Here is a 57,671-nt window from a genome sequence, read left to right as displayed (position 1 = left end):
CGAACGGTGGTGCTATGGCATTTGGGAAGAAACCCCGAAGCCCTCGCCTCTAGCGATCGCGCGATTAGCTTCAATCCTGAATTATCTCAGGCTTGGTACAACCGAGGCGTCGTGTTAGTCGCTTTGGAACGGTATGAAGAAGCGATCGCTGCTTACGCCCAGGCGATTCGCATTACGCCCAATGATGCGAATAGTCTTGCTGGTCGAGGCGTCGCCCTCTTGTTGTTAGATCGGTTAGAAGAAGCGATCGCTGTCTTTGATGAAGTTTTAAAACTCGATCCAAAAAACACTTTAGCGTTGGAGAATAAAACTCTTGCGACGCAAAAATTGGAAGAAAAGAAGTTAGAAGAACAAAAATTGGAAGAGAAAAAGAAAGACAGCCTCCCGCCACCTAAAAAATTACCGATTAAGAAATAACAAAAAAGGGGCGTAGCTAATACGCCCCTTTTTTCTGCTTAAAATGGCATTTGGCAGTAAAAACGGTAATTTACTAAGTAGAAGCTGTTTGATTCATTTTGTAAGCTTCTGGTAGTTGCCACCAAGGAAGATGCGGATATTCGTGATGTTCCTCGTGGTAGCCAAAATGATAACAGGTGATAAATGACCAGAAAACGGGCAGAGCATTAGTTTTGGCGCGATGAGGATCTTTATAACCCTCTTGTGGCTCTCGATGAGGTAGGAAGGTGCCGAAAAAGAATAATTGTACCGAACTCAAAATTGAAGGAATCACCCAAAACAAAGTCAAATTCAATTCTGGGATCGGCAGGGTGAAAGCAATCAGGTTATAGAAAGCCATTAAAGCGAACAAGCGTTTCCAGCTCCAATAACCTTTCATAAAGTGAAAGTACCAGGCAAAAAAGTTTTTATGCTGACTGTTATGAAAATCTGGATCGACTTCGCTTGCTGGGTGCTGGTGATGTACCCCATGCTTTTTCAATAACTCGTTAAAAGAAAAGAAGCCATATAACAATAATACGAATGAACCTATCAAGTTATTAATCTTACGGTTTTCAGGAAATACCACTCCATGCATTGCATCATGAGCGGTAATGAATAATCCTGTATAAAGAAACATTTGCCAAATAATGGCGGGGATTCTCCACACCGTAGGAATTTGCGACCAGTCAAGGGAAATTAAGAAAACTAGACTGCTTGCCCAGATGCCAATAATAGTAAAAGCAATTAAAAGTCCAATAATTGGATTTTCACTTCTTTCTATTTTTGGAAGTTTCGCTTGTTGCGGAGGTGCGTGTTCGAGCTGGATCATACTTGTGTAAATTTGGAGCTTTCCTTTCGAGCAAAAATTTAGGAGAGAATCGCGATCGCTATCCTATCCTTCAAGAACCCGCGATCGCGCTTGGTTTCCACGATACTCATCCTTTAAAAAATATCGATCGAGTGCAAGTCACTCAGGGAAGAAAACTGTCTCTGGGAAGAAAACTGTGTTGATGCTCGGTAGTCTGGATGAGATAGCGCTTCCTTTTTGTTAAATACTGTAAAAATAATATAACTATTGTAAAGGATTGCTGGTGCTGCGATCCGAACCATAGACGTTTTGCCGCTGCCCCTGATTGCACATCACTCGCAACCTCATCGAATGCTTGACCGTCCGGCTGGCAGATGAAGTCTTTATCTACAACTGCCCGCCAGACGAGTCTCGCAAGTCAATCATTAGCGGTTATAGAGATTAGCGGGTATAGGCAACCAGGTGCAGCACGTCCCGAACGACGCTGTAGCCTGCTAGATCCCAAAGTAGGTAAGCCAAAAAGCCGATCATCGCCAAGCGTCCGTTCCATAGCTCAGCTTGGGGATTCCAGCCAAACAGAAAGGCATTGCGGTCTTTGCCATTGTAGGCGGTAGTAACAGTTGGTAAATCAGTAGGGCTTTGCATGGTTTACATTCCTTAACAAATTGATTACGCATTCATCCTAGCTATCCAATTGGGCACCGCGCTCTGCCTATAGTTCCAATGTGCATTTAATTCTCAAGGAAGATGTAAGGGGTTTTGGCAAAAGTAACCTATATCACCTAGTTAAGCGAAATTTAGAGGAGCAGAATTTTAGCTATTTTTATCAAAAACTCTGACAAAAGCTAGAGGATTTCCCCGTTTTTCTTGAACAAACTGAGAGAGTAAAGCAATATTATTTAAACGGACTTTATGGCTTCCACGGTACTAATTACGGGTGCTTCTCAGGGCATCGGCAAAGCAACGGCTCTCTTGTTTGCCCAGAAAGGATATGACCTGGTAATGGCGGCACGTCAGGCTGACCGCTTGGAAGCAGCGGCACAGGAAGTGCGATCGCTTGGTCGAAAAGCTCTAGCCGTTCCTACGGATGTCAGAGACCCGGAGCAGGTAAAAACCCTGGTTCAGAAGGCGCTGGAAGAATATGGCACTATCGATGTGCTGATCAATAATGCAGGTCTCTATATATCAGGGCCAGCAGATTCTTTCTCCCTAGACGATTGGCATCAGACAATAGACCTCAACCTTTGGGGATATATTCATACGATTCACGCCCTATTACCTCATTTTCTGGAGCGAAAACAGGGCACGATTGTAAATCTGAGTTCCATCGGCGGCAAAGTCCCCGTTCCTTATCTTGTGCCTTACAATACCAGCAAGTTTGCGGTAACTGGATTAACCGAAGCGCTGCACTCGGAACTTGCACCCAAAGGTATTCATGTTTGTGGGATTTACCCGAATTTAATCAAGAGTAGTTTGATGGAACGGGCAATCTTTGGCGGTAAGAATGTAGAAGATGCCCAAGCGCGTCGAGATCAGCTCAATCAGGTGCTGAGTACCCCAGTGGTGGAGAAGCCGGAGGATGTAGCAAAGGCAATTTGGGAGGCGGTGAAGCATCAGCGAGCTGAGGTTTTAGTCGGTTCCGCTAATTTATCGGAAGCCTCTTATAGTATGTTTCCTGGCTTCATGCAGTGGGTGTTTCGGAAAACCTTCCAGCTCAAAGATAAGGAAGCCTAGAAATATCGCAGAGTGGTTTCATGCAATCAAAGAAAATATCGAACATTGCGAAATTTTGTAGAGGCATGGTAATCAAAAAGCCCCTACCGCTAACCAAAATCAACGTTACAGAATTTTCTTTTAATAAATGAAACCACCCTGCTAGGCAGTATTAACAGTATTAAGAGTGGGGCAAGTTTGTCGCATTATCTGGGTTCTCCAATTAACGTGAATCCTGCCCAGTCTTTAGGATTGGGATTTTGTTGCTTGATTTTGAGCATGGCTTGGCGCAAGGCTTTGGCTTTATCGTCGTTCTGCTTCAACTGCTTGTAAAATTCACTCATTAACGCACCCATGGGAGCATCTGGCGCAGACCACAAAGGCACGATCGCAGTCGGAACACCTGCTGCCATTAGAGAAGTAGACAAACCAATTACCCCATCGCCAGTTGTTTTACCCTTGCCGGTTTCAACAGCAGTGAAAACGACTAATTCAGGACGCAGGTGTTGCCCTTTGGGTTGCGCGAAAGATTCCAGAATTTCCGCAGAAGTAAGTAAACCATTATCTGAACCACCGGGAGCAAGTGCGATCGCACCGGGGACACCTTGACGCTTCACATCATCCAGAATTGCATAAGTTCCGAGATGGACGCTTTTAGCTTTCCGCATCTGTTCCAAAACCGCCGCCTTTGTCGCCTGGTTGCCAATTAGCAAAGATTTTGTCTTGAGAAAATCAGCGATTTCTAAGGCTTGCTGTTCTGCATTTGCTAGCGGCGGTAACGCTTTTGGTGCCTGTCCCAGTGCTGGTGCAATTCTCGGCATCACGGGATTTCCGACCACCAGACGATTGCCCCCAGAAGTTTTTCCTCGTTGCTCTTTGGTTAAAGCAAGTACCTGAATTGCCGGTGCTGTCAAGATGGTATGTTTATCAATCAGGTAGTTGCCATAAACATCCACTAAAGCCGCAAACGGAATCCGAAACATTTCTTTTTGCGGAATGAAGATAACACGGGCGTTTGGATCTTCTGGCAATAAATCGGCAATTGGTTTAATTAATAGTTGATGCAGTTGCAGCAACGGTTTTGGCTGAATGATTGGCGCTTTTGCCGATGAGGAAGTTGCATTACCTGTTGTCGCTGCTTCTGCCGCTGTGGGTTTCGGAGAATTGGCAGGCGCTTGTAATCCTAGAGATTCAGGAATCTTGGCAATTACATTTTCGATGGAAGAGACGGGAAAAATTGTGTTTTGGGCACCGAGTTCGATGCGCCGAAACATCACTTCCCCACTAGGCGGAATCACCCAAACATAAAGTCCTTCATCGGGAATAATCGAATATTCAACGAGTGTGGCGTTTTCTTGTTTGGCGATTTTTTTAATTTCTTCAATCGTGGGAAAAGTCAGTTTCTTCGGTGCGGGTTTTAAACCCGATCCCACGGGTTCGGTAGATAACCGCAGCCGCAGTAAATCGACAATCGACCTGATCCGCCCTTGTTCAGCCATTTCTAAGGCGGCAATCGGCTGTTTTTGAGCAATTAAAACTTGTTGTAAGCGCTGATAAGTCGTTGTTTGCGCGTCCAAATAGCGATTGGTGCTGCCTAAGTTGGCGCGGATCGCGTCCCAAGTTTTAACTGAATTGAGTAGGGTTTCTTTGGCTTCTTCTGGTTTACCTGATTTTAGAAGCGCAAATGCCAAATTATTCAGCGCCGTCCCTTCTGCCAAGCGATCGCCTGTTTTCCTTGCCGCCGCCAGCGGTTCTTGATACAGTGCGATCGCTTGCTCAAATTGCCCCCCATTTTGGTAAGCTTTTGCCAAATTATTCAGGGCGATGAGTTGCAAAGCGGCGTCACCACTTTTTTGAGCGATCGCAACTTGTTGTCTTCTGACTTCAATCGCTTCTGGATATTGCCCCTGCGCCTCGAAAGCATCCGCAATGCTGTTGAGAAAATAACCTTCTTCCGTGGCGTTGCCGCTTTTCTGAGCAATTAGCAACTGCTGCTGATAAAAGTCAATCGCTTGGGGATATTGTCCCAAGGTGCGATAAGCTTCTGCCAGGTTATTGAGAGAATCCAGCACTGCGTTGGGATTGCGGCTTTCTCTTGCCGCCGCTAGCTGTTCTTGGTAAAGTGCGATCGCTTCTGGATATTCTCCCTCTGATTCGTGAGCGATTCCCACATTGCCTAAAAAAGCTGCTTCTCGTTTTGGGTTGCCGATTTCTTGTCTCAGCTTTTGCGCTGAATCGCGAAAATCTTTCGCTTGTTTTTCATCCCCCAGATAGAAGTAAGCATTGCCCAAATTATCCAATACCTTAGCCGCACCCGGTTGATCGCCAATGGCTTGCAGAATGTCTAAGGTCTGGTAGTAGAATGCAAGCGATCGCAAATATTGCCCTAAAGTGAAGTAGGTTTCGCCAATATTCAACAGAACATTTGCTTCACCCGTGCGCGAACCGATTTCTTGGTAGAGGTTGAGTGACCTTTGCAAAGACTTTAAGGCTTCTTGAAATTGTCCCGTTTGATGCTGTCGAATTCCTAGTTGCAGCAGTTTGTCTGCGTTGAATTCGCTAGCGCTTTGCCTGTCAGATGTCTCGGATCGATTATCAATTGTGACGGGATCTGGTTTAACAACTTGTTTCGTTATGGCTGCTTTCTCTGTACGGGAGGTTTGTAAGCTTTTCCTGACACTTGCCCTGACACCACTGATAAAATCCTCGTCTCCTTGCGGCTGGGGATTCTTCAGGATATTTTCTCGTTCCGATGCTGCTGATAAGGGGGGTAATAAATAGAAAGGCGCGAGTAAAGACAAGACAGCCGCCCAAAACAGATAAACTCCCTTTTGACTGTTTAAATTTTCCGGTTTTTGAGGGAACAATAGAAGAAAGTACCTTAGAAAACTTTTCATACGATTATGGATAAAAAGACAGTTACGCCATTGGTGATTATTTTAGCTTTGATGTTTATTGGTTTTGGCGATCGCGTTCTGCCCAAACCCTTAAGTACAGCTAGTTTCAACACCCGAACCGCTTTGAATAATTCTTTACTGGGATTATTTCCCACTAAGAAACCGAGGAATGTTTACGAGCGAACCGAAAAAGCCATTGAACAAGAGGAAAAAGGAATCAAATAGTCAATGGGTAATGGGTTAGGGGAGATGTTTATTCCCATTATCCATTACCGATGACAGGGCGTCAGAGCGCATTTATAAAGAAAAATGAAAGTTGTCGGTGAGCCGATTTTTTCTCCTATAAAGCTTTACACATACTCGCTAAGCAGCAATACTTTCCGGTTACTGGTGCAATCCTTGGGGAGAAGCTGAATTAAAGCATCAAAAGAATAAATTAGTATTGCAAAAACTTAAAAACCCGCTTTCTTTAAAGAAAGCGGGTTTTCATTCAGGGTTATTTTCCGGTCTAACTGCTTAAACTTTCTTCAACCAGCTAAACATTGCCCGTAAATCTTTGCCAACGTCCTCAATAGGATGTTCGGCTTCCTGACGCCGCATCGCTGTAAATCCGGCTTTTCCAGATTGATTTTCTAATACAAATTCACGAGCAAATTGACCCGATTGAATTTCTTGAAGAATTTTCCGCATCTCAGTGCGGGTTTGGTCGGTAACAATCCGAGGGCCACGGGTCAAATCGCCATACTCAGCAGTATTAGAGATACTGTCGCGCATTTTGGCTAAACCGCCTTCCACAACCAAGTCAACAATCAGTTTGACTTCATGGAGACATTCAAAATAAGCCAATTCCGGCTGATAGCCAGCAGCAACAAGCGTTTCAAAACCCGCTTTAATCAGCGCACTTAAGCCACCGCAAAGCACAACTTGTTCGCCAAATAAATCGGTTTCAGTTTCTTCCCGGAAAGTGGTTTCTAAGATTCCGGCACGAGTCCCGCCGACACCTTTCGCGTAAGCCATCGCGCGATCGCGTGCTTGTCCAGTGGCATCTTGATACACTGCAAATAAACAAGGCACGCCTTCACCCTGTTCGTAAGTGCGTCGCACCAAATGTCCTGGCCCCTTCGGTGCTACCATCACCACATCTACATTCTCAGGCGGGACAACCTGACCAAAGTGAATATTGAAGCCGTGGGCAAAGGCTAATACTTTTCCTTCGGTTAAATGAGGCGCAATTTCATCGGTATAAACTGTTCTTTGTGCCTCATCAGGTAGCAAAATCATAATGAAATCAGCCGCTTTGGCAGCGTCAGCAACCGTGTGAACCGCTAAACCAGCTTCTTTCGCTTTTTGAGCCGACTTACTACCCGGATACAGCCCGACAATGACGTTCATGCCACTATCTTTGAGATTGAGGGCGTGGGCGTGACCTTGAGAGCCATAGCCGATGATAGCAATGGTTTTTCCGCTTAATAAATCTAAGTTAGCATCGTTGTCATAATACATCCGGGCCATAGGGGCAACTCCTTGGAGCAAGCATCTTGAGTAGTGCAAACTCTTAATTCTATCAAACTAAGTCAAGATCGCCCTACGATTAAAAAATTGGTAATGGGTAATGGTTAGGAGTCGTGAGTCTTTGGTTTGTTGCGACTGACTCATGACCGATTACCCATTATCCATCGGTCAAGACTTCACTAACGTCCACTCTAAAAGGTCAATCGGTGCTTCTTGAAGTGCTTGCGTGAGTTCCTCATTTGAGTCGAATTTCACTTGTTTGAGGTAGCACGCTTCCACATTCACCGTAAACTTTTCTTCTGCAAAAGGCCAAGGTTGCACGGTGAGATTCCCATCGCTACGCTGCACCACATCATAGCGCTTTCCGTCTGGCCCCTTGCTAATTTCCAAAGCCCGCTCACCCGCAGGTAACTCGTGGTTGCAGAGGATGAGTGAGAAGCGATCGCACCATTGCATAAATGCATAAGCTTTATCAGCTTCTTTTTGGGTAATCTTCAACCCCTTAATCCATTGCTTTTGATGCTCTTTTTGCTCATCCAGAAATTTGTCCAATTCCGGCGACTCTCCCCGTTTCCCTTCATTGAGAAAGCTGGTATGCATCGAAATCAACAAAGCTACCCAACGTCCTCGGTAGCGGGAATTCTGCGTCAGTGTAGCCAGCTTTTTGAGATCCGTTTTCTTGTCGAGGGTAAAGTCCAAGGGTGCCCCCGCTTCGGTGAGGTGATTTCCTTCCCACTCGCGTTCTAAGTCGTCGTGATGGGAAATTGCCGCCACCGTCTCGATCAAGCGTTCTGGGCGATCTTTCTGGTGCCAGTGACCCGCTATTTGAGCAGCTAGCAAGGCATGGGCGCGATGATAAATAACTTCCCAACCATTTTCAACTAGGTTAGCAATCACGAAAAACAGTCCTTTTTTCCTCGAATTCTCGATCTAGTGTGAAGTAAATTAACAAAGCACGTATCTAGCTTAGGGAAGCCGTTAGATGCGATCGCTCTTGCAGGCGCGAGAAACTATATCGCGGTTTTCACTCACCTCCATATTCCCCCCTCTCCGTTCACGGAGAGGGGCTGGGGGTGAGGTTCCGAATATATTGCACTAAAGTCAGAACCGCTATCGCCACAACGCCCTGTGTTGCATAAACCGCAACAATCAGCGTGCCCCTTTTTTCAGTAAGGCATACTGGCAATAACTAAATTGGGGGTTATGCCATGAACGGCTCACTTCATCCAACGCTGAAACCTTCTTTATTCTTAAGTGCCTTGCTGGGAGGCATCGTTTTAACCAGTTGTGCCTCTTCTTTGGAACAAAAGACACAATTCGCTCAACTCGCTCCCACCGCCCCAAATTCAGCGCCAATGGCAAATCCAGCAGCCGAAGCCGGAGCCGCTCGCTCCCAAGACACAGCAAGCCGTGCTGTGGCGAAAGCTCAGGTGCCGAGACAGCGCCCCCAATTGATCAAAAACGCCGAACTATCGGTGAGTGTCAACTCCATAGAAAAAAGCACTGAAATCGCCTCCAAAATTGTTAAACAACAGCAGGGCGACTTACTAAAATTCCAAGAGCAAAAACCCAAAGACGATAACGCCCGTCACACTGCATCTATGCAAATTCGGGTTCCGCAAGAGCAGCTCGAAACCAGTCTCGATTTCTTAGCAAAACTGGGAACCGTACAGCGCCGCACCCTCACCGCTGAAGATGTTACCGATCAACTCGTGGATAACGAAGCCCGACTGCGGAACCTGCGGAAACAGGAAAGCACCTTACTCAAAATTATGGAACGCTCCGGCTCAGTGGGGGATGTCCTGAAAGTTGCCAACGAACTCAGCAACGTGCGGCAAAATATCGAACAGCTGGATGCACAACTGAAAAGCTTACGCAGTCGAGTCGCCTACTCTACCATTACCCTAACTTTGGAAGAAGCGATCGCAGGTATTCCCCCAGCGCGACCTTTGGGTTCAGATGTTCGGGAAACCTGGAACCAAGCAACGCACTCCTTGGGCGAACTCACCACCAGCTTGATCCGGTTGGCGATTTGGTTAGCAGTCTTTAGCCCGTTTTTGCTGCTGTTAGTGGCGGTTCCCCTTGGCTATCACCGCTTCAAGCAGCAGCGATCGCAATCATCTCCTCAACCGTCCGAACCCCCGCACGCCGGTTAATCTACGGGTTGGTCAACCTTAATTTTACGAATCGCGGTTTGCCCCGATTCGCCCCGAAAAACCGTTAAAACAGAATGAATCCAGAACGACACAGATTTATTTGTACCTAACGGCACGACACGTTTGCTGCTGGGGATGGCAAGATGGAAGGCGAAGCGGAAGCGTTGCTAGACAGCTGTATGCCAGAATTGCGAGTATCAATTGCTCAGCACTATCACGAGCGGACTAAATACGATCCCCAAACCCTCGCCTCTAAGAGCCAGGGGCTGGACTGGGAGCGTCAACCAGTGCCTTTTAAGGACTACAAAATTGGCTCATCCTATGACCTGAAGCCCTATCTAACAGAAATACCAGAGGCGTTAGTAGATGAGGGCGAAAAAACCCAAGCATGGCGTCGCCTGTCGCGGCTGCTGTTTTGCAGCTATGGCTTGACCGCCAAAGTAATGACAATGGGAAATCCGATGTATCTGCGGGCAGCCCCCTCCGCCGGGGGATTGTACCCAGCGGAGATTTATTTAATTTCCCGTGGGACGCCGCTTTTACCACCTGGACTCTATAACTATCAGCCTCAGAGCCATTCTTTAATACATTTTTGGGACAGTGATGCCTGGAAAGCGCTACAAACAGCTTGTTTTTGGCATCCGGTGTTAGATAGTACCCAATTGTGCCTCGTCACCACAGCCGTCTTCTACCGTTCTGCTTGGCGCTATCAAGACCGAGCTTATCGGCGGATTTTTTTGGATACGGGGCATCTGTTGGGCAATATTGAGCTGGCGAGTGCCCTCAATGACTACCGCCCTCACTTAATTGGGGGGTTTGTGGATCGGGCAGTGAATGAGTTACTTTACCTCGACCCAAAGGAGGAAGCGGTCATTTGCGCGATCGCTCTGGCAGACTTGCTGGATGTGAAACAAAACTTGCCCCTCAGTCCAACTGCATTGCCCTCTGTCACCCAAACAGACTATCCTAATATCCCCGATGGTGAATTGCTCGGTTACTGCCACCAAGCGACGCAGATTGAGGAAAGCCAGCAGATAACTGGCAAGACGCCCATCCCTCAAGATGTCCTGCAACCGCCAACTCCCGATGATAAATACAACTTCCCCTTCTGTCTCAAGGTTTCAACCGTCACGACGCCAATTGATTGGGCAGCAAATTTGCACGACTTGGAAACAACCATTCTCAAGCGGCGCTCGACTCGTGCCTACACGGGTGAAGATGTGACTCTAGAGGAACTGAAAGCTTTACTAGATTTCACCTACCAACCCCAGCACTACATCGACCAAGGTTTAGATAGCTCTCCGGACTATTTTGATTTAAATTTAATCGAAACCTTTATCGCCGTGTCTGGGGTAGAAGGACTGGAGGAAGGCTGCTACTATTACGCACCGAAAGCTCAGGAATTGCGGCAAATCCGCTTTAAAAATTTCCGCCAGGAATTGCACTATCTGTGCTTGGGGCAAGATTTGGGTAGAGATGCGGGAGCAGTGCTATTCCACACAGCAGATTTGAAAACAGCAGTGGCGCAGTATGGCGATCGCGTTTATCGTTATTTACACATGGATGCCGGTCATTTAGGGCAACGGCTGAATTTAGCCGCCATTCACCTCGGTTTAGGCGTCAGCGGCATCGGCGGCTTCTTTGATAACCAGGTGAATGAAGTCTTGGGTATCCCTGCTGATGAAGCAGTTGTGTACATCACCACCTTAGGACGTCCGAGATAAAGGCAATTAAAAGGCAAAAGGAAAAAGAAAAAATCATTGTAAATTTTAAGATTGCTCATTGATTTTTTCAATCTCAAATCTAAAATTTCTTTTTCCTTTTGCCTTCGTTAATTAGGCATTTCATAGAGGAAAAAGAAGATGGCATGGAACCCGGAAACGGTCGAAAATAAAATTGGTCTCCGTTTCAAAGACAAGAACCTACTCCGCCTCGCCCTAACCCATACCTCCTTCGCCACCCAAATCGGCGAATCTGGGCAAGACAATCAGCGGCTAGAATTCCTTGGCAATGCGATTCTCAACTTCGTGGTTGCTGACTACCTTTACGAACGCTGCCCCTATCTAGAAATCAGCAAATTCTCAGTTTTGCGAGACAAGCTCGTTGATGGAGAAAGGTTGACCAAGCTTTGGTTCCAAATCGGGTTAGGAGAAGACCTGTTGCTGGGTTCGGGTGAAGACTGGAACCTGCTGCGCCAGAAGGTGAATAACCCCTTTAAAGATGCATTTGAGGCGTTATTAGGCGCAATGTACCTCGATCGTCGCTTCTCACAGACGCAGAAATGGATCGTCAAGCACTTAATCGATCCAGTTCTGGAGCATCATCTTCAGAACTTGAAAGAGCGTAAGCAGCCGAATAAACAGTTAGAATTTTTGGGCAACGGGATCATCAATGCTGCTGTTTCCGATTACCTATATCGCAAATTTCCCCACATTCGTACAGGCATTCTTTCCACTTTGCGAAAGCAGCTGATAAACTCCCACAAATTAGCTCAATTGAAGTCTCATCTGAGGTCGGAAGACTCAATTTTACTGGGGCGCGAGTCGGAAAAAATTGGCAGCTTATCGTTCAAGGCAATATTAGGGGAAGTCTACAATTACCATGAGCGTAGCTTCTCTGATACGTGTAATTGGTTTAAGCGCTTTATTCAAGAGGATGAAGTTTTTATTCTAGCGATCCCCTTACTTCTGGAAGATGGAAAACATAAGGAGTGGATTATCAAGAAAGTAATGGGATATGAAGGGCAACGCTACAAAGAAGGCGTAGAACGATTTAATCAGTTGATGGAGCGGGAAGCTTCTTAAAAAGTGCTGGATACTGTTAGCTTAGCTTCGCTATAGTCGTGGGCTGATTGAGAGACTTCCCCTCTCTTCCAGACTCAGTCTGGAAGAGAGAAATCACGCAATGATACGACTTTTGCGGTTACGACTTTTGTCGTGTGGAAACTGCCTTGTGCGGGGTCGCGGTAGATGTTGATATCAGCTAAATCCTGGGAGGTGACTCACTAGAATATCTGCTGATTCAGTGGCAAGTCAGCTCGATAAATCTGTGCCGTGAAGTCTCTGTTTTCCAGGACGGCTAGTCCCACGACCCGCTGCACATTCCGGAATGACTCGGTTGTCGAATATTCCACAATCATTCGTCCAGGGCGATTGCAACGGCTCCACACGACGGCGCTGTTGCCTGTGATGTCGCCGCTAGCAACCCCAAATGGAATTTGCGGACGCATCTTATCCGATGTCACAATAGCAGGGGCAGCGACTTGTGCTTGTCCAGATTTTGATAACAAATCTGCGGCAACGATCCCGCCGCCAGTCAGGGCACAGCCAAGTAGAAACTGGCGACAGTTCAGCCGCGATCGCAGTTTTTCTTCCATAAATTTAAAATTATTAGTTATAACCGATACATAGAGTTTAATAAAAATTAGAACCTAAAGATGGCTCTGTATGCTTACGTACAAGGATATTGACCAAATTCGGCTTTTCCGTATTTCTGCGGATTTGTACAAAATCTTTACAACTTTTCAGGAAAAATTAGGAATAACTTTGAAGATTGAGTGAAGATGTTCGTTGATTGATAATCTGATTCCAGAGCGATCGCTTAAAATATAACGGAAATAACCCGGAAAAATTACGTGCATTTACGTAAACACTTTTTAGACTCATAAGCGAAAATGAGCGGAAGTAGATAAGTTTTATCTAACTAGACGCAATTTAACTTGGGGTGCGCTCATTTTTTCCTGCGAACATTTGAACCTCGTAAGTAGGTAGGAGTTATGACTACAGTTCTAGTGGTGGAAGACAGTCACACGCAACGGGAGATGATCTCACACCTTCTGCAAGAGAGCGGGCTGAGTGTTACTGTGGCTTGTGATGGTGTCGAAGCGCTGGAGCAAATGAAGGGCAATTGTCCGGATTTAGTGGTGCTAGATATTGTGCTGCCCCGGATGAATGGCTACGAAGTTTGCCGTAAAATTAGAGCCGACTCCAAAACCCAGAAGGTAGCTGTGGTGATGTGTTCAGCCAAACGGGAAGAATTCGATCGCTACTGGGGAATGAAGCAAGGCGCAGATGCCTATATTTCTAAGCCCTTTGAACCCCACGAGCTAGTAGGAACCGTTAAACAATTGCTGCGAGAAACAACGGTGAGAAGCTAGGTTCGGGATCGGGGTGAGCAATGCCTACTCTCCTTGCCCACTTTGCCCATAAGTTCGCTGATAAAGCCGCGATCGCACGCGGCTACACATGATTTCATCTAAGCAAAGCCATCCCCATTCCGGCTTCAAGTGAGGGCGCTTGTTTGGGGTAATAATTATCATTGAATGGGCAATTAGACCTAGTTGGTAAACAACGATAGGCAAACGTGACTCTGGCAGCAAATGCATCGCAAAGCTGCACACAATCAAACTATAATCCCGGTCGTTGAGAATTCCAGAGGCAATGTCCTCAAAAGTATAGGGTTCAGCTTCTTTACCCGTGCGATTTAAATAGGCGTTGTAGGTGTAGGGATCGATGCCATCAATGTTGTTACATCCTAAACTTTGCAGCGCTAAAGTCACTTCGCCGCTGCCACAAGCTAAGTCTAATACTTTGTGAAAATCTAGCTGCCATTGACTAACTGCAAGTTGCAAAACTTTTTGAATGGCGGACTCTTGAGGATTTCGATATTCATCTCCAAATTGTTCGTAGAAACCTTGGACGCTATATTGTTCGTATCCTTTCCGAATCGCTTGGCGCTGGTTAGGAGCGGTAGATTTGCCTGAGTTTTGTTTGTGCTTGTGCATAATATTAAATTGTCTGTATTGTGATTACACCCTCAGCCTAAATGGGGCTGTACAAACAATTAGCCCTACCTGCAAAATCAACAGAATCAGGAAGTTGGGTAATAGAGATTTCTAAAAACCATTCCCTATCCCTTCCTTATTTCCCAATACAAAACCGGCTAAAAATGCGATCGAGAACTGATTCGGTGACTTCCTCGCCGGTGATTTCTCCTAAAGCTTGAATGGCACCTCGCAAGTCAATTGTCCAGAAGTCGAGAGGGAGTTGATCGGTAATAGTAGCCAGCACTTGTTGCAAAGAAGTTTTAGCCCTCGTTAGTGCCGCTGCTTGTCGCTGGTTAATTGCCAAATCTAAGTCAGCTGCCTTGAGGTTGCTGGTATGTACGGCATCCAAAATGGCTTCTTCTAGGGCGTTAATGCCGTGGTTGTGGGCGGCTGCGGTGGGTACAACCCGGTGAATGGTGTCTGGAAGAGACAATTCTGGAATTTCCCCAACCAGGTCAACTTTATTAATAACTAAAATGAGGGGGCGGTGTTGTACCTGTTCGTAGATTTCTCCATCGGCAGGCGTCCAACCGGCTTGGGCATCAATGGTGAGTAGTACCAAGTCAGCGGCTTGGGCGGCATCGCGCGATCGCTCAACCCCAATCTTTTCCACCACATCAGCAGTATCCCGAATCCCCGCAGTATCTAGCACTTGCACGGGAATTCCACCGACGACCAGAGTCGATTCTACAACGTCGCGAGTGGTGCCGGGAAGGTCGGTGACGATGGCGCGATCGCTCCGACTCCAGGCATTCAGCAAACTCGATTTCCCCACGTTGGGACGCCCGACAATCGCCACTTTCAAGCCAGTGCGGAGGAGTTCACCTTGTGCGGCAGTTGCCAAAATTTTCGTAGTTTCTGCCAATATCTGCTCGATTTGGGCGATGATATCCGCTTCATTCAACGGTGGCAAATCTTCCTCAAAGTCGATTCGGGCTTCAATTTCTGCCAAGATATCGAGGCAAGTGGTACGCAGGGAGCGAATTGGCTTTTGCAACTTCCCTTGCAAACCGGCGAGCGCAGATTGAGCCGCTTGAGGCGATTTCGCTCCCACGAGATCGGAAATACTCTCCGCCTGCGTCAAATCCAGACGCCCGTTCAGAAACGCCCGCAGGGTAAACTCTCCCGGCTGTGCTAATTTTGCCCCCGCCTCCAAACACAGCTGCAATACCTGCTGCACTGGCATAATTCCGCCGTGGCAGTGGAACTCTACCACATCTTCACGGGTGTAGGAGCGAGGCGCTTGCATCATCAACAACAGTGCTTCATCTACCACATCATGCGTTTGGGGATCGCGCACATATCCGTAGAGGATGCGGTGAGATTCCCACGGCTGCTTCCCTGGTGCGTGGAAGAGGGTACGCGCGATCGCGATCGCTTCCGCTCCCGATACGCGCACAATCCCCACACTCCCCTGTTGGGGAACAACAGCGGTAGCGATCGCGGCGATTGTTCCCCCCTGCACAAACGTTTCAGACATCTTGCCTTAAGATTCGGGTTAAATGAAAAGCTTATCAATTTCCATTCTGCTGTAATAAAGTGGAAGAATTACCAGAATTAGCAGAAGTTGTGCAATTAGTTTCTTCTCAGGCTCTTGCAGCCTATCAAAAAGTCGTTAAACCTTACGAGGGTTTATTGGGAGTTGTCATTGGGCTAGCGATCGCTGACACTGCCATACACTTAGTCCCGGCTTTTTTTCAGTCGGGTTTAATCGAATTTGCAGTTAGTTTATCTCTCGCGATCGCTGCCTGTTGGTTGGGTTCTCGCCTGTTTAAGCAGGTTTTTGATATCTATCTCTTAGATGCTGCTATCAACAGTGGACGTAAAATCAACAGCGAACTGCTAATCCTGGCTAAATTAATTGCTAATTTTATTATTATATTTTTGATTATCGTTATTTTTGCCGAAACTCATAAAATTAATATTTTTGGTTTGGTCGCTAGTTTAGGGATTGGTGGTTTAGCCGTTGCCTTTGCTGCCCAAAAAACTTTGGAACAAGTATTAGGCGGCATTGTTATTTATCTCGATCGCCCCTTTGTTGTCGATGACTATATTGGCTTGCCAGATGGTATTTTTGGCAGAGTTGAGTCAATTGGCTGGCGTTCCACCAGAATTCGCACCTCTGGCAAAGGAACATTGGTAATCGTACCAAATAGTTCCTTAACACAGGTGAACATTGAGAATTTTTCGGGTGCAAAGAAAGTTATGGCTCTCATCTACTTAAACTTTGACCGGAAAATTGAGAACGAAGAACGTGCCTTAATTCGTCAAGTTATCTTAGACAGTACAGAAGATATTTTTGGCATCGACTCACGCAACACCGAAGTTACGTTTAAAGATTTGGGCAAGGATAGCGAGATAAAAACGCAAGCACAAATTACTTTTTTTATCTTAGGCTCAAGCGAAGTATCGATGGGATTGCGGCGTCAACTCCTCGATATTGCCAGTCAAAATATTACAGATAAATTGAAATATTACGGGATTGCCTTCGACATTGAAGAACCAACAATTTATGTGGATTCACCCATTACTATCTAATCTAAATCTTGCCGATATTCGTCATCAAGTTCTTCAAATCGATATTTCCAAACCCCTTATTTTCTTACTCTTTGTCCTCCTGTCTTTGCTGTTGGGACGATACACGCCTGGTATCAGCAAATTAATCGTCCGCCGCTTTGCCTCGGAGAAAGTAACGAGTATTTATGAAGGCTTGATCGAGCCAATCAAACACTTGTTTAGAGTGGCGGGTACATTCATCCTTATCTCTCTTTCGTTAACCTGGATTGAAGATTATCAAGCACTTTATAAATTAATCAAACCTTTTTTAGATTTAGCGGTCATTATTAGTGTAGCTTGGTTAATCTCCCGATTATTTCGGCAGTTTATCCGAATTTATGGGATTGATTTACTTGGGAAATTTGGTCGAGATTTTGATGAACTGATTCTCGTAATTGAGACTTTAATGAATGTTGCTCTCGGCTTCATCGCCATTCTGGCTTTTGCTCAGAGCCAGCAATTCAATTTAGTGGGCTTGGTGGCAAGTTTAGGGATTGGTGGCTTGGCAGTGGCGTTTGCGGCTCAAAAGACTCTAGAGCAGCTTTTAGGGACGATTGTTTTGTATTTGGATCGCCCTTTTGTTCCTGGGGATTATATTCGTCTTCCTTCAATTGGCAATGTACCCGGAGGTTTATTTGGTCGCGTTGAATCGATTGGCTTGCGCTCTACTAAGATTCGCACGGCGGCTAAAAGTACGTTATATATTGTGCCCAATTCCACATTGGCAAATTTAGAAATTGAGAATGTGACGATGGGCAAGAAAGTAATGGTTTTACTTTATCTAGATTTTTTTCGGTTACTAGAAGATCGGGAACAGGCGCTAGTACAGCAAGTCATTAATCAGAGTACAGACTCCGTGTTCGGGATCGATCCCGGTAGTACAAATATTACGTTAATGAATAATGCGGAAAAGCAAACAACGAGAGCGAGGGTAACGTTTTTTATTCTGGGTTCCAGTGAAAACTCGATTCAACTGCGAAAGCATCTACTGGAATTGGCGAACGAAAAAATCTCTAAGCATCTGATCGAGTATGGCATAGAGTTTAAGATGCAGGAACCAACAATTTATGTGGAGTCACCAGTGACTCTTTAATGATGCCTATATAGTTCTGGCTAGAGTGCGTCTGGTTAGAGTGCGTCATGCCATCCTACCGACTGTCAGTGCGTTAGTCATCTTGCAGGATGCTCGCCATTCAAGCAGTGATGGCTGTCCACTCTACCGACTGATTGCTGGGAACCTCAAATCGAATGGCGGTGGTAGCCCAGTTTTTAAAATCCGGTGCCATCCGAGTCAGTTTTTGCAGAATTTCATCACTCACCCATAACACTAGCGGAAAAGCGAACTGTTTGCGGAACTGATTCCGGACGAGGTTCGTCGAGGTAAGTACTTGATTAATGTCCACCACGGACTCTAAACCGAAAACCATCAAGGCTGGCGGCTGCTGATCTTCAATTGTTTTTTGAATCGTTGTATAAAGCGTCTTCACTGAAGGATGCAGGACGATTTCTTGAATTTCGACTGAGGAGAGTTCTTTCAGCAGCTTCGCCATCTGCTCCTGTAACTGGGGATAGTTGCAGGACACTAAAATCAGCGAGAACTCACCTTGAGAAAGCGCGATCGCCTTGGCGAGTCTTCTAAGCGATCGCTTGTGGTTTGCCTGGACATCTTCTGAATCATAAAGCTCAGTCATGGCGGGTACCAAAGGGAGTTTAATTAACATTTTTCCAATCGAGGTTTTTTTTTACTTCCTTATATCGGGTGATTTTGGGATCGCTCAGCCGAGGGCACTCTAACAAGACAATGACTGGTATCTTATTTTTCCGTGATCTCTATCACCTAATTTAAGTGATCTCAGCTTGTCTGTCCAAAAGGAGCCAGACGAATCCTGAGCTTGAATTGAGTATCCTGTAGAGGTTGTGGAGTATGCGTACACCCTGTTATTGGGTACACAGAGGGATTCGGGTTTTCCTTAAACAAAAAATAGATTGTAATAAAAATTAACATATCGTTAGGTTTCTTAAAGCTACAAGTGCTGGCTCTGGACAGAGAATGCAAGTGGCTTTAGAGATAACGACCCGCGATATGCTATGAGCGCGATCGCATTGATGGAGGCTGGCGGTAGAGGGCGAATGTCTTAGAGCGCTACGTATTCTAGGAAAAGCCGCAACTCTAGTTTTTGAAAACGCCGACAGCTTGTGTCTACGTTAAAAAGCTTTATTCATAAAATTCATAAGGGTTGATTGCCGCTATGCAAACATTGCACACCTGCCTGATGAAACCACGGAAAGAAATAGAAATTTCTGACAAGGCAACCGCAGGAGTCTTGGCTCTTTGTGAGAGATTTAGAAACCAATCCGCCTCTTCCTGGGCTGTATAAATCAAAACTGTAGCAGACGCGATAGTAGCTTTGGGGGATTTATTACGTAATCTTCAGATTTATTGACCCAAACCCAACTTATGGCAGATGCGGGTACGCGAAAGTTCGTAAAGTAGGCGAGCGCCCTTCCACATTTGAACGCCAAGAAAGCGATTGCGCCTCTACTTCGAGAAGGCTTCTGTTCCCCTGAGAGAAGGGTTTTCCCACCAGAACAAACATGGATGGCAGTGTGGGCGATCGCGCCGATAGCCGGAATTCCCCCAAAGGAGGATGATATTCGCTAAGCCTTGACCCCTAAGTTCGCGATCGGTATCGTGTTTCTCACTCACGGTCATCCCATCTGCCACAACTGCTGAGAGTAAAAATTCGATGCCAAAGCCGGATTGATCGGTTTTTGAATTAACCCAAAATCATTCCAGCCAGGACTTACGCAGAGATTCCGCTTGCATCCCCCTTTTTAAAGGGCTGGTTTCATACAATCAACGAAAATATCGACGCATGGTGACATTTTGTAGGGGCATGGCAATCAAAAAGCCACTACCGCCAACCAAAATCAACGTTACAAAATTTTCTTTTAATCAATGAAACCACCCTGCTTACATCTCCCTTTTTAGGAGGGACTTTTTCTGTCCCCACCTTTTCAAGGAGGGTTAGAGGGGATCTAGACTTCAAGCTTTCAGTGCGTAAGTCTTGTGTATCCTGGTTGGACTTGCCTCATCCTTAACCTCATCATTAAAAGGAGCGATCGCTATTCTTCGATGACCAATGATTTCCATGACACCACAACTTTTGCCTAGCCAACTTGCTGCAACCTTTGCCGAAATGCCCAAGTCATGATTTGTGGTTCCATAATATTTGGGTAAATTTTTGTACAACCCTATTGAGGTAGATATTGAAATACTCTGTCAAACGACTTTTTACGAGCCTCGCAGACGGGCTAGTTTGGTTTAGCCGCACCTTTGGACGTCAGGCCTGGTTTGTCTTCCTGGTCGCTTTTAGCTTCTGCATGACGCTGGTAAACCCCGCTGCATTTGCTCAGACAAAATTTGTGGATGTGCAAGGACTTTGGGCGCAACCCTGTATAGAACAGTTGGCACAGAAGCAGATTATTAGTGGCTACCCGGATGGGAGTTTTCGACCGAGGGCACCCGTAACCAGAGGTGAGTTTGCTGCGATGGTTGGCAAAGCTTTCCCCAATGCAGCGGAAGTTCGTAGCGGCGGTCAATTTGCGGATATCCCAGCAAATTACTGGGCGGTAGATGCAATTCGGAAAGCCTATAAAAAGGGATTTATGTCGGGTTATCCGGGCGGGGTGTTCAAGCCGAACGAAAAAATCCCGCGATCGCAAGCGTTGGTATCTTTGGCGAGTGGTTTGAAGTATTCCCCCACTCAGGCGGTGAGTAGCACCTTGACTGGGGCATTTACCGATGCAAGGGCAATTCCCGCCTATGCGCGGAATGCGATCGCTGCTGCAACCGAAAAACAAATCGTAGTCAATTACCCCAACGTCAAGACACTCAATCCAAATCAGTTGGCAAGTCGTGCCGAGGTTGCGGCTTTCTTGTGTCAAGCTACCGGAACAGGTGGATTAGTGCCTTCCCAATACATCGCTAGCGTTGGGACTCCGCCAAGCGCATCAAGAGAGATTCGGGGGGTATGGCTGACGAATATCGATAGTGACGTGTTGTTTGAGCGCGAGCGCCTGAGCAAAGCCCTGCAACGCCTCGATGAGCTAAATTTCAATACCGTTTATCCTACCGTTTGGAACTGGGGTTATACCTTATATCCCAGTGCTGTAGCCCAAAAAGTCACTGGGCGATCGCTCGATCCCGCCCCAGGCTTACAAGGACGAGACATCCTCAAAGAAATTGTAGACCAGGGACACCAAAAAGGCATGGCAGTCATCCCCTGGTTTGAATTCGGCTTCATGGCACCCGCTGATTCTGATCTCGCCAAACGCCACCCCGAATGGCTACTCAAAAAGCGCGACGGTTCCCAAACTTGGAAAGAAGGAACGCATAATCGAGTTTGGCTGAATCCGATGCGTCCCGAAGTGCAAAATTTCATCCAAGATTTAGTCGTCGAAATTGTTAGCAAATACGATATTGACGGGATTCAATTTGATGACCACTTCGGCTTTCCCGCCGATTTTGGCTACGACGCCTTCACCGTCGAACTGTACAAGAAAGAAAACGGTGGGAAATCTCCTCCCGCCAACGCCCAAGATCCTCAATGGATACGCTGGCGAGCTGACAAAATTACTGCCTATCTGAAACAGTTGTTCAAAGCGGTCAAAGACCGCAAACCCAACGTTATTTTTGCCCTTTCTCCCAATCCCCAAGAATTCTCTTACAACTCCTTTCTAGCCGACTGGCAGAAGTGGGAACAGCAGGGGCTGATTGAGGAACTGATCGTCCAAATCTATCGGGATGACCTGAGCCGCTTTATTGGGGAATTAGAGCGACCAGAAGTCAAAGCAGCGCAGCGTCATATCCCCGTCGCCATCGGCATTCTCAGCGGCGTGAAACCTCACCCAGTTAAGGCTGCACAAATTCAGGAGCAAGTTGCAGCAGTTCGTCAGCGCGGATTTGCCGGGATGTCCTTCTTCTTCTACGAAAGCTTGTGGAATATGACCCCAGAAAAGCCAGACCTTAGACAGGCTGCTTTCAAAGAACTCTTCCCCGCGTCTGTAGAACGACCAAATCTTTTGGACGGCTGGAAGGCATCTAATTAGGAATGCGGACTAAATAACGGGTAATCATTCACGTTTTGTAGGCGTATGGTACAAACACGCCCCTATAGTCATGCTCCTAAGCAGGAAATTGGAGGCTAATAAATCTACTGCGAGTTTGTGTAGCCGGTAGGGACAAGAAATCTGTTTCTCTGAGCTATTGGGTACTTTTACTCATCATTGACAGGGGATTTACAGCCAAGTACGGTAGAATGCTGACGAGCAAAGCAGCGCTCAGTAAGTAAGTAGCAGTAAAGCCGCGACGAAAGCGTGCGGCTTGTGTAGCCGGGGCAGGAGTGTGGTGGTGAGAATATCGCTTTTAGATAGGTTACGGCTGGGCGTAGCAGTCGGGACAGCAAAGACAGTGACGCGGCTGGTGCGCCTGCTGCGTTTGGGGGCTGCTAGCGTTTTACCGGGAGAAATTGCCGGACGCATTCAGCCGCAGCTGTTGTCGCTGCTGTCTAGTCAGGTAAAGCACGGCGTGATTTTCATTGCGGGGACGAATGGAAAGACAACGACATCGCTGCTGTTGCGGACAATGCTGGAACGTCAGGGATGGCGCGTTGTTCACAATGCAGCGGGTGCCAATCTGGTGAATGGATTAATCACGGCACTGCTAACCAACACTAATTTAATCGGACAGCTCAACGCTGACTATGCAATTTTAGAGGTAGATGAAAATATTCTGCCAAAGGTTTTGCCGCCGGTTCAGCCAAAATTGATTCTGTGTTTGAATTTATTTCGGGATCAGCTGGATCGGTACGGTGAAGTGGATATGATTAGCCAGCGTTGGCAGAAAGCGATCGCCCAATCCAAAGATACGGTGGTAATCTTAAACGGCGACGACCCCACCTTGTCTCATCTGGGTCAACAGTTATCGCAACGAGTTTTATTCTTCGGTTTAAGCGAACCCGACGCTTATCTTGACGAAATTCCTCATGCAGTAGATTCTATATATTGTCCCAGGTGCGGACATTCTCTCGATTATCAGGGCGTCTACTTATCTCATCAGGGCGATTATCGATGTCCTAGCTGTGGCTTTGAAAAAAGCCCCCTGGCAATCGATAGTCGCCAATGGCCTCAGATTTTGATAGGGATTTACAACAAATACAACACGCTGGCGGCTATTTTAGCGGCGCAAGAAATTGGCGTTGATACCGCAAATATCCTGGACACGATTAAAAACTTCCATGCAGCTTTTGGACGGGCGGAGGAATTAGAAGTCGCCGGGAAAAAGGTGCGGATTTTGCTATCAAAAAATCCCGTGGCGCTGAATGAAACCATCCGCGCTGTAAATCAGCAAAGAAGCCACGGTGGTTCCTCCACAACGCTGATGGTACTAAACGATCGCACCCCAGACGGTACCGATGTCTCTTGGATTTGGGATGTAGACACCGAGAAATTGGTGGAACAGGGAGGAACGGTGGTAGTCAGCGGCGATCGCGTTTACGATATGGCGTTGCGCCTGCAATACAGCCAAGCAGACGAGGAACATGGCTGCAAACTGATCGTGAAAGAAGATTTGCAAGAAGCGATCGCCACTGCTTTAGAACACACCGCCACCGGCGAAACGCTGCACATTCTACCGACTTACTCAGCGATGCTAGAAGTCCGTGGTATTTTGACCGGACGAAAAATTCTGTAGAAAGAAAGACCTCGGTACGCAAAGAATCGCCTTCCTTTGCGTACCTCTGCGATTTCCTTGGCGCTACTTTGCGTTAAAAATCCAAAAATTTGACTGTCACCATGAATCCCGAACAACTTGAACTCACAATTGGCTGGCTTTATCCGACGCTGATGAGTACCTACGGCGATCGCGGGAATGTCATCTGTTTACAGCAACGCGCCCAATGGCGGGGGATCAAAGTCAACATCATGCCCTTAGATCGGGACGCCCCCGCAGAGCAATTTCGCCAAGTCGATGTAATCGTGGGTGGCGGCGCACAAGACCGACAGCAGGAAATCGTCATGCGCGATTTGCGCCAAGGCAAAGCAGAAGCGATCGCCCAGAAAATTGAAGCAGGAACGCCTGGGGTATTTACTTGCGGATCGCCCCAACTGCTGGGACACTATTACGAACCCGCACTAGGGCAACGGATTGAAGGATTGGGTTTATTGGATTTTGTTAGTAAGCATCCGGGGCCAGATGCCCGTCGCTGTATCGGTAATGTCGTGTTTGAGATAACGGCGTCGCGATTGGCGGAGGATTTGCGAAAGATGTCGGAGGATGCACCTCTGGTCATTGGCTTTGAAAATCACGGCGGACGCACTTATTTAGGTGAGGTGGAACCCTTGGGACGTGTGATTAGCGGTTATGGGAATAATGGGGAAGATGGGATGGAAGGAGCATTTTATCGGAATGCGATCGCAACCTACTCTCATGGCCCGCTTTTACCCAAAAATCCCGCAATTGCTGACTGGCTGATTCAAACTGCACTTGCAGAAAAATATCAAACGCCAATTTCTTTAAAACCCCTGGATGATGTCTTGGCTATGCAGGGGCGAGAAGCGATGTTTAAAAAGTTGGGCGTCAAGGTGCCAGCGGCTTCTGCACAGCGGGGATCGAGAAATTAGGGCAGTTCTGACTTGAACTCGGAACCTCACCCCCAACCCTTCTCCGTTGACGGAGAGGGGCGAATATTAAACCCATCTCTCAGAAAAGCGGGGACGGGCAGGGGTGGGGTTAAACTCCCCGTCCCAGACGAGATTGATTGCGTCTGGAGACGATTCTCCGATTCATCCGCATCGTCCAGATAAATGGGCGATCGCTGCCACCAACGCTAATGGTTTCACGGGCTTCGCGACGTGTGTCTGAAAGCCAGCTTTGACAGCCCGCGAACGATCTTCTTCTCTGGCATACGCTGTCAGAGCCAAAGCTGGAATTCCTTTTTGTTGTGCATCCAGCGCCCTAACTTTGCGGATGAAAGTATAGCCGTCCTCTTTCGGCATATCGATGTCGCTCACTAGGACATCCGGACGCCAATCTGAAGCATCGTCAGTTAAAACTGTCATTGCCTCTTTTGCGGATGCAACTGCCATCACTTCGCCTCCGTAGTGTTGCAAGATAACCGTCAGCAACTCACGGGCATCGGCTTCATCATCGACTATCAGCACTCGCAATCCGTTGAGTCCTGGAGGACACTCTGAGAGTCCTTCGTTGTCCCTTGTCCAGAATCCCTGCTCTATATCCTTTGGCTCGACGAGGACAGCTAGGATCGGCAGCTTCACTGTAAAGGTTGCGCCTTTTCCTTCTCCCGGACTTTCGGCAAAAACCGTACCTCCGTGCAGTTCTACCAAGTGGCGGGCGAGGGCTAGCCCCAATCCCAGTCCGCCGTATGACCGGGTGATGGAGCTATCGGCTTGCCGAAACCGATCGAACACATAGGGGAGAAAATCGGCAGTGATCCCCCTTCCGGTGTCGCTGACTTGAATCTGAACCCAAGAGTTATTCCGCTCTAGCCGCACCTCGACTCGCCCCCGCTGGGGTGTAAACTTCACTGCATTCGATAGTAAATTCCAGACAACCTGCTGTAAGCGGTCTGGATCGCCGCAGATTAGCCCTGCCGAGGGATCGAGGAAAGACTCCAATCGAATAGACTTGGCACCCGCAGCCGGTTGGATGGTCGCGATCGCAGCTTCAATGACGGAGGATAGCTCTAGCGGACGGACATACAGGCAAAATTTCCCCTGAATAATTCGTGACACATCCAGAAGATCCTCAATTAGCTGTGTTTGCGACCGGGCATTCCGCTCAATCGTCTCCATTGCCCGCGCAATAATCGCTTCGTCCAGCTTCCGAGTCCGAAGCAACTGAGTCCATCCCAGCATTGAGTTGAGGGGGGTGCGAAGCTCGTGGGAGAGGGTTGCTAAGAACTCATCCTTCATGCGGTTGGTTTCTTCAGCCACCATTCTCGCCTGTTGTTCGTAAACGAGCAGTTTTTCGCGCTCTTGTTCGGCTTGCTTGCGATCGCTAATGTCTATACAAGAGCCGATATAACCGACAAAGTTTCCGCCTGGAGTCAGCCGGGGAACGCCTTGATCAAAAACCCAGCGATACTCACCATCAAAACGCCTCAGGCGGTATTCCACTTCAAAACTTTCGCGGGCATCAAAGGCAGTGCGATATGTTTCTACACACTGCTGAAGATCGTCAGGATGGAGGCTTTGCGTCCAACCCATGTCCATCGATTCTTCTAAAGTCCTGCCAGTAAAGTCGAGCCAGCCTTTATTAAAATAATGACAACTTTTGTCGCAATCGCACATCCACAACATTACGGGAGCCATATCTGCCATCAAACGAAATCGTTGTTCGCTTTCCCGCAGCGACTCCTGCGATCGCTGACGCTCGGTAATGTCGCGGTAAGCGATTGCGATACCCGCTACACTCTTCACATCTAGTAAATTATTGGCGATCGCTTCAAAATCTCGCCAAGAACCATCGGCTTTCTGGATGCGAAACTGTGCGGTAACTTTGCTAGTTGGAGATTTGCTAGTTGGAGAATTCAGTGCAGCTGCTAATAGTTTCTCTGCCTGAGAGCGATCGCTCGGATGAACGATTTCAATCGCTGGTTTCGAGAGCCAAATTTCCGGTTCGTAGCCCAAAATCGATTCAATGGAGGCACTGGTATAGCGAATCGTGCCATCAGCTGCAACAATCACCAGAATATCAGAGGCATTCTGCACTAAAGCCCGGAACCGCTCTTCGCTTTCCCGCAGTGCCTCTGCTCTCGCCATCCCGATTTTCAGGCGTCGATCGACGACAGAACCCAACAGCGCTAGCGCCAGCACGATCGTCGTGGCAATTCCAATCTCAACTGCCAGCCAAGAATTGTCCATCATCAGGGACAACTCCACCCCGGATGGATTGGTTGATTGATAGCTTACCGCTGCCATCCCGGTATAGTGCATCCCTGCGATCGCGCATCCCATCACAATCGCGCTGCCGATCTTTCGCAAGTTCCCGGTTAATGTTGCCGCTGTCCGCAGATGGAAGGCTAAGCACAAAGCGATCCAGGAAGCACTAATCGCGATCGCCATCGAAACTGCCACCAGCCTCAAGTCATAAGTAACGGTCGCTTCTAACCGCGTCCCCGCCATGCCCGTATAGTGCATCGCGGCAATGCCACAGCCCATGAAAATGCCACCCGCGAGTAATCTTCGCCGACCCATTTGTTCGCGGCTAACGATATGCAAAGCTGCGGCGGAAGCGATCGCTGCGACTCCCATCGAAACCAAGACAGTGGGGAAATCGTAAGCCATTGAGATTGGTAGGCAATAGGCGAGCATTCCGATAAAATGCATCGACCAAATGCCACTTCCCATTGCGATCGCGCCTCCCGCTAGCCACAGCTTCCGGGCACGTCCTTGAGCCGCCGTGACTCGTCCCGCTAAATCCAGCGCTGTGTAAGAAGCCGCGATCGCGATCGCCATCGAAAGAACAACCAGGCGTAAATCGTAGGTTGCTATCATCTTGGCTGCATCATCAATTCCCTTTATCTCCATACTGAACGCTGAGATTGTGGTGGCGATCGCATTTTCTGACAATCGGATCGGCTGATTCAAGTCAAGGCTTACGCAATTAATTAGTGTATGCCTGATTCTGTCGTAAAGGCATGGCAATGCCATGCCTTTACAGCGTGTTGACGCGCGTAAGTCTTATCAAGTGTTTAAATTTTATCGGAGCAGTGCTTGAATTCTATTTAACCTTCAGGAATAGCCTGAGTATATTTTCTTATCAGTTAAACTTATGAGAAGGGGCAAAGGGCGAATTGGTAGAATTTCACCGGCTCGTTGTTACCGGCTTTTTTTACCTGCCCTTTTTCATTTCTGGCGTTCGCTATTTTTGCCAAACCGAGTTTCTTGCAACGTCGTGCCAATGCCTTGAATAATCCCGCGTCCAATTAAACCAATGCCTCTCCCAATCACTTGAGTGAGGACGTAAACAACACCGCCACCCAGGAAGGCAACGGTTGAGCGCAGACGCGGCGCGATCGCATCCCTGGTTTCTAAGGCTAGGGTACAAGCGAGTTGGGCACCCCTCAGTTGTTGTAATTCATGAGTGCGGGGGGCATAGATAGAGATTTTTTTGATTCCGATGCCACCCAGCGCCAGCAGAAGATATCGGCTTTCAAAAATTGCGGTTGGTTCACCCACATATCTTTCTAAACGATATTTCCACGATAGATTGTTCCGAAATCGGGCAATTTCCCGCGATGACATCAAACGTCTATCGTAAAAAATCTGTTTAATGACTTCCACATCTGCAAAGTAGTTCAGCAGGGGTTGCACAACACTATTGGCAATTTGAATTAATAAATTCTCCAAGATCGCTTCTGCTCGAACCCGTGCTTCCGGTGTCCCAAAAGAGTAGGAAACATTGTCAATTATCAGAGGAGTTTGAAAAAGCAGATAGTTAATGATGTCGGCAACGAGAGGAATTTTATCTAGAAAAGATTGTTGAATAATTGTTTCATCCTGTAACAGGGTATTGACAATATCTACTTCAAGGTTGCCGACTTGAATCGTGTAATATTTGCCAAAAAAATCAGTAGTAGATGCTTGCCACAAATCCCGCAGAATCATTGAGTGCTTCAGAGCGATCGCTTCCGGCTGTAGTTGGGAAAGCCGCAATTCCTCCAAGACTTCCTCGAATTTACGCAAAATCAGATAAAGCAATTCCCGTTTCTTGTCCTCCAGCAGAATATCAATTTCCAACGGAGAGCCTGTCAGATTCTTGAGTCCGAATTGGAGTTTATTTAAAGTAGCGTCAAGCAGGGGGCTGAGGAGCGAGGATTCAGAAAGCGCTGAGGACTGAGTAGTGAGTGCTGAGTCTAAAGAGGGATTATTCCTGCGCCTCGGCTCCGGAGTGGGGAGAGGGGCACCCCTGCGGCGATCGCGACTTCCTGATACGGGTGCGTTGAGGAAGTCGTTGGGGTTTTCCCCAAAGTTTTGGGTAAAATCTGTCCCTGTCACCGCCACGGGTAACAGCTGATTCACCAGCCACCGGGCTGTCCGCAATTCTCGTTGCCGTCCCGTTAGGATGAACCAGTCTAGTGTCGAAAGATTGGGGTTTTGGACTTGGTTTGTCACCTGGGCGATCGCGGTATCAATTTGCCGCAGTCCAGATTGACGCATTTGCAAGAGCAAGGATGAACGACTTTGCTCTATGACATCTGAGGCTTCTACAGGCGCGTAATTTTGTGTCTGTACGAGTTCTGACCAATAAACTTCCCCAGAGGCGACCTGACGAAGCGCTGGAACCAGAACTGAGAGGTCGGTGCCTTTGGGGCAATAACCCTCGACACCCAGCGTCCTTGCTGCTGTCAGTTCCGGTGGCGTGAGTCGTTGGCTGAGAAGGAATATCGGTAATTTAGGGAATTGCGTCTTGATTTCCTGGCACAGTTGCAACCCGATCGATCCCCCCAAAGACGAGTTAGAGCGACCTAAGTTTAGTTCTAATATCACCAGGTTTGGAGCGTTGTCTGTCCCCACCCCGGCTGCCAAAATCTCCAAAGCAGTAGCCGCGCTATCCGCCTGGGAAATGACTTGCAGCTCCGGAAACGACGCCAATGCAGTGCTAAGACCCAACCGAAAAATCGGGTCATCATCGATTAGCATCAACTTGAAGGGGCGAGAAGTCCCTAGGGAATCCGCTACGCGATCGCTCATCAACAACCTCCTGCTTCACACCGCATTCTCCCTGCTATAACAGATTACTCATTCCAGGGGCGATGCGAACAGAGCGCGATCGCATACAGCCCTTTGGGCATGAAAACAGCGAGGCGAGGCGTTAGCCTAGCGCTAACCTGTCAGTTCGCCACGCTTGGACTTTCCCTTGTATTTTCCACGGTTCGCGATCGCTCCCAGCTAACTATTTTTTTTTGATTTTCTTAGAAAATTTTCTCCTAAATCATCCTCTTTAATCTTCCTATCAGTCTCGTTCAAGCTAAAGAAAAAGTTTTGGGTTTTGGAGCAGACAATGCTTACAAAATGCGATTAGGGCGGGCATTGCTCCTCCTTCTACTACAAAAACATCATCATCTAGTTCTTAGATTAAAAATCGGGTAGCTATTTCTCTAGTCAGATATTTTGCAATTAGAAGCTCTAACTATAGAACTATGCTCAGATTTAGCATCTCCTATAAGCTGACGAAGACATACAAAAGCTGGAAATCATTCAAATTTTCTAATTTGAATGCAAAACAAGTAGGAGGCTTTCTAAGCCACAAACGGTGCATTTATAGCATCTTGTGTTTTTGAAAGAGGAACTGACGCTGATGACAGCAAAATTTTTGAACTCAAATATCAAATCCCTGAGCATTCTTTCTGCGATCGCCTCGATCCCGCTACTCTTAAACGGGATGAGTGCAAACGCTGCCGGGATTAGCGCTCCTCAGATCGTCCCTGAGATGAGTGAGATGCCAATTGATATGCACGCCGAATATGAGCAGCCAAGTCAAATTCAGCAAAAACAAGCGCAGCTGATTCACGATCCGACTGGGCGTAATGAAGGGCCAACTGTGCCGATCGAAAACACAGCACCGCTCGAAAATACAGCGCCGCTCGAAAACACAGCGCCTGCAAAATTTAATCCCCTTGCCCGCTATTCTCCCTCACCTGCTCCCATGCTCAAAAATGGTAGTCAAGGGGTAGTGGTAGCAGAAGTTCAGACAGTATTAAAAGAACAAGGACTCTATAAAGGCGGACTAGATGGCGTGTATGGGGCGCAAACGCGCTCAGCCGTCATCGCCTTCCAGCAGTCGAGAAACTTAAGCCCGGATGGGGTTGTTGGCCCTCGGACTTGGGAAGCGATGATCGCCGCTTAAAGCCGACTGAGAATGATGGACAGTCTCCAGTAGGAGCGTTCCGAACGAAAAAAGGCTCAAAGAGTTGACACTAGGAGTTAACACTAGCAGCTACACAAACCGGGCTGCTTAGGCAGCCCGGTTTGTGTAGCCCCAGAATGAGAGCCTGTGAGAATATTTGCACCCTTTGGGATGTTTTGTTGTCCATCCCCAGTCAGGGGATAGATTACGTCAATCATTCCCCTCCGACTGACGATTACTTTGCTCCGGCTGACGATTCGTTTGAAATTCAGATTGAGATTCAGAAGAATTTTCTTCGACAGACTGCTGAAGTTCAGCTGCCTTTCGTCTCTCAGCTAAGATAGCTTCCCGTTCAGATGCCCAACGAGCGATCGCTCCTTGCGCTTCTCGATAAAGTGCCCGACCGTAGCGAATCCCAGACGCCTTATTGATCGCCGCCGTCAGCCGCCCATCAGCCGCTAAAGCGGTCGCCTCGTTAAGAATCGGCGTATCTTCAGCGATTTGAATTTGAGCCACCCAATCGCTTAGTGCTGCCTGTGCCTCAGAGTACAAAGCACGTCCAGGCGCGATTTTGGAGGCAGCTGCAACTGCCGCCTGGAGATTTCCCTGCTGAGCCAAACCCTTCGCTAAATCTAGGATTGGTCGATCTTCCATCGTCTGGATTGCTTTCGTCCATTGGGCGATATAGGTTTGTGCCTCTATCCGCAAAGGCTGACCCAGCTTTATCTGGCTTCCCTCCGCAACCGCAGCCCGCAAACTCTCCAAAGTTCCTGGTGTTGCTAGCTGTTTGGCTCTGGAAAGGGCAATTCGGTCTTGAATTTGTTGAATTTGCTTCCGCCAGTGGGCAATTTGAGTTTGAGCTTCGATGCGTCCGGGTCGTTCGGGGGCGATCGCTTGAGCTTGGCTAATTGCCAGTTGGAATGTCAACGGTTGATCGAAGCTGGCAATTGTTTCGGCAAATTGCATTTGCAGCCGATCTTGTAAATTCGATTGCCAAAGTGCCTCAGTCACTCGTGCTTGCTGACGAAGGGGACTTTTTGGAGAAATCTGACGCACCGCCGCTTGCGCCTCTAGGAAGCTGAGGATTTTATTTTCCTGAGCCACCGCATAAGAACGACTCAATTGAATCCAGTCTTGAGCTTCCTGATAGACTGAAGCCTCGTTAGGAATCAGCTGGGCAGCAGTAATGGCACGATCGAACTCTTCCTGCTCTAAATGCTGGGCAGTCATTTTTAGCAATTCCTGGCTCCAGCGATTGATTTCGGCTTTTGCCTTCGGTTTGGCATAGGTGTTGGCGTTCACCTTTCCTGCCAAGGCGATCGCTGGTGCGTATCCCTCAGGTGTCTTCGCTTCGGCAAACTTCTGCGCCTCTTCTAGCTGTTGCCAAGCTTTTTTTTCCTGACTCATCCGATCGATCAGTTTATCCAGTTGTTTTTGATCCCAGTAGCGGCTATCAAGACGAGACAACGCTTGTATTTGTAAAGAAGCTTCAAACCACTTTTGTTCTTTTAAAGTTGCTAAGAATTTTTTGGTAATCTCCTGACCCTGCTGCCAATCCCCTTGCCATTGTTTCATCGCCGCTTGCACCTCTGGATACAGGGGGCTAGAGGAGGGAATTTGGCGGGCAATGGCGATCGCTCCCTTTAAATCTCCTTGGTCAATTTTCTGACGGGCGATCGCCAAGAGCGATCGCGACCAGTCCTCCATCATCCGAGTCGCTTCTGGATACACCGGGTTATCCGGAGACAAACTCTTCACAAACTTCATTGCCTCCACCAGCTGGTCTAATTTGCCCGACTGGGCCGCCTCTTGAGCGCAAACTAACCGATCCATTTCCGGAGCCAACGGCGAGATATTTTTGCAGTTAACCTGGGGAGGAATCGTTGCTAGCAAGAAGAAAGCCGCGAGTGCCGTCCCGCCCAACCCGAAGATGATACTCAGCCACAACAGCCACCACTGCCAAATCTTATTTCGCCGTCTCAGCGGTTTCAGAGGCGGCTGCATCTCGGAGGTAGCAGCTTCAGTTTGCTCTGCATCCTCTTCTCGGAGCTTGGTGGCAGCTGCGCTGGCATTCGAGACGACTCTAATGACCAGTTTGCGCCCGTGCCGTTGGCGCAATCGGTTTGCCGTGCGTACTTGAAATTCATGTAATTGTCTTTTCACTACCATCTCACTACCACTACCCTTATCTCCTCGTTTTGCTGCTCCTGCTTGATGACCTCGATCCGGAGCCGAATCGCCCTCAGCGTAAAGGGTCTAAAACTGATGATAAAAGCTTTAAGTTTGTAGGGGTAAAGCTTTGAAAAGTGAATTTAGAGATTGAGCTGATTTTTTCTACCCGTGCTTCGCTCTTACATAAGTTATCCTGAAATTCAACTTAACTAGGGATGATGAACAACAGCTTCTACCCAATTCATCACGATGCGTCGGCACACCAGCCGCCTACACTCCCGATAACATGACTAATAAGTGGCATATTGAGTTATTTCCTGAAATTGAGGTGGGATGAGCCTTAGCATTCGGCATTGGCTGGCGGAGCGCAACATTGATCTGGCGACCTTGAGGCACCCAAGCACTCAGATTGCCGGTATTGCCTTTCGCATTGTCCGGGATATGGAACTCAAGAGCCTGACACCTTTTGATATTAGTGTTTTAGCGGAAGTCTTAGAACTGCCTTTGAGAGCATCTTGGGAAGTGGCAGGTGTAGCAACCCAACTTTGCGTCGGGTTGCTGCGTATCCTGAGTCAAAAAAAGCCCCTCAAGCGCAATGAAGGAACCTGGCTAGTTTTCCAAGTTGCTTACCTGAACGCCTTACAAGGAATTTTAGAACAAGAATCTCAACTGAGAAGACCGTGGCTATCCCGTGCGGGCGTCCCAGGCGAGTCAGAAGACTTGTATGGGCAGGTGTGGGATGCACCCCTTGTCGATCCCCAGTTGCAAGCTTTACTGAAAACTTTGCGTCCCGGACGTCTCACCGATAGTCAGGCAGAACAAGCACTGAGTATCGTGGGCGGCTCTTTTCTCGTGCAGCAGATGAACAGTACCGGCATTGCCTGGTTGATCGCCAATGGTGCCGAGGAAACAGAAGCTAAGCTAATCGCCCAACGCCTGGTTCATGGACTCCCAGGATATCTACTTGCCGCGATCGCTGAAAATGCCCTGCCGCTCGCACAACTACAGAAATTTGTCCAGCTAGGGACTTTATCAACTTGGCAGGATACTCCAGGGGCGGGAAACCCGGATCGCAAGCGGGCTGGGTTCTCAACCACTTTGAATTTTGAGGCAAATCAAAACTCAGACCCGAACACGCTACAATTTCCGCTTAACCTCGAACGAGAACGCTATCGAGCCACCCTTTTACAATCTTTGAGCGAACCGTTGCTGGCAGAACCTTTTGCGCTGAAGGATTTATACGTTCCCTTGAAGGGGGTGCTGCTCGAAGAAAGCTCCAGCCAGTTAGAGACGAAAAATCCCAAGTCAGATCCGACTACAACACCGCTTGCCCCTAACTCCCTGCCGGCGAAACCCGTGGATTTAATGGAGTGGATCTCGACTCAACTGAATGATACGACAAGCATTGCGGCTATCGAGAGTCTTCCGGGCACGGGCAAGACCAGTTTTTGCCAGATACTCGCATCAACCGTTGCCGAAGAGCTTTACCCTATCTGGATGCCGGTGTTCATCCGACTCAAGGACGCTACCTTGGGGCAAACTTTGGAGCAAACGTTGGACTCTGCTTTCCCTTGGGGCAGATTTACCGATGCAGATGGTTGGCTTTCATCGATGCATCCTCCTTGCTTGTTGATTCTAGATGGCTTGGATGAATTGCCCCGCTCAAGTCAGGCAGGGCGTCATTACCATGCCTTCCTGAACCAGCTGATGCAGTTTCAGGCGGAAGCAATGGCGTCTTTTGAGGGCACGCCTCGGCACAAGATTATTCTGACTAGCCGGACAACTGGGCGCGAAGGAGAATATTTCGATCTTGCCTCGACGCTGATCCCTTTGCCCCACGATCTGCGGCGGCGGATTGCGATTCAGCCAATGGAACATGAGGAGTTCCGGGAGTGGTTCAAGCAGTGGTCGAAACTGCAATCGAAAGCGATCGCCCAAGGGTATTTTGCCTTTGTCAAAGAAAGAGGCGGCTTTTCGACTCGTCCCGTCGGCACCCCAGGCGCGGCTAACGTACTCGCTGCCCTCGTCCGCAAGCCTCTGATGCTCTATCTACTAGGCATCTTGCATCGAGATGGACTGCTCAACGACACGATTTTTCACCTGACCTTACCCCAAGCGAAGTTTGAAATTTACGACCGGATTTGCCGCTGGCTCTTGGCATACCCCGATGCTGGCAGTGGTTCTATGCCTTTTGTGATTCGGGAAGGTCTGGGTCATGCTTACCGCAGCAATGATGCGATCGCTCATCTCCTGCAAAACCGACGCCCCCAAGACCTGCGCCACCAGATGCAAGTGGCGGCACTAACCATTCTGCAAACGGGTCGTCATCAAGCCCCCCAATCCGCTGTAGAGGCGACCTTTACCAGAATGGCAACGCAGGCACCGAAACCGATAAACCCCCGTTTACAGCCGTCAGATGACACCCTGCCAGCCTTTTTCTTCCACACTCGCCACTCAGCGATCGGGTTTTCCCACCGCAACCTGGGAGAATATCTCTGCGCGGAAGAAATTGCCACTCAGCTGCAAGCCCTCACTCAGCCAGTCCAAGATACCTACGGTGAATTCACCTTTGCGATCCACTCGCCGGTCAATGTCGCCCAGCATCTTTATCAATTACTGGGTTATGGCGTGTTGTCAGTTGAAATCGAAGACATGGTGATTGAGCGACTGCGGCGGATTTTTGAGCGCAACCCCGCCCAGTTTAGCTTCAATGTTTTGTTTGAACGCCTCTATCGGTTTTATCGCACCTACTGTCGCGGTCGCTGGCTAGATGAAGGAATCGCCCACCAATGTCACGGTCAGTTGCAGGCGTTGCACAACCCGCTAAAAATCTTGCAAATCGATGCCGCCGTTGGGCTAAATGTCTTCTTGTTGCTCAGTGCGATCGCTAAGCAGATGCGCGAAGCCCATCTCGGTCATCGGGCAACGCAGCTTTCTTTCTGGCCTTGCGGCAACCCCGACCTGCCATCTGAATTTGACGCCGAAGCACTGCTGACTTTAATCGGTCGCACCGTTGTCCTCTCTCCCACCGCCTTTTGGCAGAGGGCGCGGCACAGTCTCAGTCAATTACAGCTACGCTCTGCCTGTTTAAATCATGCCCTGTTAGCAGAGGCTAACCTCTGGCAAACTAATCTGTTAGCGGCTGAGTTAGCAGGAGCAAATTTAGCAGGTGCCAACCTCCAACAAGCCAATTTATCTTGGGCGAATCTCTCCGGTGCTGACTTATCAGGAGCCAATCTTGCTGGAGCGAGGTTTGAAGGGGCAAACTTGACAGGCGCTAACCTGCAAAGAACCAATCTTACCTTAGCGAACATCACTCATGCTTGTCTGTTTCAAGCCCAGTTGGATGACCAAAACCACTACTTCGCAAGGAAAAATGGTGCCCTATTTTCCTTGGAAGAGTTTCAGGCATACATTCAAAGTTTGCCCCGTCTCAAACAAACTGGAAGCTCTCAGGAAAAAGGTAATGCAGATTCAGAATCTACAGTATTTCTGATAGAAAGTGCCGAAGGAGAACCGATGTTGCCGGAAGCACTTACGGAGGACGGAGACGATGAAACAGTGATTGCAGAAACTTCTTCTACCCCAGGAGAACCATTGGCATTCCAAGAAGCTCCTAAGGTAGATTACCGATACGATGATGAGACGGCAGTAGTAGAAAACCCTCAACTAAGCAACTAGCTGTTAGGGGTGTTAAAAACTCTAAAACCGTATATAGCAATTCTCTATTGGATGCAGTACAGTTTAACGCCGCCCCTGCCCCTCCTAGTAAACCCAGAGGGTTTTACCCCACGCTTGCCCCTCCCCGTTCACGGGGACGAGTTTAATATTCCCCCCTCTCCGTGGACGGAGAGGGGTTGGGGGTGAGGTTCCGAGTGTATCTATTGCACTCAAATAAGAGGGGTTTCGCTAACGCTCAATCAACCCGCTAGCGCTAGTACGTCTAGTTGAAAATATTAGGTAAACAAAATCTGGCGAAGCGATTGAATCTCCAGTTTTCTAGTTCTCGCTCAACCCACTCAATAAAACTAAACAGTCTGCTTACAAGCATTCTTCACTAAACTTTAATCAACCTGTAGTTACGCAAGACTTTCCGCCCCTTCAGACAGTTTAAAAGCTTATTGATACAACCGCAATTGGTGTTAAACAGTGGATTTATCCCCCTACTGATTACCCGTTGTCTGTTTGAGAGTCAGATTCTGGTAATTTGTACCCGTAGAAGTTAATGCAATATTCACTAATCCGAACCCCTGTTTGTTGTTCAATTTCTTTGAGCAGGGTTTCAGGCAGTTCCACATAAACATCTAAAATTTGATTAGTATCTAGGCAGTTAACGTGACTGTGAGCATCGCTGATATTGCCATACAAACGACCATCCGCACGCTCAATACACTCAATAATGCCTTGAACCGATAGCGCTTCTAAATTTTGATATACCGATGTATGACCGATATCCTTGCCTTGATGATTCAAGCGGTCATAAATTTCGCGCGCCGACAGGTGTTCTTTCGCTTGCCACAGCAATTCCAGAATGAAGCGGCGTTGACGGCTCACGCGCATACCCAGCGCTTGACACCGATTTAAGGCATCCTCTAACGAGCGAATAGGCTTGACCGCTGCCGCTTCTTTTTGCATACTTAGACTTTTACACGCTTGTCTGCTAATCCAAACTCATTTCCACTTTAACCTAGCTATTCTCGGAATGTCCACTTGTCCCAAGATTCTAGGACAGCTCTATCGATTACAGCCGGTTAATTAATTCTATTGTTTCAGTAAATTTTCTTCTAGAAGGCGGGCGATCATGGCGGTTCTAGAAGTGACACCTAACTTGCTAAAAATCCGGCGTAAATAGGTAGCAACTGTCCAATGGGTAATGCCCAGCTGATTTCCAATGCACTTGTTGGGAAGACCCTGTGCGACCAATCGGGCAATCCGCTGTTCTTGGGGGCTGAGGCTAATCCCGTGTTCTGACTTGGGGCGACAACGCACCAGATAATAGTGCGTTCCGTCAACATCAGATTCAAAGATTACTTCATCCACTGTCTGCTCAGATTTTTGAAGGCCTTTGGATGAGCCAACAGAATCAACTTGTTCTACAAGGTGCTTGAGCATTTCTTGGGGGATCATTGCCTCTCCTTGTTCTTTGGTTTTCATTTAACGATCAGAACTCGTAATTTCACGCAAAGTATCAGGAGTAGATGCCGGATATTTATCAAATCTTCACAAAGCCATGTGGAAAATACTTACTTCCTGACATAGTGTTGCTACAGGAAAATTGAGATGGATTTCGGAGATGGATTAATCCCTCAGAGTTTTTGCTGGATGCAGCGTATCCGCTCTATGCTGGAAAACTTGGAAGCAAAGACATCAAGTCGCCGGTATTGTAAAGATTGCACGCCTGTACGCCGTACAGTTGTTGAAATAATTAAGCCAGATTAAGTGCGATCGCGCTGATTTGGATGTCGCCAAACAAAATGTCTGTTAACGCAGTTATAACAGCGGCGATAGCAAAAAGCTAACGACATCTTAATCTAAAGATCCTTTCTACCTTGGTCAAAAAAGGAGATGACGGTGAAAAGGCTATGAAGGGATAGATATCAGGAGAATTGCCGCTAGCCCGATAAAAAGCGTGGGACGACTAATTTAGAGCCGGAACTGACGTGAGATCGGAACAAGGCTGCAACAATGTAGAGAGAAGCCAGCGCTAGCCAGCGCTATTGTCGGCATTCAAAGTGTGTCACCTTAAGAATGGTTCAATGACGACAACAATCGCGCTCAATTCTGACTTGATTCAAACTTTGGATCTATCGCCGGTGCAGTCGGCGATCGAAAAGTTGCTCCAAGAGGGAGCGATCGCATCCGCGGAACAGCAACTGCGTTTTGAGATTGACTATCCCCGCGAACCGGAAGATCCACGAGAACTCTCAGAAATCCCAGAAGTCCGTCTATGGTTTATTCGCTTAGATGCCCAATATCCCTGGATTCCTTTTCTGCTGGATTGGAAAGCCGGTGAACTCGCCCGCTATACTGCTATGCTCGTGCCACACCAGTTCAATCGTACAGAAGGGATTGAGTATAATCCCGAAGCCCTAGAGATTTTTGTGATGCAAAAAATCTTTGTCTTGACACAATGGATGAGGCAGATGAGAATCCCCAGCACCTCTCGTGTGAAGTCAATGGCTAAGATGCTGGGCTATGAGCTGGATGATGCTTTCTTTGAGCTAATCGGCTGATAACTTGCACAGGGGCAGTGGAGCATTTCTCTTTTCACTCAGCACTCAACGCGAGTAGAGAAACCCCGCCCCTACACGACTCACTCCTTAGTCTTCAGCCCTCCGTCCTAAATCCTCAGTCCTTTTTAAAGATAGGCTTCCAGCGTTTCAGGTTAAAATCAATTGCGGAAGACTCGGAAACATGAGGAGAGGTTCCGTTGCCTACACTTGGCGTCAATATCGATCACATTGCCACCATTCGGCAGGCACGACGGACAGTAGAGCCAGATCCGGTGGCAGCAGCGGTGCTGGCAGAACTTGCCGGTGCTGATGGGATCACGGTGCATCTGCGGGAAGACCGGCGGCATATTCAAGACCGAGATGTGCGATTACTGCGGCAAACGGTGCGGACTCATTTAAATTTGGAGATGGCACCCACTGAAGAAATGGTAGCGATCGCTCTCGACATCAAACCCGATTACGTCACTCTCGTGCCCGAAAAACGCGAAGAAGTGACGACAGAAGGCGGATTGGATGTTTCCAGTCAAATCGACCGAATCGGGGAAATGGTAACAAAGTTGCAAGACGCCGGAATCCCCGTCAGCTTGTTCATCGACGCCGATCCCGGTCAGATTATGGCAGCTGCGATTATTAAGGCGAAGTTCATTGAACTGCACACGGGTTGCTATGCCGAAGCAGCAGATGAAGCCAGTCGAGAGAAGGAATTAGCCGTGTTAGCCAAAGGATGCGAACAAGCGCGTGCTGCTGGCATCCGGATCAACGCCGGTCACGGTCTTACCTACTGGAACGTTTACCCTGTTGCTTGCCTTGAAGGGATGGAAGAACTCAATATTGGTCATACCATTATTAGTCGGGCAGCTCTTGTCGGAATAGAACGAGCCGTTCGAGAGATGAAACAAGCAATGTTCGGTCATTAGTAACAACTGAAGTGTCATGAGTGATGAGTCCTCGGTCACTCGCTAATGACTCATCACCGATTGCTAACAACCTATTACCCATTAACAACCTATTAAGATGCAAAATTACTACTACGTTCTAGCTAGCCAACGCTTTTTACTCGAAGAAGAACCCTTTGATGAAGTCCTCAAAGAGCGCACCCGCAACTACCACGAACAAGAAAAAGAAATTGATTTTTGGCTAGTCAAGCAACCGGCATTTTTAGAGGCACCGGAAATGGCAGCAATTAAGGCTCAGTGCCCTCAACCTGCGGTGGCAGTCATTTCTACGAATTCCCAATTTATTACCTGGTTAAAGCTGCGGTTAGAGTTTGTGCTGAGCGGGGAATTCCAGGCACCTTCCCAAAGTATCCCGAATCCACTTGCTTCCCTCACATCTGTTTCCTGAGAAGGGAAAAGTTAAAAATTAAGAAAAAAAGCAAAAAGTAAAAACTGGAAACATGAAAAAAATCTTTCTTTTGCCTTTTGCCTTTTTTCTTTTGCCGGGTGCAGTTGCCTCTGCTCAATCGCCGCCGCCTACTTGCCAGCCGCCTCCCCAAGGCGAGTATTTGGTATTGGTGGGAAGCCAAACGAGGGAGAGTCAAGAGCAAATTAAACGGACGTTGCCCAACAACATAAATACGTCAACTTGTAAATATCTTGAGGATACGATGACGCGGATTGGTGGCTTCAGGAGCGTGGAAGATGCCAACGGCTGGGCACGTTATTTGAAAGAGATTGTTGGGCTATCGGCTTTCGTTCTGCGACCCCCAGAGGCACCGGCAAACCCAAATGCACCCACCTATAAACCGCAGGCACTCGGAGCTGGTTATGCGGTGTTGGTGGATTACGGGAACAAACCGGAAGTAGCGGCTCAAATACGGCAGATGTTGGGTCGCGATGTTGGCTTGGTTTCCTATGTCCAACGTCCTTATTTACTGGCGGTTTACACAACCAATTCAAATGAGGCAAATTCGGCTTTAAGAAGATTGAGCGATCGCGGTTTTTTGGCAATGCTAGTCGATAGCCGCCGAGTGACACTGCTCAGGTCATCAGTGGTGCGTAAATAGCCAATCGTAGCGATTCGTCGTTCGTCCCCGATCGCTTGCTAATCACTAATGACTAATCGACTAATACGCTGGCCCTGCTAAACAGGAGACAGCGATGCCGAGTGCTGAACCGACAATCACCTGAAACGGCGTATGTCCCAGTAACTCCTTGAGACGGTCTTCGTTAAAGTTGTGATGTTCTTGAAATAGCTCATCGATGATTTGGTTCAGGATGCGAGCTTGCTTACCCGCAGCTTGACGGACGCCAGCAGCATCGTACATGACGATAACGGCAAAAATGGTGGCGAGTGCAAATTCAATGCTGTCCCATCCCACCGTTTGTCCAATGCCAGTTGCCAGCGCTGTTACCAATGCTGAATGAGCGCTTGGCATCCCGCCAGTGGTGACTAAGACGCGCACATTCACCTTCCCATGTTGGGCTAAATCGATGATCAGCTTGGATGCTTGAGCGATTAAACAAGCTACGGTCGCAACCAGTAGCACATGGTTTTCTAGGATGTGGGCAAATTCCTGCATTTTGTTTTGCGTTGGGTAAAAGCGAGCAGCATTGCAAGTAGGAGCGTTTAGGAGTGAGGGGCTTATTTTCTAGTGAGTGCGAGTAGTAATGAAATCTGCGATCGCAATCAGAGGATTAGCTTTTTCTCCAAAGGTTGCCAATTCTCCTTTGGCAGCGTCAATCAGTTGCTGAGCCTTAACTTTTGATTCCTCAAGTCCCCAAAGTCGCGGGTAAGTTGCCTTTTGGGCTTGGATGTCTTTCCCAGCAGTTTTCCCCAACTCCTCCTGAGTCGCCGTGATATCCAAAATGTCATCCACAATCTGAAACGCCAAGCCAATATTTTGGGCATAGCGAGACATCCGTTGCAAGGTTTCCGATTCAGCTCCCGCTAAAATCGCGCCGCAGACTACACAAGCTTCTAAGAGCGCACCTGTTTTGTGGGTATGAATGAAATTGAGCGTTTCTTCCTGAATATCCGGCTTTCCTTCAGATTCCAAGTCAACGACTTGACCGCCCACTAATCCCGCAGCACCAACTGCTTTGGCTAACTGAGCAATCACCTGCAATACTCTTGCTGCTGATACATTCTGGGTATTTGAGGCAATGAACTCAAAGGCGTATGTCAATAGACCATCCCCCGCCAGAATGGCAATATCTTCACCATAAACCTTATGGTTGGTCAATTTGCCCCGCCGGTAGTCGTCGTTATCCATCGCCGGTAAGTCATCGTGAATCAAGGACATGGTATGAACCATCTCCAGGGCGCAAGCAGTTGGCATCGCCATTTCTACGGTGCCTCCAGCCAGTTCGCAGCTGGCAAGGCAAAGAATGGGACGCAGGCGCTTGCCTCCAGCTAAAAGCGAGTAGCGCATCGCCTCATAAATCTTTTCTGGATAGGTGACTGGGAGGGAACTATCCAGAGCTGCTTCTACCAGAGCCTGTTGTTGAGTCAGGTAGGTTGAAAGGTCAAAGGTGGCTGATTCACCTTTGGGAGCATGAAGGTCATCTGTCGCTAACATCCCGTGATTCCTTGTAGCACAGTCGTTTCCGTAACAATTTTACGGGGCTTTGGGTCACAAAAAGTTACGAATTGTGAGCGATCGGTGTTGAGTGATGGAATTCGTCCAGAGTCCTCGCGCCTCAAACCGTCTTCATTCAAAACTCAAAACTAGAGATAGCGCTGGCTGTAGCTCCAAACTGTATTTTGCAGCAGCATCGCAACGGTCATCGCGCCAACCCCGCCGGGAACTGGGGTGATAAACTTCGCGACCTTTTGGACGGAATCAAAGTGGACATCTCCCACCAATCGGGATTTACCCGCGTCGTCGGTGACGCGATTAATGCCGACATCGATGACGACAGCACCAGGTTTGACCATCTCGGCGGTAATCAGCGCTGGACGCCCCACGGCTGCCAGCAGAATATCAGCGTTGCGGGTAATGGTTGGGAGATCGTGCGATCGCGAATGGGCGATGGTAACGGTGGCGTCTGCGTCTAAGAGCATCAAAGCCAACGGCTTGCCCACTAGGATACTGCGCCCTACCACCACTGCCTGTTTCCCCTTCACATCAATCTGGTATTCCTGCAACAGGCGCATGACTCCGGCTGGCGTGCAGCTGCGTAAACCAGCTTCAGAGCGCACCAGCCGCCCCAAGTTCAGGGGATGCAGTCCATCAGCGTCTTTATCTGGATCGATTTGATGCAGCAGGGAAACAGCGTCTAGGTGGTTGGGTAGGGGCAGCTGAACGAGAATTCCATCAACCCGCTCATCTTGATTCAGGGTTTCAATGACTTGCTCTAGTTCTGAAGCGGTCGTTTCCGTGGGGAAATGCTTCCCATAGGAGGCAATCCCGACTTTGGCACAGGCGCGTTCTTTATTCCGCACGTAAGCAGCGCTGGCTGGATTATCGCCAACCATCAGCACGGCTAGTCCCGGAGGGCGTCCCGCAGTGGCTTGTATTTGCTGAATTTGCTCTTGTAGCTGTCCGTAAATTCGTTCAGCTAGCGCTTTACCGTCTAACAGTTGGGCGATTGATTCGTCCATTGTGGTGTCAGGAATGTGGTCAGGAATGCATTATCCAGGGATAAAACAGATCGCATCTATCATAGGATAGTTTCGCAGATTTCCCGCCTTTACTGCCAAGGTATCAGAGAGAAAAGGTAAGGCGATCGCATTTTTCCTTTTGCCTTACATCTGCATCGCGGGGCGATTTCCTTTACCTTCTGTACGTTTAATCTGATTTGCGGCAGTCCTGTCTGACTGTAAATATCTGGAAGATTAACTATATTATTTGTACCAGTCAGAGCCATCTGGATTGGGAAGAGTATTCATACTCAAACAGTGAGAAACTTGAGATTTGCCCAATGCAAGATATGAGGTTAGTCAAAATCCGGGTATTGCAATTCAGCACCGCCACACTACTCCTGGGTGGGTTGTTCGGCTGCGGTCATGTGGCTCAGTCTGGATTGGGTCTGTTTAACAACCGCAATGTCCCGATCACCAGTATTAGCGATCTTCAACAGAGTTATGAGGGCAACCCGACGGTTTACCTGCAAGGCAAGGTCGCATCTCCAGCGCCTTTTGTGGGTAGCGGCGCTTATGAGTTGCGAGATGCGACGGGAAAAATATGGGTTTTCACCAGCCAAAATCTCCCCGATCGAGGAGATGAAGTTTTAATTAAGGGGAAAGTACAGTATCAAAGTATTCCCTTAGCGGGGAAAGATTTAGGAGAAGTTTTTCTTCAGCAGCAGGAACAGCTAGACCGAAAGCCAGCGAAGAAGGGAGTGCCTTTACTACCGGAAGGAACCTATGAACAATAAACCAATGGTCGAGGTAGCGATCGCCATCCTCTATCGCCACGGCAAATTTCTCCTCCAGCTACGCGACAACATTCCCGGTATTCTCTACCCCGGACACTGGGCATTTTTTGGCGGGCACCTCGAACCAGGCGAAACCCCAGAAGAAGCCCTGAAACGCGAACTGCTGGAGGAAATCGGCTATGTGCCAGAGGTCGCATCATTGTTTGACCCTTATCCGGATACCTACGTTTTTCGCCACGTTTTTCACGCACCGCTAACAGTAGAACTCAACCAGCTAGTGCTAGGAGAAGGTTGGGATATGGATTTATTAACGCCCGAAGAAATTCAACGTGGCGAGGGTTACTCTGAAAAAGCAGGGCAAGTGCGACCGTTAGGCGCTCCTCACCAAAAAATTTTGCTGGATTTTATGGACAAGTTTCCTCAATTGACTGCGTAGCCAGCGGCATAACTTTTCAATTGTTATGAACCCCGATTTCAAAACCTCAACATGATGCAATCAGCAAACAAATTACCGCGATGGGTCGTTTTAGGACTGGCATTTCCCCTCGCCGTTCTCAATGGTTGGCTATTGCTCCTCGTGTTGCAATATTTTCAACCTCTGGTTAGCGTTTTTGTTACCGCACTTTTGCTGGCTTTTGTATTGGAATATCCTATCCGGTTTTTACAGCAACAAGGAGTTAAACGGAACAATGCGGTCGTCGCTGTTTCCCTGGTGGCATTGCTAATTTTGGTAGGTTTGGGACTTACCTTAGTTCCAATCATTTGGCAACAGCTCAACGAACTGGCTAATATCTTGCCTAGTTGGATTGATTCGGGTAGACAACAACTCCAAGCTTTTCAAATTTGGGCTGAAACTCAGCAACTTCCGATTAATTTAGGTGGAATCGTTACTCAACTAACAGACCGATTATCGAACCAACTCCAAAACGTAACGGGTAGAATTCTCAACTTTGCCTTTGATACGATTGGCAGTGCTGTCAATGTCCTGCTAACAGTGGTTCTCACTTTCTATCTGATATTAAATGGAGATCGTCTCTGGGACGGAATTTTTAAGTGGCTTCCGGCCAGCTTTAGTTCCCAAGTGCGGCAAGTTCTCCGCGAGGATTTTCATAATTATTTTATCGGTCAGGCGACGTTCGCTGCTTGGAGCGGATGTGTGATCACGCTGGCATTTTTGGCTTTGCGAGTGCCGTTAGGATTATTGTTTGGAATTGCAATTGGTTTTTTGGCTCTTTTTCCCTTTGGTGCCGGAATCGGTATCAGCATTGTTAGTCTGCTGGTAGCATTACAAAACTTTTGGTTAGGGGTGGAAGTGTTAGCTGTAGCCGCCGCCATCGATCAAATCAATGCTAATTTCATCGCACCTCGCATTTTAGGTGGTTTTACTGGTTTAAATCCTGTTTGGATTTTGCTTTCGCTGTTAATAGGCGCGAAGCTGGGAGGGCTGCTGGGGCTATTAATTGCCGTACCTTTAGCAAGTTTCATCAAAAGTACCGCAGATAGCTTGCGCGACGGCAAATGGAACGAAATAGAGGAGATTGAATCTGAATCTACACCCTTAAATGTTTCGCCCGTCATAGCGTCCAAGAGCTTAGCGAGCGATGCCGGGAGTTGATAGCGATCGCTATTCTTGGGAAAGCAGCACCAAAATCAAAAATAATCATATTTAGCATAGTTTTGGATTAACCAATACTTAAGAAAATTCTCTTTAAAAACTAATGCTATTTGAGAAGGCAAGACTAACAAATGTTTTTTGAAGCAACGCCGATAGTTTGGCACAACGGAAAGTTAGTTGAACGGGAAAATGCTGCGCCTTCTATTGCTAGCCATTCTCTACATTTAGGGATCGGCGTTTTCGATGGGATTATGGCTTATTGGAATAGCGATCGCTATTACATTCATCGCTTAGATGCACATCTTGACCGCCTTCGCAATGGTTCTACACACATAGGATTGGGTTTTTCTTGGTCGAACGAAGACCTGAAAGCAGGTATCTTGGCACTTTTAGAGGCAGTTCCGGCAACAAATTACTATATTCGACCGATTGTTTATCGCTCGGTGCCTCAACTGAACTTTAACGATACAATGCCGGTCGATGTGACCATCTTGGCAGTGACGATTCCACGGGATGTTGATAAATCTCTGACTTGCCACATCTCCCCTTACGAACGAGTTTCTGGGGGTGCGATTCCAGTGGAGTGGAAACTCTGTGGAACTTATGTAAACAGTTATTTAGCTCGTCGTGCGGCGGAAGTGGCTGGATTTAATGATGCTATTTTGCTTGACCAACAAGGCAGAATTACTGAAGCGGCAGTAGCTAATCTTTTTCTTCTGCAAGAGGATAGAGTAATTACGCCTGCGCTGACTGCGAATATTTTCCCTGGTATCACCCGCGCCACACTGCTTGATATTGCAGGGGAATTAGGAATTGAAGTGGTTGAACGGGATGTGCGACCGGAGGAATTAGGGAATTTTGAGGGTGCTTTCCTGGCTGCGACGATGATGGAGTTGAAGCCGTTAGCAAGTATTCATCCTTATGAATATAATTCGGCAAATCATCCTCTATTTCGACGCTTTCTGAAGGAATTTCGAGAAATTACGCACCAGTAGGAACGATTTTTAGTATCTCGCCAACTTCCTTTTGTGGAGACACCATTAATTGCGCCGCTACATCCCCTGGCGGGTGAAGACGTTCGGGACAAGATTTCAGGTTAACAAACTGCAAACAACGGCAAGAGATACCTGCGGTAAAGTCATTAAAGACCTTGGCGTAGCACTGACTTTCCATGAACGTTCCTGACTCGGCATCTACCCCGACCGAACCCAAAATCCGTAACGCTGACTCTCGACTGGTGGATCGCAGCAAGCTGAGTAAGATGTACCACCATTATGTAGAAGTGAAGGATAAGTATCCTCATGCACTGCTGCTGTACCGGGTGGGAGACTTCTTTGAAACTTTTTTTCAGGACGCGATCGCTGTATCGAGAGAATTAGAACTTGTTCTCACCAGCAAGCAAGCCGGAGAAATTGGTCGGGTGCCGATGACGGGAGTGCCGCACCATGCTTGGGAACGCTACACGACTCAGCTGGTGGAAAAGGGGTATGCGGTGGTGATCTGCGATCAGGTAGAAGACTCTGCCGATACTGACCCTGGAAAGCTGGTGAAGCGCGAGGTGACGCGGATTCTCACCCCCGGTACGTTGCTGGAAGAGGGAATGCTGAATGCGCGGCGGAATAATTACCTAGCGGCGGTGGTGATTGCCGGGAATCACTGGGGTTTAGCTTATGCAGATATTTCTACTGGGGAATTTCTGACGGCTCAATCGAGCGAATTAGAGCATTTGACGCAAGAATTGATGCGTTTGCAGCCTTCTGAAGTTTTGGTGCCGACAAATGCACCAGATTTAGGCAGTTTGCTACGACCGGGGGAGACTTCCGAGCATTTGCCGAGTTGTTTACCTCCATCTTTTTGTTATGCATTGCGATCGCAAACTCCTTTTACGGCTGGCGAATCAAGACATCGACTGTTGCAGCGGTTTAAAGTACGAAGTCTGGAAGGACTCGGTTGCGAACACCTCCCTCTTGCTGTCCGCGCTGCGGGTGGTTTGCTGGAATATCTGGAAGACACCCAGAAAGAAAACCTCGTTCCTCTCCAGTTCCTCCGCACCTACACCCTCAGCGATTATCTAATTCTCGACCACCAAACCCGCCGCAATCTAGAAATTACGCAAACGGTGCGGGATGGCACCTTTCACGGTTCCTTGCTTTGGGCGTTGGATAGAACTAGTACGGCGATGGGGGGACGAGCCTTGCGGCGGTGGTTGCTGCAACCGCTACTGGATCTCAAAGGCATTGCAGCGCGGCAAGATACGATTCAAGAATTAGTCGAAAATAGCTTTCTGCGGCAAGATTTGCGCCAATTGTTGCGGCAAATTTACGATTTAGAACGGCTAACGGGTCGCGCTGGTTCCGGCACGGCGAATGCGAAGGATTTGGTTGCTTTAGCGGATTCGTTGGCAAAATTACCGGAATTAGCCGAACTGGTGGCGGATGCTCACTCTCCCTTTATGAGAGCTTTGCAGAAGGTGCCGCCGGAATTGGAACAATTGGCAAAGCGCCTGAGTGCCCATTTGGTAGACGCGCCTCCCATTCATATCAAGGAAGGCGGTTTGATTCGCCCCAATGTGAATGTCCAGTTGGATGAGATGCGAAATCTTGCCCAAGAGGATCAGCAATGGGTGGCAAATTTGGAGGTGACGGAGAAGGCGCGAACCGGAATTTCGACGCTGAAGGTGGGCTTTAATAAGACATTTGGCTACTACATCAGCATCTCTCGCACTAAAGCTGACCAAGTTCCGGATAACTACATCCGCAAGCAAACACTGACGAATGAGGAACGCTATATTACTCCGGAGTTGAAGGAGAGAGAAGCGCGGATTTTGACGGCGCGGGATGACTTAAATCGCCTGGAATATGAGATTTTTACTTCTTTAAGAGAAGAGGTGGGGCAATACGCAGAACAAATTCGCACGATTTCTCGTGCGGTGGCGGCGGCTGATGTGTTGTGTGGTTTGGCTGAGGTGGCGGTTTATCAGGGTTATTGCTGCCCTCAGATGGTGGAAGGTCGGGAAATTCGGATTAGTGATGGGCGTCATCCGGTGGTTGAGCAGTCTTTGCCACCTGGGTTTTTTGTGCCGAATTCGACTGGGTTGGGGAGAAAGGGGGATAGGAACCGCAAAGACGCGAAGAGCGCGAAGGAAGAAGGGGAAGAAGAGGGAAGACCGGATTTAGTGATTTTGACGGGTCCGAATGCGAGTGGGAAGAGTTGTTATTTGCGACAGGTGGGGTTAATTCAGTTGATGGCGCAAATTGGTAGTTTTGTGCCAGCAAGAGCGGCGACTTTGGGAATATGCGATCGCGTTTTTACCCGTGTCGGTGCGGTAGATGATTTGGCGACGGGTCAATCTACTTTCATGGTGGAGATGAACGAGACGGCGAATATTCTCAATCACGCAACGGCGAAGTCTCTGGTTCTGTTAGATGAAATTGGTCGGGGGACGGCAACGTTTGATGGTCTTTCCATTGCTTGGGCGGTGGCGGAGTATCTTGCCAGTGAAATTCGCTCGCGGACGATTTTTGCGACTCATTACCACGAACTGAACGAACTGGCTTCAATTTTGCCGAATGTGGCAAATTACCAGGTGACGGTGAAGGAGTTACCTGACCAGATTATCTTTTTGCACCAAGTGCAACCGGGAGGCGCTGACCGTTCCTATGGTATCGAAGCGGGACGGCTGGCAGGTTTACCCGCGCCCGTGATTCAACGCGCCAAGCAGGTGATGAGCCAAATTGAAAAACATAGCAAAATTGCCATCGGGCTGCGCCAAGGCGGACAGGTAGAGGAATCATCTACCTTCTAGGCAGGTGATGCATAAATTAATCTTTTTGACAAGATTATTTTTCCCCTACTCCGTCTACTGGATAAATCATCAAGTAAAACTGAAATCAGTAAATCTTTATACAAAATTGCCGACAATTCAGTATTTTCTGGGTTTCAATTTGGTATCAAGAGGGGGCACATTAGTATTAGGGATCGGGCACCGTAGTTCTACTAAAAAAAGATTGATTAGGGAACTAATTTCTAGGGTGTTAGTGTCTAAATTCCTATCAAACAGTACGAATTAGCGCTTTTCGCAGCAGCTTTAAACAAGTTAGCTTTCCGAAAGGTGGCATCTCCAAAAGGAGATTCGCAGCATTAACGAGAAGGCTCGCTTCAGAAATTAGGGAAAAGCATTCTGCAAGTCAATTAAGACTTAATTTGCCGGAAACTTTCACTTGTTCCGGAACTTGTAAGCATCTGGGTGTATATTCTACCAATACAATTAATGCCTTTTGCAATAACAGCACCCCTCTCAACGTTTGCTAGGAATGCTATGGAAGAAGTTACCACCCCTGGCTCCCCCACAGAAACTATCGCTCAAAAAGCTAGCCAGCTAAGTCTAATTGTTCAGGCTTTGGTGTTGACGGGAATTTTATCTTTGACCGCTACGCTAACGCTCCCCAATCGCAAGGTTGCTATTTCAAATCCTCGTTCTGACGTTAGTTTAATAAAATCAGTTCAGAATGCGGTTTTACAGGACGTGTCTCAACATTCAGGGTTGCCAAAGTCGGCGCTAAACATTGTCCAAACTCAACCGCAAACTTGGTCTGATGACTGCTTAGATATTAATAACTTGGAGGTGCTTTGCACCGATATGCAAGTTCCTGGGTGGCAAGTCACGGTAGCGGATGGGCAACGCCGCTGGATTTATCGCACCAATGCATCTGGCTCAATGGTGAAGCTGGCTCAAGGCGTCACACCCAATCAATACGGAAAGTAGGGAATGTTCCTGGCGATCGCTATCGAACGTATATAATTCGTGCATCTAGCCCTAGCGATCGCAATGCGTAATAGATACTTTTCGCACTGGATTGGTCGGGAAATGACCCCGCTAAAATGTAATTTCCTAAATTTGACTTGGCGATCAAGGCATCGGGGACGCACTGACGCACTTGTTCCAGCGTGGCTTCACTTCCAGAGGGAACCACGACCACATAGTGATATCTAGGCAGGCGTCCCAGAACGATTAAGTTCCCTGCCTGACGAGTATTAAAACCGGGTCTTTGTGATATATTCAGCAGCTCGGAACAAGGCGATGCTTGCACGCTTGACCCTTGCAAATTCCAAATAATCCAACTCACCGCAGCTAATATAATCAACTTACTGATTCTCGGAAAAGTTTGAAAATTAGCTGTTAGTTTGTTGTCAGTGATGGGTTGTGTAAAAGTGGGTTTAATCAAGATATCTGCTAATCGCGAGTAGATGCACAAATCCTTTTTAAACTGTGAAGTTAAAAGAAATTTCACGCTGGGTGTGCTGCTTTAGGCTGAAATATTCAATGGGGGCGCGATCGCTTCCGCTGGATCTGCCAAGTTGACCTTCTCTCCCTGGATGCAGTAAATAATTGTTGCCTGTTCTCGCCCTCGCAGTTGAATGGCGCGGACAGCAGGCCCGTGATAGCGATCGCTTGCATAAGCAAATGTACTGCCACTGACAATCATTTGATAGGGGTTGTCAATTTTCACTTCTTTATTCATCGGTTCCAGTCTGGCAGCAACATTGACAGTATCCCCCAGGACTGAATAATTCAAGCGTCGGGAACCTCCCACACTTCCGGCAACGACGAGACCCGTGTGAATGCCAATCCCTATCTCAATCGTAGGCTTATTGGCTTTTTGGAAGCGCTGGTTGAGCTTTTTGAGTCGTTCCTGCATGGCAATTCCTGCCGCGATCGCATTTAAGGCATCCTGTTGAATTTCTTCTGGCGTGGTGTGCGGAAACGGAATCCCGAAAACCGCCATAATTGCATCCCCAATATATTTATCGATCACACCGCCACGATCCATGATGCAATCCGTCATCGCGTCTAGGAACAGGTTTAGCCAGTCGATTAATTCCCCCGGCGGTAGTTTCTCGGAAATGCTGGTAAAGCCCCGGATATCGGCAAATAAAACCGTGACCATCATTTCTTGGGCTTGCAGCTTCCCTTTGTGGAAAATTTCGTCTTTCCGGTGCCAAATGAGGTGAGCCATTTCTGGCGCAACGTGCTTGGCAAATAAACTCATCAGCTGCTGCTTTTCATATTGTTCTCGTAGCTGAACACCGATCCCAACCGCGATCGCAGTTCCTACGGGTGCGACGATAGGCAACCACCAGCCGTCGTCGATAAAGGCACTCAAGGCAAAAATTACCCAACCACTCGGCAACAAAATAGCGATCGCGACTCGCCCCCAGACTCCCTGTTTTGACAACAGCCAGCTGATAATCGGGGCAATTCCCAACAAAAATAGCATCACTGCCGTTTTAGGCAGCGTTTGCAGCAGCTTGTCGTTCAGCAAGTTATCAATTAACGCAGCATGGAGATAAACTCCAGCGGTAGGGGGAATTTGATTGTAAGGCGATCGCAAGCGATCGATCCCGGTTGCCGTGACACCGACTAAAACAAACTTATTGGCGAAGGCTTTCGGGTCAACTTTGCCTTCCATGACTGAGGCATAAGAATAGGTGGAGACACCTTGGATTGACCCAGGCCAGTTAATCCAGACATCTTTACGCTTCGGAACCTCAGCCAGATGACGCAGGGACACCGCCTCTGGGGCCTCTAGCAGCATTGCTAAACCGAGAGCGGGTTTGCTGCCAAAAAAGACGGCTGCCTGTCGGCTAATGCCGTCCGCGTCGGGATTGTGCCAAATTTGACCTTCCCCAAGTGCTGCTTGTTTAAATTCGGGTAAAACTTCCAGGGGATGCCCTCGGTTGTCCCAAGCCGTTGCCAAGATGACATTGCCAGATTTAGCGATCGCTTTGGCAAATTTCTTATCCCCTGCGCCCGGATCGACAAATAACACATCGAACCCAATGACTGCTGGAGGGGCTGGTTCTAGCTTCTGCAACAATTGGGCATAGCGATCGCGCGACCACGGAAATTTACCGTATTTCTTTAAACTCGCATCGTCAATCGCAATCACCGCGAGCCTTTGATCCCAATTCGTCTTCGGTAAAATACTGGCGCTACGAGCTTGAAACAGCGTCGTGTATACAAGCCGTTCCAAGGGTTGCCATGCCCCGATTTGCCATAACCCGACAGATAATAAACCGACGATCGTGCCCGGAACGATTGATTGACTGCTAGAAATAAAACGCTGATTTTTTTTTAACCAATTTTTGATTAACACGTTGATTCCATCAAAAACATCAACCATCGTGATTGCTTGCCTGGAAACATACGGACTTTTCCCAAGCGTTCCGCACGCTCACCGGATGGTAAATGCCCCTGATGGAATACTGAATTTATCGCGATTCTCTATTCTTGGATGCAGTCCGGTCGAACCCCACCCCTGTCCTTCCCCTTGAACGAGGCTACTGTGTATACACAAGTCTTCTTGAACTTGCAAGTCCCGTTTTGATCCCCCCAACCCCCCTTGAAAAGGGGGGCGCATTAAGTCAAAGTCCCCCTTTTTTCTAGCGTAGCGGCGCGATAGCGCGGGGATTTAGGGGGATCAATCAACGTTTTGCCAATTAATGAAAGATGTGTATACACCGTAGGGGTTGGGGGTGAGGTGACGAGTGTGGATATATGCACTAAGAGTGAGAACTGCTACAAGCTGGACTCAGACAAAACGCGATCGCATCACGAGATACGCGATCGCGTCACAGTATTGGCGCTTTCAAGTTCTTTAACGACTTGTTCCTTTCCAGTAACTCATGCCCTTGAGAATTTTCACCTCACTCGTGCGGAGGATTTTGCAAGCGAATTCTCGTTTTTAATCAGAGCTTAGAAACGAGAATTAGTGGGTTGCTGCCTCGTCTTTTCGGACTCAAAAGGTGAGGGAAACGCTATCCGATAAAAATTATTGATTCACAGGATTCTCCGATGTCCCCGCACTATTCGGAATTTCTAATTCATAAACTTGTTGATTGCCCAAAGGATTCCGCACGACTAATCTCAGCTGCCGATTAGACGGGATTGGCACCACGGTATCGAGTTGTCCCTCGCCTCCCGTATCCACAATCTGATTATTCACTAACACTAAATTGATCGGGTCTACCGTTCCGGTGACTCGAACTTGACCATCGCCTGTCACCGAAAGAACCTGTAATTTCAGCCTCGTGTCGCCCGTTGTCACCTTGGGAATCGTCGGAGCCTGTCCCGGAACAATTAAAGCAGAATACCCCGGCTCCACCAACACTGTTTTCCCCCGCGCACTAAAGGCTACTTTTCCTCGGATGGTGGAAAGCCCAGTTTTCCCATTGGAACCGACGGTGACGCCAAATTCTGTGCCTCTCGTCCCAGCAATGCCCCCAGGCGTCTCCACTTCAAAGTTAGAGTTAGGGTTAGTAAAAGGTCGCACTTTGGCGTTGACCTGTCCCTTGTCCAGATAAAGGCGCGTTTGTTTGCTACCATCCTTACTTGTCTTTAAAGTTTTGACTTGCACGTTGGTGTTTTCGGAAACCTGAACTGTACCGATGCCATCCTCCATCGCCAAAACAACCCTGGCGTCGAAGTTGGTAGTGAGACTACCCGATGCTTGCAAGCGATCGCCAGCTTTCACTGGCTTTCCTTGACTTGTTACCGTGCCATTCGTTTCTTTGACTTCTATCGAGCGTGGACTAACCGCAGCTCGAACACCTTCAGAGATAAATGATAAGGAAGTAAGGGCTAAGCTACCGGCTACCAGGGATAATCCTAGTAGGGTGACTGGAAAAACAGGGAACTTCATAGAGAATCGGGAGCCACAACGGGTGAACGGAAAGACAATTTAAGGACTACTGAAAGAAAAAAAGGTTTCTACAGCAACTTTGGTATGATTCTTCGCTTGCAACAACTTCAAATCAGGATTCTGAGAGCATCTCGCCGTTCCTGGCGGCAAATTTTTTTGAGTTGCTTCTTGACGCTGGTTGTTTCTTTCAGCTGCCTACTGCTGCTGGGGACGCCATCAGCTTTAGCCGGTATCAACGACGACAACTTTGACGGAAATGTTTTTCTCCTCTATGGCGGCAATGCCTCGCTGGTTCCTCCGCGAGTGGCATTTGTAGATTCTCTTAAAGGAGATAAACCGACATTTTTGGTGTTCTACGTGGACGACAGCAGCGATTGCAAGCAACAGGCGATCGTCGTTTCGCAGCTTCAAGCTTTTTATGGTCGAGCCGCTGATTTCGTCCCCATCGATGTAGATTCGATTCCAGTACAATCCAACTTTACACCTACGGAACCGGGCTACTACTACGAAGGCCTTGTCCCCCAAACAGTTTTGCTAAACCAGAAGGGCGAAGTTGTTTTCAACCAAAAGGGTACGGTGGCGTTTGAGAAAGTAGACGATGTTTTCCGCGAAGTGTTTAACTTGTTACCTCGCTCAGAATCGGTGGAGCTGAAGCGACGATCCGTGAATGAGTTTAATACGGAGTTAGCCAAGTAAGGGGAGTTTTGTGGGTGGAGAATCTTGACTGTTTCAATTTCTGACAGGCGCGATCGCTCAACTCACAAGACAAAATACTTGACATCAGCCAAGTGTTTGCTGGCTCTGCTTCCTTCAGTAGCAAAAGCTCGATTCCTACTAAAAAGGGATGATTCAACGTTTTGGGCGAAGACTAAACTTCTATCTTGAGCTGTAATCTCAATAATATTAAATCTCTAGCTATAGATTGAGTTAGGTGCTGTTTTAAAGGAATAACCTGAATATCAAATAACAGCAATCTTAACCATGAATCCTTCAATTTTTTCTCAAGCCTGTCTTTTACCCTCTGCCATCATTGACTTATCTGCAAAAGTGGCTGAATCCCGGAAGATAACGATTACAGACCGTTGTGTACTCAGAACAGCACTGCTCGAAAATTCTCTCAGCGAAGATGAACAACTTTTATTGAACCGAATGCTTTATGCGATTCGTCGGGGACGGCTGGCGCTGGTTAATGAATTTTAGCGTCTGGATGTAAAGCTTGATTATTCAGTATCTGTTCTAATCGTAATTACTACGACTATCTCTGAAATTATTGACTTTTGCAAAAAAATATTTCATATCTCCATTAGTCTATTGCTACTAAATAGCAGGAATTAAAAATAAACGCTTGTACTAACGATTAAGTCTATCTGCTACCGAAAGCTGGTACTTAGTATTAGTAGAAGATTTACGCAGTCTGAGGTAGCGCCTGTTAGCGAGTTGTTTGTGGCTTTGGCGACCAGTTTGACCATTCGCTAGAAGCAAAGACTTTGGCAGGTAGTTCATTCAGTACCTCGGCTGGAGCATCTACCTGATATAAGTCATTACAGCAGCCGCACCCTTCGTTATTGGACAAGTATCGGATTTTGCCTTTCCACTTCTGAATCCATTCCTTGAGTAACTCTTGTTCGGGTGTTTTGGCATCAACACAAATGCTGGCTTTAGGCATCGAGATTTTCTCCAGTCAGATGAATAGATGATAGGAAACTGATAAAGCTTTAAGAAGTAAAAGTTCGATACCAAATCGGTGGTTATTTTTCGCTGTTTCATTGGGTCTGCCTTTATCTAGCAATCCTAAATGATTCGTGAATGCGAGATACCCGATTTTTCTCTCGGCGTCGGGTATCTGAACTGCTGGCATTTCACCGCCCAAGGATTGCTCTCTGCTAACAGGATGCGATCGCTCTCATCTGGCTGTCGTTCCTTGTCCAGTTGAAAAGCTCGCATTTTCCCAAATTTATGGTTAGCAGCGGGAACAAAATTAGACGATTTGCGATCGTATTTATTTATCTAGCTTAATCCGGTATCCGCGCGATCGTTTAGAGATTTCCCACTTGTCATAAGGCAATTCTCGGAACTCCACCTTGGCTTGTTTCGAGGAAATTTTCTCTGGCGAAATTTAACTGATCTCACCCAATTGGGTTATTCCATCGTAGGAAGTTGAGACCCGGAAAATAGAGCGAATATATGCCACAAAGAAAAATATTCTCTGACTTTTAAATTTCCTTGAGGGGAAAATTATGAAAATTGGAACTCTGGATACCACAGCACGCTCTCTCAAGTCTGCTGCTACAGTTACTGTACTATCTGCACTGATAATCGCTCCAGTCGTCCTATCAGCAAATCCTGCCTCAGCTGAGCCTAACAGAGGGCGGAGGGAGCAAACCTGCTTTTTGGGGATTTGTTGGGATCGAGGAGAGTCGTCAAGACAAGACGATTATGACCGGGATGATGACTATCGACGCGATCGCCGTAACGACGATTATGACTATCGACGCGATCGCCGGAATGACGATTATGACTATCGACGCGATCGCCGGAATGACGATTATGACTATCGACGCGATCGCCGGGATGGCAGTTATGACTATCGCCGCAATCGGTCAAACGTTTCCAGTAACATCAATAGAATTTATCGAAATGTGTTAGGTCGTAATGCCGATCGTGAAGGACTGAGGATGTATAGCGCTCTTCTGTCACTCTAGGAGGAGGATAATGGGGTAAAACTGCTAGAAGCCAGAACCCGTCTATGACAGAGCCACGCGCCGCAAAACCGACCGTGAAATTTGTGGA

At 47.8% G+C, this 57,671-nt stretch carries 52 protein-coding genes and 1 pseudogene (1 of these 53 running past the window's edge); 28 read left to right on the top strand and 25 right to left on the bottom strand.

The features are described from left to right. Window positions 1-417, top strand: partial view of a tetratricopeptide repeat protein gene (locus H6H02_RS21865; protein ID WP_190821707.1) — the end only. It extends 1,398 nt beyond the left edge of the window; only the last 417 of its 1,815 coding nucleotides appear in the window; the start codon falls outside the window, past its left edge; the stop codon is at window positions 415-417. Window positions 418-490: 73 nt separating this feature from the next. Here the strand turns inward: H6H02_RS21865 and crtW are convergent, their stop codons facing one another. Next, window positions 491-1,267: a beta-carotene ketolase CrtW gene (crtW, locus tag H6H02_RS21860; protein WP_190821705.1), complete on the bottom strand. Its 777-nt coding sequence runs from the start codon at window positions 1,265-1,267 to the stop codon at window positions 491-493. A 2-nt stretch (window positions 1,268-1,269) separates the two neighbouring features. Between crtW and H6H02_RS21855 the strand changes: the two genes are divergently transcribed. After that, window positions 1,270-1,449, top strand: a complete 180-nt coding sequence (locus H6H02_RS21855) for a hypothetical protein (RefSeq protein WP_190821703.1) — start codon at window positions 1,270-1,272, stop codon at window positions 1,447-1,449. Between the two features lie 238 nt (window positions 1,450-1,687). Here the strand turns inward: H6H02_RS21855 and H6H02_RS21850 are convergent, their stop codons facing one another. After that, the gene (locus H6H02_RS21850) at window positions 1,688-1,891 is read right to left on the bottom strand and encodes a chlorophyll a/b-binding protein (RefSeq protein WP_190821702.1); all 204 of its coding nucleotides are present in this window, start codon (window positions 1,889-1,891) and stop codon (window positions 1,688-1,690) included. 267 nt (window positions 1,892-2,158) lie between these two features. Between H6H02_RS21850 and H6H02_RS21845 the strand changes: the two genes are divergently transcribed. Next, window positions 2,159-2,980 carry an SDR family oxidoreductase gene (locus tag H6H02_RS21845; protein ID WP_190821700.1) on the top strand — a complete coding sequence of 274 codons (822 nt, stop codon included), beginning with the start codon at window positions 2,159-2,161 and terminating at the stop codon, window positions 2,978-2,980. A 185-nt stretch (window positions 2,981-3,165) separates the two neighbouring features. Here the strand turns inward: H6H02_RS21845 and H6H02_RS21840 are convergent, their stop codons facing one another. Continuing rightward, window positions 3,166-5,826 (bottom strand): CHAT domain-containing tetratricopeptide repeat protein, encoded by a 2,661-nt coding sequence (locus tag H6H02_RS21840; RefSeq protein WP_190821698.1) that lies wholly within the window; start codon window positions 5,824-5,826, stop codon window positions 3,166-3,168. A 36-nt stretch (window positions 5,827-5,862) separates the two neighbouring features. On the opposite strand from H6H02_RS21840, the gene H6H02_RS21835 reads away from it, so the two are divergent. Continuing rightward, window positions 5,863-6,081 carry a hypothetical protein gene (locus H6H02_RS21835; protein WP_190428575.1) on the top strand — a complete coding sequence of 73 codons (219 nt, stop codon included), beginning with the start codon at window positions 5,863-5,865 and terminating at the stop codon, window positions 6,079-6,081. A 291-nt stretch (window positions 6,082-6,372) separates the two neighbouring features. Here the strand turns inward: H6H02_RS21835 and ilvC are convergent, their stop codons facing one another. Further along, window positions 6,373-7,368, bottom strand: a complete 996-nt coding sequence (gene ilvC / locus H6H02_RS21830) for a ketol-acid reductoisomerase (RefSeq protein WP_190821696.1) — start codon at window positions 7,366-7,368, stop codon at window positions 6,373-6,375. 168 nt (window positions 7,369-7,536) lie between these two features. Then, window positions 7,537-8,265 (bottom strand): DUF3891 family protein, encoded by a 729-nt coding sequence (locus H6H02_RS21825; protein WP_190821694.1) that lies wholly within the window; start codon window positions 8,263-8,265, stop codon window positions 7,537-7,539. A 311-nt stretch (window positions 8,266-8,576) separates the two neighbouring features. Here H6H02_RS21825 and H6H02_RS21820 point away from each other — a divergent pair, with 311 nt between their 5' ends. The 3 genes from H6H02_RS21820 (at window position 8,577) to H6H02_RS21810 (ending at window position 12,328) form a co-directional block, all read left to right on the top strand. Next, on the top strand, window positions 8,577-9,524 hold the full coding sequence (locus tag H6H02_RS21820; RefSeq protein ID WP_190821692.1) for a DUF4349 domain-containing protein: 948 nt from the start codon (window positions 8,577-8,579) through the stop codon (window positions 9,522-9,524). A 179-nt stretch (window positions 9,525-9,703) separates the two neighbouring features. Next, window positions 9,704-11,248: a SagB/ThcOx family dehydrogenase gene (locus H6H02_RS21815; RefSeq protein WP_190821721.1), complete on the top strand. Its 1,545-nt coding sequence runs from the start codon at window positions 9,704-9,706 to the stop codon at window positions 11,246-11,248. 138 nt (window positions 11,249-11,386) lie between these two features. Next, window positions 11,387-12,328 (top strand): ribonuclease III domain-containing protein, encoded by a 942-nt coding sequence (locus tag H6H02_RS21810; protein WP_190821690.1) that lies wholly within the window; start codon window positions 11,387-11,389, stop codon window positions 12,326-12,328. 200 nt (window positions 12,329-12,528) lie between these two features. Here H6H02_RS21810 and H6H02_RS21805 read toward each other — a convergent pair whose 3' ends face one another. Further along, window positions 12,529-12,900: a PhoD-like phosphatase N-terminal domain-containing protein gene (locus H6H02_RS21805; protein WP_190821688.1), complete on the bottom strand. Its 372-nt coding sequence runs from the start codon at window positions 12,898-12,900 to the stop codon at window positions 12,529-12,531. A gap of 399 nt (window positions 12,901-13,299) precedes the next feature. On the opposite strand from H6H02_RS21805, the gene H6H02_RS21800 reads away from it, so the two are divergent. After that, a complete protein-coding gene (locus tag H6H02_RS21800; RefSeq protein ID WP_190821686.1) occupies window positions 13,300-13,680 on the top strand; it encodes a response regulator in 381 nt (126 codons plus the stop codon). 24 nt (window positions 13,681-13,704) lie between these two features. Here H6H02_RS21800 and H6H02_RS21795 read toward each other — a convergent pair whose 3' ends face one another. Then, window positions 13,705-14,307: a class I SAM-dependent methyltransferase gene (locus H6H02_RS21795; RefSeq protein ID WP_190821684.1), complete on the bottom strand. Its 603-nt coding sequence runs from the start codon at window positions 14,305-14,307 to the stop codon at window positions 13,705-13,707. A gap of 136 nt (window positions 14,308-14,443) precedes the next feature. Then, complete coding sequence (gene mnmE, locus H6H02_RS21790; protein WP_190821682.1) at window positions 14,444-15,829, bottom strand: tRNA uridine-5-carboxymethylaminomethyl(34) synthesis GTPase MnmE; 1,386 nt, start codon at window positions 15,827-15,829, stop codon at window positions 14,444-14,446. Window positions 15,830-15,888: 59 nt separating this feature from the next. Here mnmE and H6H02_RS21785 point away from each other — a divergent pair, with 59 nt between their 5' ends. Then, window positions 15,889-16,887 (top strand): mechanosensitive ion channel domain-containing protein, encoded by a 999-nt coding sequence (locus tag H6H02_RS21785; protein WP_190821680.1) that lies wholly within the window; start codon window positions 15,889-15,891, stop codon window positions 16,885-16,887. Continuing rightward, window positions 16,862-17,998: a mechanosensitive ion channel domain-containing protein gene (locus tag H6H02_RS21780; protein ID WP_190821678.1), complete on the top strand. Its 1,137-nt coding sequence runs from the start codon at window positions 16,862-16,864 to the stop codon at window positions 17,996-17,998. The genes H6H02_RS21785 and H6H02_RS21780 overlap by 26 nt, the downstream gene beginning before the upstream one ends. Window positions 17,999-18,098: 100 nt before the next feature. On the opposite strand, the gene H6H02_RS21775 is transcribed toward H6H02_RS21780, so the two are convergent. The 3 genes and pseudogenes from H6H02_RS21775 to H6H02_RS21765 form a co-directional block, all read right to left on the bottom strand. Continuing rightward, window positions 18,099-18,596, bottom strand: coding sequence for a hypothetical protein (locus H6H02_RS21775; protein ID WP_190821675.1), 498 nt, complete (start codon window positions 18,594-18,596; stop codon window positions 18,099-18,101). An 871-nt stretch (window positions 18,597-19,467) separates the two neighbouring features. After that, window positions 19,468-19,707: pseudogene (locus tag H6H02_RS27955) on the bottom strand (SulP family inorganic anion transporter); the annotation flags it as partial. A gap of 244 nt (window positions 19,708-19,951) precedes the next feature. Further along, window positions 19,952-20,158 carry a hypothetical protein gene (locus H6H02_RS21765; protein ID WP_190821673.1) on the bottom strand — a complete coding sequence of 69 codons (207 nt, stop codon included), beginning with the start codon at window positions 20,156-20,158 and terminating at the stop codon, window positions 19,952-19,954. 17 nt (window positions 20,159-20,175) lie between these two features. Between H6H02_RS21765 and H6H02_RS21760 the strand changes: the two genes are divergently transcribed. The 3 genes from H6H02_RS21760 (at window position 20,176) to H6H02_RS21750 (ending at window position 24,588) form a co-directional block, all read left to right on the top strand. Further along, window positions 20,176-22,017: a family 10 glycosylhydrolase gene (locus H6H02_RS21760; RefSeq protein ID WP_190821671.1), complete on the top strand. Its 1,842-nt coding sequence runs from the start codon at window positions 20,176-20,178 to the stop codon at window positions 22,015-22,017. A gap of 301 nt (window positions 22,018-22,318) precedes the next feature. Then, window positions 22,319-23,659, top strand: coding sequence for a Mur ligase family protein (locus H6H02_RS21755; protein WP_347342635.1), 1,341 nt, complete (start codon window positions 22,319-22,321; stop codon window positions 23,657-23,659). Between the two features lie 101 nt (window positions 23,660-23,760). Beyond that, window positions 23,761-24,588 carry a type 1 glutamine amidotransferase gene (locus H6H02_RS21750; protein ID WP_190821669.1) on the top strand — a complete coding sequence of 276 codons (828 nt, stop codon included), beginning with the start codon at window positions 23,761-23,763 and terminating at the stop codon, window positions 24,586-24,588. A 162-nt stretch (window positions 24,589-24,750) separates the two neighbouring features. Here the strand turns inward: H6H02_RS21750 and H6H02_RS21745 are convergent, their stop codons facing one another. After that, the gene (locus tag H6H02_RS21745; protein ID WP_190821667.1) at window positions 24,751-27,576 is read right to left on the bottom strand and encodes an MHYT domain-containing protein; all 2,826 of its coding nucleotides are present in this window, start codon (window positions 27,574-27,576) and stop codon (window positions 24,751-24,753) included. Window positions 27,577-27,834: 258 nt separating this feature from the next. Continuing rightward, entirely contained in the window at window positions 27,835-29,682 is a 1,848-nt protein-coding gene (locus tag H6H02_RS21740) for a DUF3685 domain-containing protein (RefSeq protein ID WP_190821665.1), read from the bottom strand. A gap of 607 nt (window positions 29,683-30,289) precedes the next feature. On the opposite strand from H6H02_RS21740, the gene H6H02_RS21735 reads away from it, so the two are divergent. Further along, window positions 30,290-30,838 (top strand): peptidoglycan-binding protein, encoded by a 549-nt coding sequence (locus tag H6H02_RS21735; RefSeq protein ID WP_190821662.1) that lies wholly within the window; start codon window positions 30,290-30,292, stop codon window positions 30,836-30,838. A gap of 210 nt (window positions 30,839-31,048) precedes the next feature. Here H6H02_RS21735 and H6H02_RS21730 read toward each other — a convergent pair whose 3' ends face one another. Further along, complete coding sequence (locus H6H02_RS21730; RefSeq protein WP_190821660.1) at window positions 31,049-33,001, bottom strand: hypothetical protein; 1,953 nt, start codon at window positions 32,999-33,001, stop codon at window positions 31,049-31,051. Window positions 33,002-33,343: 342 nt separating this feature from the next. On the opposite strand from H6H02_RS21730, the gene H6H02_RS21725 reads away from it, so the two are divergent. Next, a complete protein-coding gene (locus tag H6H02_RS21725; protein WP_190821658.1) occupies window positions 33,344-36,691 on the top strand; it encodes a pentapeptide repeat-containing protein in 3,348 nt (1,115 codons plus the stop codon). 489 nt (window positions 36,692-37,180) lie between these two features. Here the strand turns inward: H6H02_RS21725 and H6H02_RS21720 are convergent, their stop codons facing one another. Next, entirely contained in the window at window positions 37,181-37,645 is a 465-nt protein-coding gene (locus H6H02_RS21720; RefSeq protein ID WP_190821656.1) for a Fur family transcriptional regulator, read from the bottom strand. Window positions 37,646-37,771: 126 nt separating this feature from the next. Beyond that, complete coding sequence (locus tag H6H02_RS21715; RefSeq protein WP_242040816.1) at window positions 37,772-38,164, bottom strand: LuxR C-terminal-related transcriptional regulator; 393 nt, start codon at window positions 38,162-38,164, stop codon at window positions 37,772-37,774. Between the two features lie 602 nt (window positions 38,165-38,766). Between H6H02_RS21715 and H6H02_RS21710 the strand changes: the two genes are divergently transcribed. From H6H02_RS21710 to H6H02_RS21695, 4 genes are all read left to right on the top strand, one after another. Next, window positions 38,767-39,243: a CRR6 family NdhI maturation factor gene (locus H6H02_RS21710; protein WP_190821653.1), complete on the top strand. Its 477-nt coding sequence runs from the start codon at window positions 38,767-38,769 to the stop codon at window positions 39,241-39,243. Window positions 39,244-39,440: 197 nt separating this feature from the next. Beyond that, window positions 39,441-40,160: a pyridoxine 5'-phosphate synthase gene (locus H6H02_RS21705; RefSeq protein WP_190821651.1), complete on the top strand. Its 720-nt coding sequence runs from the start codon at window positions 39,441-39,443 to the stop codon at window positions 40,158-40,160. A gap of 97 nt (window positions 40,161-40,257) precedes the next feature. Then, window positions 40,258-40,587, top strand: a complete 330-nt coding sequence (locus tag H6H02_RS21700; RefSeq protein WP_190821649.1) for an MgPME-cyclase complex family protein — start codon at window positions 40,258-40,260, stop codon at window positions 40,585-40,587. A gap of 52 nt (window positions 40,588-40,639) precedes the next feature. Further along, window positions 40,640-41,248 carry a hypothetical protein gene (locus tag H6H02_RS21695; protein WP_190821643.1) on the top strand — a complete coding sequence of 203 codons (609 nt, stop codon included), beginning with the start codon at window positions 40,640-40,642 and terminating at the stop codon, window positions 41,246-41,248. 60 nt (window positions 41,249-41,308) lie between these two features. On the opposite strand, the gene H6H02_RS21690 is transcribed toward H6H02_RS21695, so the two are convergent. From H6H02_RS21690 to folD, 3 genes are all read right to left on the bottom strand, one after another. Beyond that, window positions 41,309-41,764, bottom strand: coding sequence for a divergent PAP2 family protein (locus H6H02_RS21690; protein ID WP_190821641.1), 456 nt, complete (start codon window positions 41,762-41,764; stop codon window positions 41,309-41,311). A gap of 69 nt (window positions 41,765-41,833) precedes the next feature. Beyond that, on the bottom strand, window positions 41,834-42,763 hold the full coding sequence (crtE, locus tag H6H02_RS21685) for a geranylgeranyl diphosphate synthase CrtE (RefSeq protein WP_190821639.1): 930 nt from the start codon (window positions 42,761-42,763) through the stop codon (window positions 41,834-41,836). A 149-nt stretch (window positions 42,764-42,912) separates the two neighbouring features. Continuing rightward, window positions 42,913-43,788 carry a bifunctional methylenetetrahydrofolate dehydrogenase/methenyltetrahydrofolate cyclohydrolase FolD gene (folD, locus tag H6H02_RS21680; protein ID WP_190821637.1) on the bottom strand — a complete coding sequence of 292 codons (876 nt, stop codon included), beginning with the start codon at window positions 43,786-43,788 and terminating at the stop codon, window positions 42,913-42,915. A 320-nt stretch (window positions 43,789-44,108) separates the two neighbouring features. Between folD and H6H02_RS21675 the strand changes: the two genes are divergently transcribed. The 4 genes from H6H02_RS21675 to H6H02_RS21660 all read left to right on the top strand — a co-directional run bounded on the left by H6H02_RS21675 (window position 44,109) and on the right by H6H02_RS21660 (window position 47,174). Then, window positions 44,109-44,564 (top strand): hypothetical protein, encoded by a 456-nt coding sequence (locus tag H6H02_RS21675; protein WP_242040815.1) that lies wholly within the window; start codon window positions 44,109-44,111, stop codon window positions 44,562-44,564. Then, window positions 44,554-45,000 carry an NUDIX hydrolase gene (locus tag H6H02_RS21670; protein WP_190821635.1) on the top strand — a complete coding sequence of 149 codons (447 nt, stop codon included), beginning with the start codon at window positions 44,554-44,556 and terminating at the stop codon, window positions 44,998-45,000. Before H6H02_RS21675 ends, H6H02_RS21670 begins: the two co-directional genes overlap by 11 nt. 54 nt (window positions 45,001-45,054) lie before the next feature. Continuing rightward, a complete protein-coding gene (locus tag H6H02_RS21665; RefSeq protein ID WP_190821713.1) occupies window positions 45,055-46,179 on the top strand; it encodes an AI-2E family transporter in 1,125 nt (374 codons plus the stop codon). A gap of 131 nt (window positions 46,180-46,310) precedes the next feature. Further along, a complete protein-coding gene (locus H6H02_RS21660; protein WP_190821633.1) occupies window positions 46,311-47,174 on the top strand; it encodes an aminotransferase class IV in 864 nt (287 codons plus the stop codon). Here the strand turns inward: H6H02_RS21660 and H6H02_RS21655 are convergent. Continuing rightward, complete coding sequence (locus H6H02_RS21655) at window positions 47,161-47,352, bottom strand: hypothetical protein (RefSeq protein ID WP_190821631.1); 192 nt, start codon at window positions 47,350-47,352, stop codon at window positions 47,161-47,163. The two genes, H6H02_RS21660 and H6H02_RS21655, sit on opposite strands and share 14 nt — an antisense overlap. Between H6H02_RS21655 and mutS the strand changes: the two genes are divergently transcribed. Both mutS and H6H02_RS21645 read left to right on the top strand, forming a co-directional pair. Next, window positions 47,351-49,984 (top strand): DNA mismatch repair protein MutS, encoded by a 2,634-nt coding sequence (mutS, locus tag H6H02_RS21650; RefSeq protein ID WP_190821629.1) that lies wholly within the window; start codon window positions 47,351-47,353, stop codon window positions 49,982-49,984. The genes H6H02_RS21655 and mutS overlap by 2 nt on opposite strands. Window positions 49,985-50,497: 513 nt before the next feature. Beyond that, window positions 50,498-50,944, top strand: coding sequence for a hypothetical protein (locus H6H02_RS21645; RefSeq protein WP_190821627.1), 447 nt, complete (start codon window positions 50,498-50,500; stop codon window positions 50,942-50,944). A gap of 19 nt (window positions 50,945-50,963) precedes the next feature. Here the strand turns inward: H6H02_RS21645 and H6H02_RS21640 are convergent, their stop codons facing one another. From H6H02_RS21640 to H6H02_RS21630, 3 genes are all read right to left on the bottom strand, one after another. After that, window positions 50,964-51,305, bottom strand: a complete 342-nt coding sequence (locus H6H02_RS21640; RefSeq protein WP_190821625.1) for a hypothetical protein — start codon at window positions 51,303-51,305, stop codon at window positions 50,964-50,966. Between the two features lie 180 nt (window positions 51,306-51,485). Further along, window positions 51,486-53,363 (bottom strand): adenylate/guanylate cyclase domain-containing protein, encoded by a 1,878-nt coding sequence (locus H6H02_RS21635; RefSeq protein WP_190821623.1) that lies wholly within the window; start codon window positions 53,361-53,363, stop codon window positions 51,486-51,488. A gap of 648 nt (window positions 53,364-54,011) precedes the next feature. Beyond that, complete coding sequence (locus H6H02_RS21630; RefSeq protein WP_190821621.1) at window positions 54,012-54,881, bottom strand: FecR family protein; 870 nt, start codon at window positions 54,879-54,881, stop codon at window positions 54,012-54,014. Window positions 54,882-54,965: 84 nt separating this feature from the next. On the opposite strand from H6H02_RS21630, the gene H6H02_RS21625 reads away from it, so the two are divergent. Further along, window positions 54,966-55,577: a thylakoid membrane photosystem I accumulation factor gene (locus H6H02_RS21625; RefSeq protein WP_190821619.1), complete on the top strand. Its 612-nt coding sequence runs from the start codon at window positions 54,966-54,968 to the stop codon at window positions 55,575-55,577. Between the two features lie 285 nt (window positions 55,578-55,862). Beyond that, the gene (locus H6H02_RS21620; protein WP_190821617.1) at window positions 55,863-56,081 is read left to right on the top strand and encodes a hypothetical protein; all 219 of its coding nucleotides are present in this window, start codon (window positions 55,863-55,865) and stop codon (window positions 56,079-56,081) included. Between the two features lie 229 nt (window positions 56,082-56,310). Here the strand turns inward: H6H02_RS21620 and H6H02_RS21615 are convergent, their stop codons facing one another. Both H6H02_RS21615 and H6H02_RS21610 read right to left on the bottom strand, forming a co-directional pair. Then, window positions 56,311-56,547, bottom strand: a complete 237-nt coding sequence (locus tag H6H02_RS21615; RefSeq protein WP_190821615.1) for a hypothetical protein — start codon at window positions 56,545-56,547, stop codon at window positions 56,311-56,313. Window positions 56,548-56,672: 125 nt separating this feature from the next. After that, on the bottom strand, window positions 56,673-56,825 hold the full coding sequence (locus H6H02_RS21610) for a hypothetical protein (protein WP_190821612.1): 153 nt from the start codon (window positions 56,823-56,825) through the stop codon (window positions 56,673-56,675). A 293-nt stretch (window positions 56,826-57,118) separates the two neighbouring features. On the opposite strand from H6H02_RS21610, the gene H6H02_RS21605 reads away from it, so the two are divergent. Further along, window positions 57,119-57,583 carry a hypothetical protein gene (locus H6H02_RS21605; protein WP_190821610.1) on the top strand — a complete coding sequence of 155 codons (465 nt, stop codon included), beginning with the start codon at window positions 57,119-57,121 and terminating at the stop codon, window positions 57,581-57,583. Window positions 57,584-57,671: the final 88 nt, after the last annotated feature.

Origin of the sequence: Coleofasciculus sp. FACHB-1120 (assembly GCF_014698845.1) — a bacterium.
GTDB lineage: Bacteria > Cyanobacteriota > Cyanobacteriia > Cyanobacteriales > FACHB-T130 > FACHB-T130.
Note: the sequence above shows the minus strand (reverse complement) of the source record. Positions and strands in the feature narration are given on the sequence as shown.

Bases quoted from the DNA above. Each gene is read 5' to 3' on its own strand.
- H6H02_RS21710 (WP_190821653.1), top strand. From the start codon at position 38,767: ATGACGACAACAATCGCGCTCAATTCTGACTTGATTCAAACTTTGGAT.
- H6H02_RS21610 (WP_190821612.1), bottom strand. From the start codon at position 56,825: ATGCGAGCTTTTCAACTGGACAAGGAACGACAGCCAGATGAGAGCGAT.
- H6H02_RS21645 (WP_190821627.1), top strand. From the start codon at position 50,498: ATGGAAGAAGTTACCACCCCTGGCTCCCCCACAGAAACTATCGCTCAA.
- H6H02_RS21695 (WP_190821643.1), top strand. From the start codon at position 40,640: ATGAAAAAAATCTTTCTTTTGCCTTTTGCCTTTTTTCTTTTGCCGGGT.
- H6H02_RS21810 (WP_190821690.1), top strand. From the start codon at position 11,387: ATGGCATGGAACCCGGAAACGGTCGAAAATAAAATTGGTCTCCGTTTC.
- H6H02_RS21735 (WP_190821662.1), top strand. From the start codon at position 30,290: ATGACAGCAAAATTTTTGAACTCAAATATCAAATCCCTGAGCATTCTT.
- H6H02_RS21605 (WP_190821610.1), top strand. From the start codon at position 57,119: ATGAAAATTGGAACTCTGGATACCACAGCACGCTCTCTCAAGTCTGCT.
- H6H02_RS21635 (WP_190821623.1), bottom strand. From the start codon at position 53,363: ATGGTTGATGTTTTTGATGGAATCAACGTGTTAATCAAAAATTGGTTA.
- H6H02_RS21820 (WP_190821692.1), top strand. From the start codon at position 8,577: ATGAACGGCTCACTTCATCCAACGCTGAAACCTTCTTTATTCTTAAGT.
- folD (WP_190821637.1), bottom strand. From the start codon at position 43,788: ATGGACGAATCAATCGCCCAACTGTTAGACGGTAAAGCGCTAGCTGAA.
- H6H02_RS21615 (WP_190821615.1), bottom strand. From the start codon at position 56,547: ATGCCTAAAGCCAGCATTTGTGTTGATGCCAAAACACCCGAACAAGAG.
- H6H02_RS21655 (WP_190821631.1), bottom strand. From the start codon at position 47,352: ATGGAAAGTCAGTGCTACGCCAAGGTCTTTAATGACTTTACCGCAGGT.
- H6H02_RS21815 (WP_190821721.1), top strand. From the start codon at position 9,704: ATGCCAGAATTGCGAGTATCAATTGCTCAGCACTATCACGAGCGGACT.
- mnmE (WP_190821682.1), bottom strand. From the start codon at position 15,829: ATGTCTGAAACGTTTGTGCAGGGGGGAACAATCGCCGCGATCGCTACC.
- ilvC (WP_190821696.1), bottom strand. From the start codon at position 7,368: ATGGCCCGGATGTATTATGACAACGATGCTAACTTAGATTTATTAAGC.
- H6H02_RS21800 (WP_190821686.1), top strand. From the start codon at position 13,300: ATGACTACAGTTCTAGTGGTGGAAGACAGTCACACGCAACGGGAGATG.
- H6H02_RS21850 (WP_190821702.1), bottom strand. From the start codon at position 1,891: ATGCAAAGCCCTACTGATTTACCAACTGTTACTACCGCCTACAATGGC.
- H6H02_RS21750 (WP_190821669.1), top strand. From the start codon at position 23,761: ATGAATCCCGAACAACTTGAACTCACAATTGGCTGGCTTTATCCGACG.
- H6H02_RS21620 (WP_190821617.1), top strand. From the start codon at position 55,863: ATGAATCCTTCAATTTTTTCTCAAGCCTGTCTTTTACCCTCTGCCATC.
- H6H02_RS21675 (WP_242040815.1), top strand. From the start codon at position 44,109: ATGCAAGATATGAGGTTAGTCAAAATCCGGGTATTGCAATTCAGCACC.
- H6H02_RS21630 (WP_190821621.1), bottom strand. From the start codon at position 54,881: ATGAAGTTCCCTGTTTTTCCAGTCACCCTACTAGGATTATCCCTGGTA.
- H6H02_RS21665 (WP_190821713.1), top strand. From the start codon at position 45,055: ATGCAATCAGCAAACAAATTACCGCGATGGGTCGTTTTAGGACTGGCA.
- H6H02_RS21795 (WP_190821684.1), bottom strand. From the start codon at position 14,307: ATGCACAAGCACAAACAAAACTCAGGCAAATCTACCGCTCCTAACCAG.
- crtE (WP_190821639.1), bottom strand. From the start codon at position 42,763: ATGTTAGCGACAGATGACCTTCATGCTCCCAAAGGTGAATCAGCCACC.
- H6H02_RS21720 (WP_190821656.1), bottom strand. From the start codon at position 37,645: ATGCAAAAAGAAGCGGCAGCGGTCAAGCCTATTCGCTCGTTAGAGGAT.
- H6H02_RS21740 (WP_190821665.1), bottom strand. From the start codon at position 29,682: ATGAGCGATCGCGTAGCGGATTCCCTAGGGACTTCTCGCCCCTTCAAG.
- H6H02_RS21845 (WP_190821700.1), top strand. From the start codon at position 2,159: ATGGCTTCCACGGTACTAATTACGGGTGCTTCTCAGGGCATCGGCAAA.
- mutS (WP_190821629.1), top strand. From the start codon at position 47,351: ATGAACGTTCCTGACTCGGCATCTACCCCGACCGAACCCAAAATCCGT.
- H6H02_RS21690 (WP_190821641.1), bottom strand. From the start codon at position 41,764: ATGCAGGAATTTGCCCACATCCTAGAAAACCATGTGCTACTGGTTGCG.
- H6H02_RS21780 (WP_190821678.1), top strand. From the start codon at position 16,862: ATGTGGATTCACCCATTACTATCTAATCTAAATCTTGCCGATATTCGT.
- H6H02_RS21715 (WP_242040816.1), bottom strand. From the start codon at position 38,164: ATGAAAACCAAAGAACAAGGAGAGGCAATGATCCCCCAAGAAATGCTC.
- H6H02_RS21660 (WP_190821633.1), top strand. From the start codon at position 46,311: ATGTTTTTTGAAGCAACGCCGATAGTTTGGCACAACGGAAAGTTAGTT.
- H6H02_RS21725 (WP_190821658.1), top strand. From the start codon at position 33,344: ATGAGCCTTAGCATTCGGCATTGGCTGGCGGAGCGCAACATTGATCTG.
- H6H02_RS21700 (WP_190821649.1), top strand. From the start codon at position 40,258: ATGCAAAATTACTACTACGTTCTAGCTAGCCAACGCTTTTTACTCGAA.
- H6H02_RS21775 (WP_190821675.1), bottom strand. From the start codon at position 18,596: ATGACTGAGCTTTATGATTCAGAAGATGTCCAGGCAAACCACAAGCGA.
- H6H02_RS21835 (WP_190428575.1), top strand. From the start codon at position 5,863: ATGGATAAAAAGACAGTTACGCCATTGGTGATTATTTTAGCTTTGATG.
- crtW (WP_190821705.1), bottom strand. From the start codon at position 1,267: ATGATCCAGCTCGAACACGCACCTCCGCAACAAGCGAAACTTCCAAAA.
- H6H02_RS21625 (WP_190821619.1), top strand. From the start codon at position 54,966: ATGATTCTTCGCTTGCAACAACTTCAAATCAGGATTCTGAGAGCATCT.
- H6H02_RS21805 (WP_190821688.1), bottom strand. From the start codon at position 12,900: ATGGAAGAAAAACTGCGATCGCGGCTGAACTGTCGCCAGTTTCTACTT.
- H6H02_RS21670 (WP_190821635.1), top strand. From the start codon at position 44,554: ATGAACAATAAACCAATGGTCGAGGTAGCGATCGCCATCCTCTATCGC.